General features: G+C 75.9%; 52 protein-coding genes (1 of these 52 only partly in view). 40 read left to right on the forward strand and 12 right to left on the reverse strand.

All coding sequences use genetic code 11. The annotated features are described in order from the left end of the window. Positions 1-209: 209 nt before the first annotated feature. The 7 genes from ACFU5J_RS15430 (at position 210) to ACFU5J_RS15460 (ending at position 9,062) form a co-directional block, all read left to right on the forward strand. Positions 210-1,400, forward strand: a complete 1,191-nt coding sequence (locus ACFU5J_RS15430; RefSeq protein ID WP_430575809.1) for an ADP-ribosylglycohydrolase family protein — start codon at positions 210-212, stop codon at positions 1,398-1,400. Next, positions 1,397-2,788 carry an ADP-ribosylglycohydrolase family protein gene (locus ACFU5J_RS15435; RefSeq protein WP_430575808.1) on the forward strand — a complete coding sequence of 464 codons (1,392 nt, stop codon included), beginning with the start codon at positions 1,397-1,399 and terminating at the stop codon, positions 2,786-2,788. The genes ACFU5J_RS15430 and ACFU5J_RS15435 overlap by 4 nt, the downstream gene beginning before the upstream one ends. Further along, positions 2,785-3,711, forward strand: coding sequence for a ribokinase (locus ACFU5J_RS15440; protein ID WP_430575807.1), 927 nt, complete (start codon positions 2,785-2,787; stop codon positions 3,709-3,711). Before ACFU5J_RS15435 ends, ACFU5J_RS15440 begins: the two co-directional genes overlap by 4 nt. Before the next feature lie 76 nt (positions 3,712-3,787). Beyond that, a complete protein-coding gene (locus ACFU5J_RS15445; protein ID WP_430579308.1) occupies positions 3,788-5,833 on the forward strand; it encodes a formylglycine-generating enzyme family protein in 2,046 nt (681 codons plus the stop codon). Beyond that, a complete protein-coding gene (locus ACFU5J_RS15450; protein ID WP_430575805.1) occupies positions 5,830-7,038 on the forward strand; it encodes a CaiB/BaiF CoA transferase family protein in 1,209 nt (402 codons plus the stop codon). The genes ACFU5J_RS15445 and ACFU5J_RS15450 overlap by 4 nt, the downstream gene beginning before the upstream one ends. Further along, positions 7,035-7,934: an HpcH/HpaI aldolase/citrate lyase family protein gene (locus ACFU5J_RS15455; RefSeq protein WP_430579309.1), complete on the forward strand. Its 900-nt coding sequence runs from the start codon at positions 7,035-7,037 to the stop codon at positions 7,932-7,934. Before ACFU5J_RS15450 ends, ACFU5J_RS15455 begins: the two co-directional genes overlap by 4 nt. Before the next feature lie 45 nt (positions 7,935-7,979). After that, positions 7,980-9,062: a DNA polymerase IV gene (locus tag ACFU5J_RS15460; protein ID WP_430579310.1), complete on the forward strand. Its 1,083-nt coding sequence runs from the start codon at positions 7,980-7,982 to the stop codon at positions 9,060-9,062. 18 nt (positions 9,063-9,080) lie between these two features. Here ACFU5J_RS15460 and ACFU5J_RS15465 read toward each other — a convergent pair whose 3' ends face one another. The 4 genes from ACFU5J_RS15465 to ACFU5J_RS15480 all read right to left on the reverse strand — a co-directional run bounded on the left by ACFU5J_RS15465 (position 9,081) and on the right by ACFU5J_RS15480 (position 16,243). Beyond that, positions 9,081-10,190: a rhamnogalacturonan acetylesterase gene (locus ACFU5J_RS15465; RefSeq protein WP_430579311.1), complete on the reverse strand. Its 1,110-nt coding sequence runs from the start codon at positions 10,188-10,190 to the stop codon at positions 9,081-9,083. Beyond that, positions 10,187-12,922, reverse strand: a complete 2,736-nt coding sequence (locus ACFU5J_RS15470; RefSeq protein ID WP_430579312.1) for a Tat pathway signal sequence domain protein — start codon at positions 12,920-12,922, stop codon at positions 10,187-10,189. The genes ACFU5J_RS15465 and ACFU5J_RS15470 overlap by 4 nt, the downstream gene beginning before the upstream one ends. Before the next feature lie 133 nt (positions 12,923-13,055). Further along, on the reverse strand, positions 13,056-14,054 hold the full coding sequence (locus tag ACFU5J_RS15475; protein ID WP_430579313.1) for a hydroxyacid dehydrogenase: 999 nt from the start codon (positions 14,052-14,054) through the stop codon (positions 13,056-13,058). Continuing rightward, on the reverse strand, positions 14,051-16,243 hold the full coding sequence (locus tag ACFU5J_RS15480; RefSeq protein ID WP_430579314.1) for a DUF2264 domain-containing protein: 2,193 nt from the start codon (positions 16,241-16,243) through the stop codon (positions 14,051-14,053). Before ACFU5J_RS15480 ends, ACFU5J_RS15475 begins: the two co-directional genes overlap by 4 nt. 133 nt (positions 16,244-16,376) lie before the next feature. Between ACFU5J_RS15480 and ACFU5J_RS15485 the strand changes: the two genes are divergently transcribed. The 4 genes from ACFU5J_RS15485 to ACFU5J_RS15500 all read left to right on the forward strand — a co-directional run bounded on the left by ACFU5J_RS15485 (position 16,377) and on the right by ACFU5J_RS15500 (position 19,839). Further along, a complete protein-coding gene (locus ACFU5J_RS15485) occupies positions 16,377-17,453 on the forward strand; it encodes a substrate-binding domain-containing protein (RefSeq protein WP_430579315.1) in 1,077 nt (358 codons plus the stop codon). 232 nt (positions 17,454-17,685) lie between these two features. After that, complete coding sequence (locus tag ACFU5J_RS15490; RefSeq protein WP_430575797.1) at positions 17,686-18,108, forward strand: DUF6325 family protein; 423 nt, start codon at positions 17,686-17,688, stop codon at positions 18,106-18,108. A gap of 1 nt (position 18,109) precedes the next feature. Continuing rightward, positions 18,110-18,463 carry an SHOCT domain-containing protein gene (locus ACFU5J_RS15495; protein ID WP_430579316.1) on the forward strand — a complete coding sequence of 118 codons (354 nt, stop codon included), beginning with the start codon at positions 18,110-18,112 and terminating at the stop codon, positions 18,461-18,463. A gap of 5 nt (positions 18,464-18,468) precedes the next feature. Then, positions 18,469-19,839, forward strand: a complete 1,371-nt coding sequence (locus ACFU5J_RS15500) for a chloride channel protein (protein WP_430579346.1) — start codon at positions 18,469-18,471, stop codon at positions 19,837-19,839. A 6-nt stretch (positions 19,840-19,845) separates the two neighbouring features. Here the strand turns inward: ACFU5J_RS15500 and ACFU5J_RS15505 are convergent, their stop codons facing one another. From ACFU5J_RS15505 to ACFU5J_RS15515, 3 genes are all read right to left on the reverse strand, one after another. Continuing rightward, positions 19,846-20,928: a DUF664 domain-containing protein gene (locus tag ACFU5J_RS15505; RefSeq protein ID WP_430579317.1), complete on the reverse strand. Its 1,083-nt coding sequence runs from the start codon at positions 20,926-20,928 to the stop codon at positions 19,846-19,848. A 51-nt stretch (positions 20,929-20,979) separates the two neighbouring features. Next, positions 20,980-21,771 (reverse strand): uracil-DNA glycosylase, encoded by a 792-nt coding sequence (locus tag ACFU5J_RS15510; RefSeq protein ID WP_430579318.1) that lies wholly within the window; start codon positions 21,769-21,771, stop codon positions 20,980-20,982. Positions 21,772-21,898: 127 nt separating this feature from the next. After that, positions 21,899-22,399, reverse strand: coding sequence for an aromatic ring-opening dioxygenase LigA (locus tag ACFU5J_RS15515; RefSeq protein ID WP_430575793.1), 501 nt, complete (start codon positions 22,397-22,399; stop codon positions 21,899-21,901). 264 nt (positions 22,400-22,663) lie between these two features. On the opposite strand from ACFU5J_RS15515, the gene ACFU5J_RS15520 reads away from it, so the two are divergent. The 24 genes from ACFU5J_RS15520 (at position 22,664) to ACFU5J_RS15635 (ending at position 47,585) form a co-directional block, all read left to right on the forward strand. Continuing rightward, positions 22,664-22,837: an Rv0909 family putative TA system antitoxin gene (locus ACFU5J_RS15520; protein ID WP_380326414.1), complete on the forward strand. Its 174-nt coding sequence runs from the start codon at positions 22,664-22,666 to the stop codon at positions 22,835-22,837. Positions 22,838-23,043: 206 nt separating this feature from the next. Next, positions 23,044-25,056, forward strand: a complete 2,013-nt coding sequence (gene thrS / locus ACFU5J_RS15525) for a threonine--tRNA ligase (RefSeq protein WP_430579319.1) — start codon at positions 23,044-23,046, stop codon at positions 25,054-25,056. A gap of 12 nt (positions 25,057-25,068) precedes the next feature. Next, a complete protein-coding gene (locus tag ACFU5J_RS15530; protein ID WP_430575791.1) occupies positions 25,069-25,683 on the forward strand; it encodes an HIT family protein in 615 nt (204 codons plus the stop codon). After that, complete coding sequence (pgsA, locus tag ACFU5J_RS15535) at positions 25,683-26,354, forward strand: phosphatidylinositol phosphate synthase (protein ID WP_430579320.1); 672 nt, start codon at positions 25,683-25,685, stop codon at positions 26,352-26,354. The genes ACFU5J_RS15530 and pgsA overlap by 1 nt, the downstream gene beginning before the upstream one ends. Beyond that, positions 26,354-27,316, forward strand: coding sequence for a phosphatidylinositol mannoside acyltransferase (locus ACFU5J_RS15540; RefSeq protein WP_430579321.1), 963 nt, complete (start codon positions 26,354-26,356; stop codon positions 27,314-27,316). The genes pgsA and ACFU5J_RS15540 overlap by 1 nt, the downstream gene beginning before the upstream one ends. A 41-nt stretch (positions 27,317-27,357) precedes the next feature. Next, positions 27,358-28,563: a glycosyltransferase family 4 protein gene (locus ACFU5J_RS15545; protein WP_430579347.1), complete on the forward strand. Its 1,206-nt coding sequence runs from the start codon at positions 27,358-27,360 to the stop codon at positions 28,561-28,563. Beyond that, entirely contained in the window at positions 28,560-29,147 is a 588-nt protein-coding gene (locus tag ACFU5J_RS15550; RefSeq protein ID WP_430575788.1) for a hypothetical protein, read from the forward strand. Before ACFU5J_RS15545 ends, ACFU5J_RS15550 begins: the two co-directional genes overlap by 4 nt. A gap of 69 nt (positions 29,148-29,216) precedes the next feature. Further along, positions 29,217-30,134: a pyridoxal 5'-phosphate synthase lyase subunit PdxS gene (pdxS, locus tag ACFU5J_RS15555; RefSeq protein WP_430575787.1), complete on the forward strand. Its 918-nt coding sequence runs from the start codon at positions 29,217-29,219 to the stop codon at positions 30,132-30,134. Between the two features lie 78 nt (positions 30,135-30,212). Continuing rightward, positions 30,213-32,756: an ATP-dependent helicase HrpB gene (gene hrpB / locus ACFU5J_RS15560; RefSeq protein ID WP_430579322.1), complete on the forward strand. Its 2,544-nt coding sequence runs from the start codon at positions 30,213-30,215 to the stop codon at positions 32,754-32,756. A 123-nt stretch (positions 32,757-32,879) separates the two neighbouring features. After that, on the forward strand, positions 32,880-33,446 hold the full coding sequence (locus ACFU5J_RS15565; RefSeq protein ID WP_430579323.1) for an NUDIX hydrolase: 567 nt from the start codon (positions 32,880-32,882) through the stop codon (positions 33,444-33,446). 135 nt (positions 33,447-33,581) lie between these two features. After that, entirely contained in the window at positions 33,582-34,118 is a 537-nt protein-coding gene (locus tag ACFU5J_RS15570) for an alternate-type signal peptide domain-containing protein (protein WP_430575784.1), read from the forward strand. Between the two features lie 4 nt (positions 34,119-34,122). After that, positions 34,123-34,785 carry a signal peptidase I gene (locus tag ACFU5J_RS15575; protein ID WP_430579324.1) on the forward strand — a complete coding sequence of 221 codons (663 nt, stop codon included), beginning with the start codon at positions 34,123-34,125 and terminating at the stop codon, positions 34,783-34,785. After that, positions 34,782-35,525, forward strand: coding sequence for a hypothetical protein (locus ACFU5J_RS15580; protein WP_430579325.1), 744 nt, complete (start codon positions 34,782-34,784; stop codon positions 35,523-35,525). Before ACFU5J_RS15575 ends, ACFU5J_RS15580 begins: the two co-directional genes overlap by 4 nt. Then, on the forward strand, positions 35,518-36,408 hold the full coding sequence (locus ACFU5J_RS15585; RefSeq protein WP_430579326.1) for a hypothetical protein: 891 nt from the start codon (positions 35,518-35,520) through the stop codon (positions 36,406-36,408). The genes ACFU5J_RS15580 and ACFU5J_RS15585 overlap by 8 nt, the downstream gene beginning before the upstream one ends. Positions 36,409-36,453: 45 nt before the next feature. Next, a complete protein-coding gene (gene pdxT, locus ACFU5J_RS15590) occupies positions 36,454-37,098 on the forward strand; it encodes a pyridoxal 5'-phosphate synthase glutaminase subunit PdxT (protein WP_430579327.1) in 645 nt (214 codons plus the stop codon). 7 nt (positions 37,099-37,105) lie between these two features. Beyond that, positions 37,106-37,864 carry a YebC/PmpR family DNA-binding transcriptional regulator gene (locus tag ACFU5J_RS15595; RefSeq protein ID WP_430579328.1) on the forward strand — a complete coding sequence of 253 codons (759 nt, stop codon included), beginning with the start codon at positions 37,106-37,108 and terminating at the stop codon, positions 37,862-37,864. Between the two features lie 283 nt (positions 37,865-38,147). Next, a complete protein-coding gene (ruvC, locus tag ACFU5J_RS15600) occupies positions 38,148-38,738 on the forward strand; it encodes a crossover junction endodeoxyribonuclease RuvC (RefSeq protein WP_430575778.1) in 591 nt (196 codons plus the stop codon). 111 nt (positions 38,739-38,849) lie between these two features. Further along, positions 38,850-39,476 carry a Holliday junction branch migration protein RuvA gene (ruvA, locus tag ACFU5J_RS15605; RefSeq protein ID WP_430579329.1) on the forward strand — a complete coding sequence of 209 codons (627 nt, stop codon included), beginning with the start codon at positions 38,850-38,852 and terminating at the stop codon, positions 39,474-39,476. Further along, on the forward strand, positions 39,469-40,563 hold the full coding sequence (ruvB, locus tag ACFU5J_RS15610; protein WP_430575776.1) for a Holliday junction branch migration DNA helicase RuvB: 1,095 nt from the start codon (positions 39,469-39,471) through the stop codon (positions 40,561-40,563). The genes ruvA and ruvB overlap by 8 nt, the downstream gene beginning before the upstream one ends. 179 nt (positions 40,564-40,742) lie before the next feature. Then, entirely contained in the window at positions 40,743-41,189 is a 447-nt protein-coding gene (yajC, locus tag ACFU5J_RS15615) for a preprotein translocase subunit YajC (protein WP_430575775.1), read from the forward strand. Positions 41,190-41,316: 127 nt separating this feature from the next. Further along, complete coding sequence (gene secD, locus ACFU5J_RS15620) at positions 41,317-43,446, forward strand: protein translocase subunit SecD (RefSeq protein ID WP_430579330.1); 2,130 nt, start codon at positions 41,317-41,319, stop codon at positions 43,444-43,446. Beyond that, positions 43,446-44,543: a protein translocase subunit SecF gene (secF, locus tag ACFU5J_RS15625; protein ID WP_430579331.1), complete on the forward strand. Its 1,098-nt coding sequence runs from the start codon at positions 43,446-43,448 to the stop codon at positions 44,541-44,543. Before secD ends, secF begins: the two co-directional genes overlap by 1 nt. A gap of 16 nt (positions 44,544-44,559) precedes the next feature. After that, complete coding sequence (locus ACFU5J_RS15630) at positions 44,560-45,171, forward strand: adenine phosphoribosyltransferase (protein ID WP_430579332.1); 612 nt, start codon at positions 44,560-44,562, stop codon at positions 45,169-45,171. Positions 45,172-45,224: 53 nt separating this feature from the next. After that, positions 45,225-47,585 carry a RelA/SpoT family protein gene (locus ACFU5J_RS15635; RefSeq protein WP_430575771.1) on the forward strand — a complete coding sequence of 787 codons (2,361 nt, stop codon included), beginning with the start codon at positions 45,225-45,227 and terminating at the stop codon, positions 47,583-47,585. Here the strand turns inward: ACFU5J_RS15635 and ACFU5J_RS15640 are convergent. Continuing rightward, the gene (locus ACFU5J_RS15640; RefSeq protein WP_430579333.1) at positions 47,530-48,297 is read right to left on the reverse strand and encodes a TetR/AcrR family transcriptional regulator; all 768 of its coding nucleotides are present in this window, start codon (positions 48,295-48,297) and stop codon (positions 47,530-47,532) included. The genes ACFU5J_RS15635 and ACFU5J_RS15640 overlap by 56 nt on opposite strands. 108 nt (positions 48,298-48,405) lie before the next feature. Between ACFU5J_RS15640 and ACFU5J_RS15645 the strand changes: the two genes are divergently transcribed. From ACFU5J_RS15645 to ACFU5J_RS15655, 3 genes are all read left to right on the forward strand, one after another. Next, on the forward strand, positions 48,406-48,816 hold the full coding sequence (locus ACFU5J_RS15645) for a nitroreductase/quinone reductase family protein (protein ID WP_430579334.1): 411 nt from the start codon (positions 48,406-48,408) through the stop codon (positions 48,814-48,816). Between the two features lie 10 nt (positions 48,817-48,826). Then, positions 48,827-49,984, forward strand: a complete 1,158-nt coding sequence (locus tag ACFU5J_RS15650) for an ATP-dependent DNA ligase (protein ID WP_430579335.1) — start codon at positions 48,827-48,829, stop codon at positions 49,982-49,984. Between the two features lie 72 nt (positions 49,985-50,056). Then, positions 50,057-50,587 (forward strand): dihydrofolate reductase family protein, encoded by a 531-nt coding sequence (locus tag ACFU5J_RS15655; RefSeq protein ID WP_430575767.1) that lies wholly within the window; start codon positions 50,057-50,059, stop codon positions 50,585-50,587. 15 nt (positions 50,588-50,602) lie between these two features. On the opposite strand, the gene ligD is transcribed toward ACFU5J_RS15655, so the two are convergent. From ligD to ACFU5J_RS15675, 4 genes are all read right to left on the reverse strand, one after another. After that, positions 50,603-51,691: a non-homologous end-joining DNA ligase gene (ligD, locus tag ACFU5J_RS15660; protein WP_430579336.1), complete on the reverse strand. Its 1,089-nt coding sequence runs from the start codon at positions 51,689-51,691 to the stop codon at positions 50,603-50,605. A gap of 10 nt (positions 51,692-51,701) precedes the next feature. Beyond that, positions 51,702-52,388 carry a hypothetical protein gene (locus tag ACFU5J_RS15665; RefSeq protein WP_430579337.1) on the reverse strand — a complete coding sequence of 229 codons (687 nt, stop codon included), beginning with the start codon at positions 52,386-52,388 and terminating at the stop codon, positions 51,702-51,704. A gap of 73 nt (positions 52,389-52,461) precedes the next feature. After that, positions 52,462-54,300, reverse strand: a complete 1,839-nt coding sequence (locus ACFU5J_RS15670; protein WP_430579338.1) for a DUF349 domain-containing protein — start codon at positions 54,298-54,300, stop codon at positions 52,462-52,464. Then, positions 54,297-55,082, reverse strand: a complete 786-nt coding sequence (locus ACFU5J_RS15675) for a peptidylprolyl isomerase (RefSeq protein WP_430579348.1) — start codon at positions 55,080-55,082, stop codon at positions 54,297-54,299. Before ACFU5J_RS15675 ends, ACFU5J_RS15670 begins: the two co-directional genes overlap by 4 nt. 139 nt (positions 55,083-55,221) lie before the next feature. Here ACFU5J_RS15675 and ACFU5J_RS15680 point away from each other — a divergent pair, with 139 nt between their 5' ends. Further along, positions 55,222-55,914, forward strand: coding sequence for an MBL fold metallo-hydrolase (locus tag ACFU5J_RS15680; protein WP_430579339.1), 693 nt, complete (start codon positions 55,222-55,224; stop codon positions 55,912-55,914). Positions 55,915-55,976: 62 nt separating this feature from the next. Next, positions 55,977-57,046, forward strand: partial view of a histidine--tRNA ligase gene (gene hisS, locus ACFU5J_RS15685; RefSeq protein ID WP_430579340.1) — the 5' portion only. The gene runs 337 nt beyond the window's last position; the window shows 1,070 of its 1,407 coding nt (coding positions 1-1,070); the start codon lies at positions 55,977-55,979; the stop codon falls past the right edge of the window.

The following is a 57,046-nucleotide window of genomic DNA, read 5'->3' on the forward strand; positions in this document are numbered from 1 at the left end:
CCCCGCGCGCGGTGGCGGGCCGGGGGCCGGCGGCGGGAGGCGCCCCCCCCCCCCCCCGCCGGGTGGGGGGCACCAGCCCTGTGGGGGGGGGGGGGGGGGGCGCCCCCCCCCCCGCACGACCACCCGCACCGCGGGGCCGGGCGTCGAGCCCGCCCCGCGGGCACCCGGGACGCGAGACACGCGCCCGGCAGGACGACGAGGGAGTGACCGTGACCTGGCTGGACGACCGATCGATGGCCGTGATCACCGGCGCCGCGGTGGGCGACGCGCTCGGCGGTGCCGTCGAGGGCTGGACCCCCGAGCAGATCGAGGAGCGCCACGGGGGCCGGGTGACCGGCATCGTCGGCCCCTGGTACCCGAACTGGCGCGACGCGCGCCCCATCGCGCCGTACCACAAGGGCGACGGGCACATCACCGACGACACCCTCATGACGCGGGCGGTCGTGGAGGTCTACGCCAAGCGCCGCGACCACCTGGACGCGTACTCCGTGGCGGAGGACCTCGTGCCCCTGATGATCGGGGAGCCGCGCTGGATCCCCGAGCTCGAGTCGACCGCCCTGCTGCTCCAGCGGGTGTTCCTCGCCGAGAAGTGGATGGTCGCGCGGCTGCACTACGGGCACGTCGACCCGCGCGAGGCGGGCGTCGGCAACGTCGTGAACTGCGGCGCCGCGATGTACGTCGCGCCGGTCGGCCTGGCGAACCCGGGCGACCCGCGCGGCGCGTACGCCGAGGCGATCGACCTCACGGGCGCCCACCAGTCGAGCTACGGCCGGGAGGCGGCGGGCGTGTTCGCGGCGATGGTCGCGGCGTCGGTGGCGCCGGGCGCCACGCTCGACGACGTCGTGCACGCGGCGCTCGACGTCGCCCACGACGGCACCGCGGACGCCCTGCACGCCGTGGTGGAGGCGTTCGACGGCTGGACCACGGCGCCCGGCACGGACGAGGAGGAGCGCGAGCTCGGCCGCCTGGTGCGCGAGACCGTGGCCCCGTTCGACTCCGTGGGCCCCGCGTACCGGCAGATGTCGATGGACGCGCGCCGCCCGTCGCGGACCAAGTCGATCGAGGAGCTGCCGGCGGCGCTCGGCATGCTGCTCGGGCACCGCGGCGACTACCGCGGGTCGGTCCTCGCCGCCGTGAACTACGGCCGTGACGCCGACTCCATCGCCGTCATGGCGGGCGCGGTGGCCGCGGGCCTCGGCGGCAGCGAGGTCGTGCCCACCGACTGGCTCGACGAGATCGAGGTGGCGAGCCGGATGGACGTCCGCGAGACGGGGCGGCTCATGGCCGCCGCGGCCGCCGACATCGTGCGCGCGGACGCCGAGCGGGCGCGGGCGCGCCTGGCGGGCATCGACGCGCTGGACCTCGACGCCGACACCGAGGCCGCCGGGGCGCGGGCATGAGGCTGACCTGGGCGCAGCCGGAGGACCTGCTCGCGCACGAGCTGGTGCAGTCCGCGGCCGAGGGCAAGGAGACGGCCGACGTCCGCGAGCGCTGGGTGGCGGCCGGGGGAGACCCGGCGCCCGCCGTGAGCGGCGCCGGCCCCGTGCCCGCGACGCCGGAGCTGCGCGCCCTGGCCCGCACCCTGCTCGACGAGCTGGACGCCCGGCCGGCCGCGCCCGCCCCGGCGGAGCCCGACGGGTGGGACGAGATCGTCGCCCTGCTGCCGGCGGCCCCCGCCCTGCCTGGCCCGGGCGCCGACCTCGGCGCCCGCGTGCACGGTGCCTGGACCGGCCGCGCCGCCGGCTGCCTGCTCGGCAAGCCGGTCGAGAAGATCCCGCGCGAGGGCATCGAGGAGATCCTGCGGTCCACCGGCCGGTGGCCCCTGGACCGCTGGTTCACCGCGGTCGGGCTGCCCGACGACGTGGCGGCCCGCTGGCCGTGGAACCGCCGCTCCGCCCCGACCTCCCTCGAGGAGAACATCGACGGGATGCCGGAGGACGACGACCTCAACTACCCGATCCTCGCCCTGGAGCTCCTCGAGGCCCGCGGGCGCGGCTTCACCACCGACGACGTGGCGCAGGTCTGGCTCGACCTCATGCCTGCCGGTCGGGCCTTCACCGCCGAGCGCGCGGCGTACCGCAACATCCTCGACGCGCGGCCCGTGCCCGAGACGGCCACGCACCACAACCCGTTCCGGGAGTGGATCGGCGCCCTCATCCGCACCGACCTGCTCGGGTGGGTGAGCCCCGGGGACGTGCGCGAGGCCGCGCGCCTGGCCTGGACCGACGCGCGCCTGAGCCACACCCGCAACGGCGTGTACGGCGCGATGTGGGCGGCGGCGCTGGGGTCGGCGGCGGTGGTCGCGGGCGGGGTCACCGCGGCGCTCGACGCCGCCGACGCCGTCGTCCCGCCCGGCAGCCGCCTCGCCGCGGCCGTCCGCCTGGGCCGGGAGCTGGGCGCGGCGTCCGACGGCGGCGAGGCCGCCGTCCGCGCCGACCTCGACCGGCTGCACGCCACCTACGGCGACCTGCACTGGGTGCACGTGCTGCACAACGCGGCCGTGGTCGCGTACGCGCTCGAGGCCGGGCGGGGCGAGTTCGGCCCGAGCGTCTCGATCGCGGTGACCGCGGGCTGGGACACCGACTCGGCGGCGGCTACGGTCGGTGGCGTCGTGGGGGCCCTGCGCGGAGCCGACGGGATCGGCGCGGCGTGGAGCGCTCCGCTCGACGGCCGCATCGCGACCTCGCTGCCCGGCGGCGAGCGTCGCATCGACGACCTGGCGGCGCGCACGACGGCGCTCGCGCTCCGCGCGTCCCAGGGCGCGGCGGGCGCGGGGAGCCCCTCGTGAGCGCCGGCGGCCGCGTCGTGGTGGTCGGCTCGGCCAACGTCGACCTGGTGGTGGACGTGCCCCGCCACCCGGGCGGCGGCGAGACCATCCTGGGCGGCGACCTGCGCCGCAGCCCGGGCGGCAAGGGCGCGAACCAGGCCGCCGGCGCCGCCCGTGCGGGCGGCGCGGACACGTCGTTCGTCGGCGCCGTGGGGCGCGACGACGCGGCCGACCTGCTCCTCGCCTCGCTCCGGCGGGCCGGGGTGCGCACCGACCTGGTCTGGCGCCTCGACGTCGCGACGGGCACCGCGCTCATCACCGTCTCCCCGGACGGCGAGAACGCGATCGTCGTCGCCCCGGGAGCCAACTCGCGCCTCGCGGTCGAGCGGCCGCAGGCCGAGCGCATCGCCGCGGCCGACGTCGTCCTCGCGCAGCTCGAGGTGCCGCTCGACGTCGTGCTCGCCGCGGCGCGGGAGCGCCGGGCGGGCGTGCCGCTGGTGCTCAACGCCGCGCCGTCCCGCGCCCTTCCCGACGCGCTCTGGGACGCCGTCGACGTCCTGGTGGTGAACGAGCACGAGGCGGCCGACCTCGCTGGAGACCTGGAGGCCGACGCGGTGGCGGACCCCGAGGCGCTCGGGGCCGCGCTGCTGCGGCGGGTGCCGGCGGTCGTGATCACCCTCGGCGGCGCGGGCAGCCTCGTGGCCCGCCGCGGCACGCCGCCGGTGCGCGTGCCCGCGCACCGGGTCGAGGCCGTCGACACCACGGGTGCGGGCGACGTGTTCTGCGGTGTCCTCGCCGCCGGGATCGCCCGGGGCGAGGACCTGGCCGCGGCCGCCCGGCTCGCGGCCGCCGCGGGCGCGCTGGCGGTGACGCGCCGTGGCGCGCAGGACGCCGTCCCGGCCGCCTCGGAGGTGGCCGCCCTCGCGGCCTCCGGGGCCGGCTGAGCCTGCCGGCCGCACCGCCGCACCGCACCGCCCCCATCGTCCCCGGTCCGTTCCCGGACCCTCGGAGGAAGCAGTCATGACGTACACGTTCGACCCCCTGGTCCCGCGGCCGATCGACCGGCCCACCGACGTGCCCGCCGGCGGGCCGCTGACCCCCGAGCAGAGCGTCGCGCTCGACGAGGCGAAGATCTTCGTGGGGCCCGCGGACCCGGCCGACCGCCCGGCCTGGCGCGAGCGGCTGGCCGCCTGGCGCTCGGACGCCCGGGAGCGGCACGGCTACACGGGGGTCGCCTACGACCGCCCGGAGGCGGCGTGGGCCGCGGAGTGCCGCACGGTCGCGCAGGTCTGGCTGTGGGACGAGCTGCTGTACTCGTTCGAGGAGCGGCGGTTCACGCCGGAGCGCTTCCTCGCGGACGCCGCCGAGCGCTTCGCCGGGCTGGACGCGGTCGTGCTGTGGCACGCCTACCCGGTGATCGGGATCGACGACCGCAACCAGTGGGACTTCTACCGCGACGTGCCCGGCATCACCGGTCTGGTGTCCGCGTTCCACGCCGCGGGGATGCGCGTGTTCGTCGACTACAACCCGTGGGACACGGGCACGCGGCGCGGCGAGGACGACCTCACCGAGCTGGCCGCGCTGGTCCGCGACCTGGGCGCGGACGGCGTCTTCCTCGACACGCTGAAGAAGGCGGAGCCGGAGCTCGTGGCCCGCCTGGAGGCGGCGCGCCCCGGCATCGTGCTGGAGGGCGAGTCGAAGCTGCCGGTGGAGCGCATCGAGGACCACTCGTCGTCGTGGGCGCAGTTCTTCGCCGACTCGCCGGTGCCGGGCGTGCTGCGGGCGCACTGGTACGAGCGGCGGCACATGCAGCACCACGTGCGGCGCTGGCACCGCGACCACTCCGAGGAGCTGCAGTCCGCGTGGCTCAACGGCGTGGGCGCCATGGTGTGGGAGGTCGTCTTCGGGGTGTGGGTCGGCTGGTCGGCCCGGGACGCCGCGACCGTGCGCCGCATGGTGCGGGTGCAGCGCGAAGCGGGCGAGCTGCTGCTGCGCGGCGCCTGGACACCGCTCGCGGAGCTGGCGCCGCGGGCCGAGGCCGCCGGCGTGTACGCGTCGCGGTGGGAGGCCGACGGCGTGACGCTCTGGACGCTGGTGAACCGCGGCGACGAGGACTACGCGGGCCCGGTGCTCGCCGACGGCGACGAGCGCGTCGTCGTCCCCGCGCGCGGCATCGCCGCGCTGGTGCGCACCGCCCCCGACGCCGGGCGGCCCGGGGCGACCGGGCCCGCGTGGGCCGCGCGGCTGCGCGCCGTCGTGGACGGGCTCGACTCCGCCGACGGCGACCCGCACCACCCGGACGCGCGCTTCCCGCACCGCGTCGCCCGGCGGCTGCGCCCCGCGGCGCCCGCGGGGATCGGGCCGGGCGCGGGCGCCGGTCCGGGCACCGACGCCGTCGTGCTGCCCGCCGGGCCGTACGTCCTCACCGTGCGCCACCGCGCCCGCGAGACCGGCATGTACCAGGGCGCGCCGTACGTCGACGAGTGGAAGCCGCTGCCCCCGCGCCTGCACGACGCCCGCACGCTGCAGCGCGACGGCGAGCTGGCCGCGCCCGTGGCCGTCGCGCCCCGCGAGGTGACGAACGCGCAGTTCGCGGCGTTCGTCGACGCGACCGGGTACGCCCCGGCCGAGCCGCACCGCTTCCTCGCGCACTGGTCCGACGGCCGTCCCGTCCCGGGCACCGAGGACGAGCCGGTGACGTTCGTCGACCTCGACGACGCGCGCGCGTACTGCGCGTGGCGCGACGGGCGGCTGCCCACCGAGGACGAGTGGCAGCTCGCGGGCGGCGAGCCGGGCTTCGGCCGCGGCGCCCCCGCGGTGTGGGAGTGGACCGAGAGCGAGCACAGCGACGGCCGCACCCGGTACGTCATGATCAAGGGGGGCAGCGACTACCGCGCCGACGGCTCGGACTGGTACGTCGAGGGCGGCCGGCACGCGCCCGACTACGCGGTGAAGCTGCTGCTGCCCGGCCTGGGCCTCGCGCGCGGCGCGACGGTCGGGTTCCGGTGCGCCTGGGACCTGCCCGACGCGCTCGGCCTGGTGGACACGACGGAGGTGACCCGATGACCGTCTCGCGCGACGCGGCCGCCGGCGCGCTGGCGGGGCTGCGGGTCGTCGACGCGTCCACGCTGTTCGCCGGCCCGATGGCGGCGATGCACCTGGGCGACATGGGCGCCGACGTCGTCAAGGTGGAGCACCCGGCGAAGCCCGACCCGTCGCGCACGCACGGCGCGGCGAAGGACGGCGTCAACCTGTGGTGGAAGACGCTCGGGCGCAACAAGCGCACGATCACCGCGAACCTCGGCAGCCCCGGCGGTCGCGAGGTGTTCCTCGCGCTCGCGGAGACCGCGGACGTCGTGATCGAGAACTTCCGCCCCGGCACCCTGGAGCGGTGGGGGCTCGGCTACGACGAGCTGTCGGCCCGCAACCCCGGGCTGGTCCTGGCGCGGGTGAGCGGCTTCGGCCAGGTGGGCCCCTACCGCACGCGGCCGGGCTTCGGCACCCTCGCGGAAGCGATGAGCGGGTTCGCGGCGATGACGGGGGAGCCCGACGGCCCGCCCACCCTGCCGCCGTTCGGCCTGGCCGACGGCGTCGCCTCCCTGGCGACGGCGTTCGCGGTCATGGTCGCGCTGTCCACGCGCGAGCGCACGGGCCGCGGGCAGGTGGTCGACACCGCGATCGTGGAGCCGATCCTCGCGATGCTCGGTCCGCAGATCACCCGCTGGGACCAGCTGCGCACCGTGCAGCCGCGCTCCGGCAACCGGTCGGCCAACAACGCGCCGCGCAACACCTACCGCACGAGCGACGGGCACTGGGTGGCCGTCTCCACGTCGGCCCAGTCGATCGCCGAGCGGGTCATGCGGCTGGTGGGCCGCCCCGAGCTGATCGACGAGCCGTGGTTCGCCCGCGGCGTCGACCGGGCGCAGCACGCCGACGAGCTCGACGACGCCGTCGGCGGCTGGATCGCCGGGCGCACGCGGGACGAGGTGGTCGCCGCCTTCGAGGAGGCGCAGGCCGCGGTGGCGCCGATCTACGACGCCCGCGACATCGTCGACGACCCGCAGTTCCGTGCCCTCGGCACCATCCACGAGATCGACGACCCGGAGCTGGGTCCGCTGCTCATGCAGGGGCCGCTGTTCCGGCTGTCGGGCAACGACGGCGTCATCCGGCACACGGGCCGCGCCCACGGCGCCGACACCGACGCCGTGCTCGGCGAGCTCGGGTTCGACGCGGAGCGCGTCGCCGCCCTGCGGGCCGAGGGGGCCGTATGACGACGTCCGCGGCGGCGTCGACGATGCCGCCGCTCACCCTCCTGTACGTGCCGGCCGACCGGCCCGACCGGGTCGGCAAGGCGCTCGCGTCGGGTGCCGACGCGGTGCTCGTGGACCTCGAGGACGCCGTGGCGCCCGCCGCCAAGGACGCCGCGCGCGGCCACCTCGCCACGGTGCTCGCCGATGCGCCCGCGCCCGCGCACGCGGCCGCGGGCGCCGGCGTCGCCGGGCCCGCGGTGCAGGTGCGCGTCAACCACGCGGGCACCCCGTGGCACGCCGCCGACCTCGCCGCGGTCGCGGAGCTGCCGGCCGCCGTGGGCGTGCGCGTGCCGAAGGTGGAGTCGGCCGACCAGGTGCGGGACCTCGCGGCGGCGCTGCCCGGCCGCGCCCTGCACCTGCTGCTCGAGACGGCGCTCGGCGTGGAGCGGGCGTTCGACCTGGCGACCGCGTCGCCGCAGGTCGCCTCGCTCGGGCTGGGGGAGGCCGACCTCCGGTCCGACCTGCGCGTGGACGACGAGACCGGGCTGGCCTGGGCGCGCGGCCGCGTGGTCGTCGCCGCGCGGGCCGCGGGCCTCCCGGCCCCCGCCATGTCCGCCTGGACGCACGTGCGCGACCTCGACGGCCTCGCGGCGTCGTGCCGCGCCGGCCGCGCCCTCGGGTTCTGGGGCCGGACGGCGATCCACCCGGCCCAGCTCGCGACGATCCGCGCCGCGTTCGCCCCGGCGGAGGCGGAGGTCGAGCGCGCCCGGGAGGTCGTGCGCGCCGTCGCCGACGCCGCCGCCGCCGGGACGGGCACCGTGGTCCTGGCCGACGGCACGTTCCTGGACGTCGCGATGGTGGAGCGCGCCCGCTGGACGCTGGCGCTCGCGGGGCGGGCGGCCGGCCCCGAGGCCTGACGCGCCGACGGGCGCCGCCCGCGCCGGGTGGCGCAGACTCGGGGCATGGGCCCACGCCGCTTCCGCTGGGTGCTGCACGTCGACCTCGACCAGTTCCTGGCCGCGGTCGAGGTGCTGCGGCGCCCGGAGCTCGCCGGGCGGCCGGTGATCGTCGGCGGCCGGGGCGACCCGACCGAGCGCGCCGTGGTGTCCACCGCGTCGTACGAGGCCCGGGCGTACGGCGTCGGGTCGGGGATGCCGCTGCGGGTCGCGGCCCGCAAGGTCCCGGACGCGGTGATCCTCCCCGTGGACCGCCCGGTGTACGAGGCGGCGTCGGGGCACGTGATGGACACGCTGCGCGGGCTCGGCACCGTGGTGGAGGTCCTCGGCTGGGACGAGGCGTTCCTCGGGACCGACGTCGAGGACCCGGAGGCGTTCGCCCGCCGCGCGCAGCGGGCCGTGCTCGACGCCACCGCGCTGCACTGCTCGGTCGGCATCGGCGACACCAGGGTCCGCGCGAAGATCGCCACCGGGTTCGGCAAGCCGGCGGGCGTGTACCGGCTCACGGCCGAGAGCTGGACCTCGGTGATGGGCGAGCGGCCCGTCGTCGACATGTGGGGCGTGGGCTCGCGGGTGGCCCGGCGCCTCGCGGCGCACGGCATCGGGACGGTGTCGCAGCTCGCCGCCGCGGACGAGGCCGTCCTGGTCGGCGAGTTCGGGCCGCGGATGGGCGCCTGGTACGGGGAGCTGGGGCGTGGGGAGGGGTCCGCCGTCGTCGACGACACCCCGTGGGTGGCCCGCGGGCACAGCCGCGAGACCACCTACCAGCGCAACCTCACGACGCCCGAGCAGGTCACGGCCGCGCTGGGGGAGCTGGCCGCGCAGGCGCACGCGGACACCGAGGCCGAGGGGCGGCCGGTGTTCCGGGTGGGGCTGAAGGTGCGCTACGCGCCGTTCTTCACCCGCACCCTCTCGCGCAAGCTGCCCGCGCCGACGCGCTCGCTCGACGAGGTGACCGCGGCGGTGCTCGACCTCGCGGCCGGGCTGGAGCCCGGCCGCGAGGTGCGGCTGCTCGGCGTCCGCGCCGAGATGGTCATGCCCTCCGGCGGCGCGGGCGCCGGGAGCACGCCGGTGCGCGGGCGGGTCTGAGCCGGGGCCCCGACCGGGTCAGCGGGCCCAGGACCGCTCCGGCACGAGCCCGAGCCGGTGCAGCTCGTCGGCCACGATGCCGGCGTACACCGACGCGCCGTGCTCGGAGGTGTGGGTGCGGTCGCCGTTCTCCCGGACGAGGTAGAGCGGCTGGGCGTCCGTGGGGCCGAGGCTCTCGACGAGCTCCTTGCTCCGCGCCGTGAGGTCGACGAGGTCCACGCCCAGGTCGGCCGCCACCCCGCGCATCTCGGCGGGCAGGTCGGTCTCGCCCGTGACGAGGAGGCCCGTCGGGTCGAGCCGGTCGCCGTCGAACCGCAGGCGCACGATCGGCGTGACCAGGACGGGCGTCGCGCCCGTGGCGCGCGCCCGGCCGACGATCTCGGCGAGGTTCGCCCGGTACTGCGCGGCGGTCGTCGTCTTGTCGTTGTGCGCGAGCTGCACCAGGAGGACGTCGCCCGGGCGCAGCTGCGGCACGAGGGCGTCGAGCATCTCCGGCTCCGCCAGCGCCGAGACGGTGCTCTCGCCGGAGCCCGAGTGGTTGACCACGCTCACCCCGAGGCGGAAGCGGGCCGGCAGGCGCTGTCCCCACCCGGTGTACGGGGCGGCGCCCTGGTCGGTGACCGTGGAGTCGCCGAGCAGCGCGAGGCGCGGGGTGCGCTCGTCCGCCGCCCGGATCCCGATCCCGGCGACGCGCGGGGCGTCCCCGCCGAACGTGAGCGTGAGCCCGGGGGTGCCGTCGCCGGGGGGCAGGTTCTGCTGGCTCTCCGGGTCGCGGACGTTCACCGTGAAGGTGCGCCGCACCACCTCGCCCTCGTCCGTGTCGACGGCGTCGACCATGAGGCGCCGGGCCTCCGCCAGCACCTCGGTGCGGGCGGCGGCGTGGCGGTCCCCGAGCAGCACCGTGACGTCGTAGTGGCCGGGCGGCAGGTCGGGGTAGGTGCACACGACCGGCCCGGCCCCCGTGCACGCCTCCAGCAGCGCGGGGTCCGGGCGGGGGGCCGCGAGCCCGGGCCGCCCGGTGGCGGCCGGCGCGGACGCCGTCGCCGGGGCGGCGGCCCCGACCGCGAGGGTGGTCGCGGCGCAGAGGGCCGCCGTCGTCGCCCGCCACGGGCGCCGGGCGGCGCTCACGCGAGCCGCTCCCCGACGAGGGCGAGGCACTGGATCGCCGCCAGCCCGTACTGGGCCGACGCGTTCGAGGAGAAGTCGGCCTCGTCGACGGCGCGCAGCACCGCCGGCGGCTCGACGCGCCGGGTGCCCCAGTCCATCCCGTCGGGGTAGCCCGCGTGCCCCGTGGCCAGCTCCGTCCAGGCGCGCGCGGCGAGCGCGTCGTCGTCCAGCCGGACGGCGGCGTACGCCGTCGCGCGGGAGTACGCCTGCTTGAGGTTGAGGCTGCCCCAGTCCGCGCCGGTGGCCTCCTTCTGCTCCGCCTTGGTGCCGTTGTACAGGCGGCAGAACTCCACCCAGCGCGCCTCGACCTCGGGCTCGTCGACGAGGTCGAGCAGCTCCGTCATCACCTCGACGAGGCCGAACACGGAGCTGAGGCTGCCCACGGACACCGTCTTGTCGGGCCCCGAGCTGAAGGTCGCGGACTCCAGGTCGTAGGTGGCGTCCGCCTGCACCCACGCGTTCGGCAGGGCGGAGACGGAGCGGGCCCCGGCCAGCAGGCGCTCGCGGGCCCGCGGGTCGCCGCCGCGCTCCCACTCGGTCAGCCACGCGCCGGCGATCGCGCCCCAGTCCGTGGTCTTGCTCAGCGGCAGGGCTGCGGGGTCCGGGTCGTACCCGCCCGTGGAGCCGTCGACCTTGCGGCCGGCGTTGAGCACCAGGTAGGTGCGGTCGGAGTCGACCAGCTCGCGCAGCAGGTCGCCGGAACGCTCGTCACCGGTGAGGAAGTAGACGAAGCGCCGGTAGCTCGCGTTGCTGATGCGCACCTGCTTGGCGCTGTCGCCCCAGTGCTGGACGCCGTGCCGCGTGCCCAGGCCCTTCCACTCGCCGAGGTGGTACACGTCCACCTCGCCGGTGTGCCGGCTCATCGCCTCCGCGAAGCGGAACGCGGCGGCGTCGCCGGTGCGCAGGTAGTGGTACCAGAGCCACAGGTCGGTGGAGAGCTCGGAGTTGTCCCAGGCGTAGCCGCCCACGTCGTAGCGCCACTGGTGCCGGTCGCCGTCGTAGGAGTGCATGACGTCGCCGTAGTCCCAGAACCCGTACCAGGAGCGCTGGTCCACCTGCTCGAGGTGGTAGCGGTGGATGGCGTCGAGCCGGTCCTCGATCGTGGCCCGGGCGGGGGTGGACCGGTCGACGGGCGACCAGGAGCCGAACACGCCCGCGGCGTGGTTGTGCTGGGGGCTGCTCGCGGGCAGCGGCGGGGTGGCGGTGGCCTCCGCGAGCTCGGCGAACCGCGCGGCGGTCGGCGTGGCCGGCAGCGCCCAGAACATCAGCTCGGTGGTGCGCGCGACGCCGTAGGGGGTGCCGAACCCGGGCTCGTAGTCCTCGTAGGTGATCTCGAGGGCGTCGAGCTGCTCGGGGTAGGTGTCCTGGCCCATGCCGTCGTGGTAGAAGCGCAGGTCCATCGCCTCGGCGCGCGGCGACCACATCCAGACCGTGGCGTCGGCCTCGTCGGTCGCGGCGCCCGTGACCTCCAGCTCCGTGGGGTGCAGCTGCCAGAAGTTCCGCATCCCGAAGGCCAGGCCACCCGCCGGGGTGCCCACGTAGCCCAGGCCGGGCGCGCGGCCGCCGGCGTCGACCCGGATCCACGCGTGCCCGGCGCCGGTGCGCTTGCGGATCTCGAAGCCGTGGGCGTTGAGCTGGGCCAGGCTGTGGTCGCCCCACGCGGGGATCCAGTGCAGCCGCGAGGTGACCCGCTGGTCCCAGCCGGCCGGGTCGGGCAGCGCCCGGCCGGCCACCTGCGCCTCGCGCACGGCCTCGCCCGGGTCGCGGCGCAGGCCGGTGACGCCGCGCACGGCCTCGGCGAGCACGCCGCCGTCGGGCCCCGCGAACCGCACGTGCCGGTCGTAGAGCTCGCCGCGCATCGGGACGGTGAAGCGGACCCCGAGCCCCGTGACGAAGTCGGTGTCCTCGTCGCCGTCGACGAAGAACGTGTGCACCAGCCGGATCCCGTCCGAGCCCGCGAACAGCGCGAAGCGCAGCACGAACGGCAGCCACTCGCGGCGGCCCTTGCGGTGCACGCCCTCGACCTTGACGACGGCGCGCACCGGGCCGGACTGCTCCACGGTGACCTCGCGGACCGTCCCGGAGAAGGCCTCGAAGGACAGCGCGCCGCCGCGGTCGGTGTCGGGGGAGTCCTGCCGCTGCACGACGAGGCGGCCGTCCTTCGCGACCACCTCGCCGCCGCGCCGGATCTCGCGCACGACCTTGTCGCCCTGCCGGCCGAACTCCACCTGCACGACGCCCGTGTCGACCACGACCTTGCCCGGGTTCTCCCGCACGGTGACCGCGTGCTCTCCCCGGGCGGGTGCCCCGGGCGCGAGGCGGTAGGAGGCGTCGCGGGGCGCGGCGTCGGCCACCGCGTGCGCGGTCCACTTGACGGAGCCGTCGGGCCACCAAGCCGTGGTCCAGGTCTGCACCGGCACGGCCTCGCCGGCGGCGGTGGTGAGGGCGAACTGCTGGTCGCCGGGCAGGGCCCCGCGCGGCCAGGGCACGCCCCAGGTGGCGCCGCCGGCGAGGGCGGCGGGGGTACCGCCCTCGAGCCAGCGGACGTCGACGGGGGCGTGCCCGGCGAGCGCCGCGGCGGCGGGCGCGGCCGCGGCGCTCGCGGCGCGAGGCCCGGCGGCGGCGACCGCGCCCGCGGTGAGCGCGGACGTGAGGGCGGAGGTGAGGACGGTACGGCGGCTGACGTCGACCACGATGGCCACTCCTTCGTGACGGTGGGGTGCGTGTCCGTCGGCGGACGCCCTCATCGTGCGGGGGGACCGCGCACCCGGTCGCGAAACGAGCAAAACCGGACCGCGCGGACCGGCGTCCACGCGGCCGCGACCGTCAGGCCGTGGTGCCCAGCTGCTCGGCGCGCACCTCGTGCTCCAGCTCCGCGCCGGCCGCGAGGCGCTCCACCTCGCGCACGGCGAGGTCGCCGAGCCGCCGCAGCTCGTTGCCCAGCGACCCCGCGACGTGCGGGGTCAGCAGCGCCCCCGGCGCGTCGTAGAGCGGATGGTCGGGGGGCAGCGGTTCGGGGTCGGTGACGTCGAGGACGGCCCGGAGCCGGCCCGACACGACCTCGCGGGTGAGGGCGGGCGTGTCCACCAGGCGCCCGCGCGCGGTGTTCACCAGCGTCGCGGCGTCGGGCATGAGGGCGAGCTGGTGCGGCCCGATCATCCGGTACGTGGCGGGCAGGTCGGGGGCGTGCACGGTGACGACGTCGCTGCCCCGCGCGAGGTCGTCCAGGGCGACGGACGTGGCGCCGAGGGCCCGCGCGCCGGCGGCGTCGACCCACGGGTCGTGCAGCAGGAGCTCGACGTCGAACGGGGCGAGGAGGCGCAGCACCTGCCGGCCGATCCGGGACGCGCCCACGACGCCCACGGTCAGGCCGTGGTTGCCGAGGGGGTCGGGCACGGACCAGCCGCCGAACGCCCGGTGCGCCCCGAACGCGTCGGCGGACTCGAGCACCCGCTTGCCCGCCAGCAGGACCATGGCGAGCGTGTACTCGGCCACGGGCCGGGCGTTGGCGGCCGCGGCGCTGGTCACGCGCACGCCGTGCTCCCACGTCGCGGGCGTGACGATCGGCTTGACGGAGCCGGCGGCGTGCACGACGGCGCGCAGCCGTGGGGCACCCCGCAGCAGGTCGGCGTCGAGCCGGGGCGCGCCCCAGCCGGTGAGGAGCACCTCCACGTCGCGCAGCGCGCCGCCCGCCACGTCCGCCGCGGTGAGCACGCCGGGGGCGACGTCGGCGACGCCCCGCAGCCGGGCCAGCGCGGCGTCGTCGAACAGGTCGGGCAGCAGCGCGGCGTCCCGCATGGCGAACGCCGCCCGGAGCCGCGTCACGCGTGGGCCGCCGTCGGCGGTGCGGTGTCGCCGGCCGTGCCCGCGGCGGCGTCCGGGGCCGTGGGCACGGCGTCGACGCGCCCGTCGGGCCACCGCACCTCGACCCGCGCCGGCCGCCCGTCGCCGTCGGTGCGCACGTGCACGCTCGGGTCGGGCCCGAGGCGTGGCTCGCGCTCGGCGCCCAGCACAACGAGCGCCGCGACGACCTGGCCCGGCCCGACGGCGGTCCTCGTGCGCAGCCAGGGGACGGCGGACGCCGCGCCGAAGGGGTCCGCGCCCTCCCGGCGTGCGCATCCCGCGGCGTCGAGCGCGGGGGAGGGCTGGCCGTCCGCCCGCACCGCGAGCGCGCGCAGCGCGGAGACCGTGCCGTCCTCGCGGACCACGCGGACCCGGTCGTCGCCGCGCTCGAGGCGCAGTGCGTCGTCCGTCGCCGCCGCGATCGGCCAGCCGCCCACGTGGACCGTCCACGGCCCGGGGTCGGCGGGCCACGCGGCGTCCCGGTCGAGGTCGGCGGGGGCCGTCGCGGCGGGCGCGCGGCCCGGCGCCGCGGTGGGTGCGGGCGTCCACCAGGCGAGGCGCACCTCCTCGGGGCCGCGCACCACGGACGCGGTGGTGAGGACGGGGCCGAGGCGGTGGCCGGCCCAGCCCGCGTCGTCGCCCGTCGCCGCGCCGGTCGCCCCGGGCAGGTCGAGCCAGTGCACGCGGGAGCGGGAGACGCCGACGGCGTCGTCCAGGTGCACGCGGTCGACGGCGTCGCGGTGGGACGGCGCGCCGTGGGCGTCCAGCAGTGCGGTGTGCGAGTCCAGGGGCGCGGCGACGTCGGCCGCGGAGAGCTGGGGCGACGTGGCGCCGGAGTAGCCGAGGCGCCGGTAGAACGGGTCGTCGGCGTGGGGTGCCAGCGCGTGCTCGATCGCGCGGTCCGAGCCGTGGTTGAGGAGGCGCACGACGCCGTCGGCGGGCGTGGTGCTCACCAGCCAGCCGGGGGCGGCGAGGGCGACCGTGCGCGGCTCGCGCCACGGGCCCGGCAGCTCCGGCTCGTCCGTCCAGACCGGGTGGTCCGGGGGCAGCAGCAGGCCGAGGAAGCCCTTGCTCGCCCAGTACGGCGACGACCCGCCGGTGTAGAGCTGGCGCACGCGGTGGAACCGGCGGTGCCAGCCCACGGGCAGCAGGCCGCGCTCGTCGACGGCGCCCGCGGCGTCGAACCGGTCGGCGACCGCGCCCGTGAGGGCCCGGGTCGCGCCCGGCGCCAGCGGCGTCGCGCCGGCGACGGCGCCCGCCCAGAACGGGGCCAGGACGGCGTGCCGGTAGGTGACGGAGCGGCCCTGCAGCATCGGCGCGCCGCGCGAGCCCACGAGGTGCTGCGCCTGGCCGAGGTAGGCGCGCAGCCGCGCGGCGTGCACCTCCTCGAGCGGGCGCCCCAGGATGCGGGCGTGCAGCAACGGGTACACGTGCCACGCCCAGCCCGCGTAGTGGTCGAAGCTCTGCCGGCGCCCGTCGCGCCCCCGGCCGTCGGAGTACCAGCCGTCGCCCACGTACAGGGACTCGGCGGTCTCGGCGTTCCGGTCCAGGTCCGCCTGCTCCCACGGCCCGCCCACGGTGGCGAGGAACGCCTCGATCACGGTCTGGAACCAGAGCCAGTTGTTCGTGTAGCCGCGGGTGCCGACCACGCCCGCCAGCCAGTCGACGGTGCGCTGCCGGGTGCCGTCGTCGAGGCGGTCCCACAGCCACGGGCGCGTCTCCGCGAGGGCGATCGCCACCGACGCGGCCTCGACCACCGCCTGGCGCCGCTCGTCGACGCGGGGCCAGCGCTCGCCGCCCGCGGGGTCGACGCCGTGGCGCAGCCCGTCGGCGTACCGGTCGAGGAGCCCGGCGGGGTCACGACCCTCCTCGCCGCGCAGCCGGAACGCCGCGAGCAGGAACGTGCGGGCGTACCCCTCGAGGCCGTCGCTCCAGGCGCCCGAGCCGCTGACGGGGCCGGGCAGCGTGATCAGCGAGCCGCCGGGGGAGGCGTACGGGCGGACGGCGTCGAGCAGCCCGTCGGCGGTCGCGAGCCACCGCTCCCGCGGCCAGCGCCGGGCGGGCTCGAGGCGCGGGTCGGACGGCGGCCCCGCGGCGGGCCCGCGGGAGCTCCCCGCGGCGGCGTCGGTGGTGCGGGCGGTGCTCGTGGGCGTCGTGGCTGCGGGTGTCACCCGGGCATCCTGGCCCGCGGGGCGGAGCATCCCGGCGGGACCGGACATTTCCGATCAGGCGCGGATATCGTCCGCTACGGTGCTGCCCGATCGGAGCACCCTCGACGGCGACGGGCAGAGATGGCGGAGAACCATGCACCTGCGCACGGCACGGCACGAGTACCTGCTGCGGGAGGTCGAGCTGCGCGGCAGCGTGCGCTCCGCGGAGGCGGCGGCGACCCTCGACGTGGCGGAGGTGACCGTCCGGCGCGACATCCAGGAGCTCGACCGCGCCGGCCGTCTCGCGCGGGTGCACGGCGGCGCCGTGGCCCTGCGCTCCGCCCGGGCGCCGCAGGCCGCGCGGGTGCTCGTGGGGGTGGTGGTGCCGAGCTCGACGGTGCACTTCCCGCCGCTCGTGCGCGGCATGGAGGGGCTGGCGCCGAGCCTGCACGTGCGGCTCGTGCTCGGCGTCTCGCACTACCGGCCCGACGTCGAGGCGGCCCAGGTGGACCGCCTCGTCGGGCTCGGCGCCCAGGGGATCGTCGTGGCGCCCACCACCCGCGACCGCGCCCCGGAGGAGCTGGCCGCGTGGCTGCGCTCCGTGCCGGTCCCGGTCGTCGTCGCCGAGCGGCGCGTCGACGGCCTCACCGCGCTGAGCGAGCTCGACCAGGTGCGTACCGACCACGCGCACGGCGCGGTGCTCGCGGTGGAGCACCTGGCGCGGCTCGGGCACCGCCGGGTCGGGCTGGCGGTCTACGACCGCACGCCCACCGCGCCGCACGTGCGCGAGGGGTTCGCGACGGCGGTCGCCCGCCTCGGCGTCGAGCCGGGCCCCGACCTGTCGCTGCCCAAGGGCGAGGGCGACCCGGCCGCGCTGGGGCGCGAGCTCGGCGCGCTCCTGGACCGGTGCCGCGCGACCGGCACCCGCGCCGTCCTCGTGCACACCGACGACCACGCCGCCCGCCTCGTGGAGGCCGCGCTCGACCGCGGCCTGCGGGTCCCGGAGGACCTCGCCGTCGTCGCCTACGACGACGAGAACGCCGAGCTGGCCGTCGTGCCGCTGACCACGGTGACGCCGCCGCGCCGCGAGCTCGGACGCGAGGCGCTGCGCCTGCTCGTCGCGCGGATCGTGGGGGACGAGGGCGGCGAGGTGCCCGGCGCGCACGCGTCGCCGCGGCACGTGGCGCTGCTGCCCCGCCTCACCGTCCGGGGGTCGTGGGGCGCGGCGTGACGGCTCCGGCCCCGACCGCGCCGCGACCGCGCCGCGACCGGGCCGCGACCGGGCCCGGTCGCGGCGCCGGTGACCTGCTGGTTCACCCCGGCGGCCCCCGCCCCTCGGCATGCGGGCGTGCCCGCCCGATGGGAGAGTTTCGCCAGGACGAGCGCTGCCGCACGGGTCTCCGTCGAGGGGGCCCTCGCGACGGGTCGCGGTCCGTTCCGAGGGATCGACCGAGAGGCAGGACATGCAACCCACCGGACCCGTGGAGCTCGTGCTCATCGAGTTCCCGCAGACCGACTTCAGGGGCGAGGTCATCGCCGAGCTCGCCCGGCTCGTCGACGCCGGCACGATCGACGTGCTCGACGCGCTCCTGATCCGCAAGGCGCAGGACGGCACGATCGAGTGGCTGGAGGCCACCGAGGGCGGCGACGACGAGCTCGCCCGCATCGTCGGCGAGCCGGCCGGGCTGCTCGGGTCGGAGGACGTCGACGACATCGCGGAGGACCTCGAGCCCGGTGCGGCCGTGGGCATGCTCGTCTTCGAGCACACCTGGGCGCGCGGCCTCACCGGGGCCCTGCGCGGTGCCGGTGGTCGGCTCCTGGACTGGACCCAGGTGCCCCCGGCGGCGCTCGAGGCCATCTCCGCCGAGATCGAGAAGGAGAACTGAGATGCCCCCCATGCGACGGATGGGCCGCCCCGGCCTCATCGGCACCATGGCCCGCACGGCCGTCATCACCGGCACGGCGCAGGCGACGAGCCGGGCGATGAACCGGCGCGCCTCCGCCCGCGACGAGCAGCGCTACGCCGCGGACCAGTACAACGCCCAGCAGCAGCAGGCGGCCCAGCAGCAGGCGTACGAGCAGCAGCAGGCGCAGCTGCAGGCCCAGCAGGCCGCGCAGGTGGCGCCGGCCGCGCCCCGGGAGGACCTCATCGCGCAGCTGCAGAAGCTGGGCGACCTCAAGGCCGCCGGCGTGCTCTCGGACGCGGAGTTCGCCGCGGCCAAGGCCAAGCTCCTCGGGTGAGCGGGATGTCCGGGGCCGACGCGACGGCGGGCCGTGCGGCGTCGGCCTCGGGCTCTCTGCCCACGCCGCGCGGCTTCGGCCGCCTGCTGCTGTTCGCGGCGGGCGTGGGCGTCCCGGTCTCGCTGGCGGCGTTCGCGTTCCTCGCCGTCCTGCACGAGCTCACCCACCAGGTGTGGGAGGTCCTGCCGGAGGGGCTGGGGTACGACTCGCCGCCCTGGTGGTGGCCGCTGCCGTGGATGGCGCTCGCCGGCCTGCTCGTCGGGTTCGCCGTCCGCTCCCTGCCGGGGCACGGCGGTCACGTCCCGGTCGACGGCCTGAGCCTGGGCATCGTCCCCGCGTCCTACGTCCCCGGCGTGCTGCTCGCGGCGCTCGCCGGGCTGCCCCTGGGCGCCGTCCTCGGACCCGAGGGGCCGCTCCTGGCCATCGGCTCGGCGCTGGCCCTCATCCTCGTGCGGCCGTGGGACGCGCGGCTCGACGACCCGACCCGCCAGGTCCTGGCCGTCGCCGGGTCCGCCGCGGCGCTGTCGGCCATCTTCGGCAGCCCGATCGTGGGCGCCGTCTTCGTGGTCGAGGCGTCGGCCATCGCCGGCCTGTCGGGCGCGCGGCTCGTGGGCGTGGTCCTGCCCAGCATCCTGACGTCCGGGGTCGGGGCCCTCGTGTTCACGGGCATGGGCGTCTGGACGGGCCTGGAGATCGCCCCGCTCACCCTGCCCGGCATCGACGGCCCGGCCCGGCCGGACCTCGCCGACGTGCTGTGGACCATCCCGGTGGCCGTGCTCGTCGCGATCGTCGTGCGGCTGGTGCACCGCCTCGGCGGCGCCGTGGCGCGGGCCGCCGCCGCGCACCCCTTCGCGGCCGCCGTGGTGGGCGCGCTGGTGGTCGGCGCCTGCGCCTCGGGGTACGCCCTGGTCACCGGGCGGTCGCCGATGGACGTCGCCCTGTCGGGCCAGGACCTGCTCGCGCCGCTGGCGTCCGACCCCGCCGCGTGGGGCGCCGGCGCGCTGGTCGCGCTGCTGGCGTTCAAGGGCGTCGCCTACGCCGTGTCGCTCGGCACGCTGCGCGGCGGCCCGATCTTCCCCGCCGTCCTCCTCGGCGCGGCCACGGGCGTGCTGGTCGCGGAGCTCCCCGGGTACGGCGCGGTGCCCGGCCTCGCCGCCGGGATGGCGGCGGCCACGGCGGCGACGCTGCCGTTCCCCGTCTCCTCGTCCGTGCTGATCGTCATGCTGCTGGGCCCGGCGGCACCCGCGATGGCGCCGATCGTGCTCCTCGCGGTCGTGGTGGGGTACGTGACGGAGCACTTCCTGCTCAAGCCCCGGCGCGAGCGTCGTGCCGCGGCGTCGGGCGAGGCGTCGGGCGCCGACGCGGCGACCGCCTGACGGCGGCTACTCGCCCGTCGTGCCGTCGACGGCCTCGCGCAGCAGGTCGGCGTGCCCGTTGTGCCGCGCGTACTCCTCGATCATGTGCACCACGATCCAGCGGAGGCTGAACGCGCCCTCGCCGTGGCGGCGCGACGTGACGACCGACGTCGCGTCGAGGCTGCCGGTCGCCAGCGCGGCGTCGAGCACGCCGTCGGCGGACGCGACGGCGCCGTCGAACAGCGCGCGCAGCTCCTGCGGGGTGTCGTCGGCGGCGCTGTGCCACTCCCAGTCGGGGTCGGCGTCCCAGTCCACGGCGTCGAACGGGGGCCGCCGGGAGACGCCCTCGAACACCTCGCGGAACCAGTACAGCTCGACGTACGCGAGGTGCTTGAGCAGCCCGCCCAGGGTCATCGTGCTCGGCGGCAGCGGCGTGCTCAGCTGCGCGTCATCGAGCCCGGCGGTCTTCAGGCGCAGCGTGTCGCGGTGGTAGTCGAGGTAGCCCCGCAGGGTGGCGGCCTCGTCGGCCCGCAGCGGCGGGTCCGCCCGGGTGTCCTCGACCTGCGCGGCGGCGGGCACCGGCAGCCGGAACGCGCCGTCGGCGAGCGCCGCCCGCAGGGCCGCGGCGGTGTCCGCGGGCTCCTCGGCGCCGGTGTCGCGGGCGTGCGGCTCGAGCCCGGCCAGGTCCCCGAACGCGGCGTGCATGCTGCGCACGGCGTCCGGGTCGCGCAGCTCGGCGTCGGCGCGGCCGCCCGCGCGGGCGAGCGCCACGTCCAGCGCAGGGCGCAGGACGACGTACGCGAGGTCCCAGCCCTCGCGCGCGGCCGCCTCGCGGAACGGCGGCAGGAACCAGGGGCCGACGACGCCGTCCACCACCACTTCGTACCCGCCCCGCACGTACGCGCTCACGGCGCCGACGATCGCCGCCGCCACGGTCTCGTTCTGCCGCTGCGAGCCCGCGAGGTACGGCGGCACGAAGCCGGTCGCGATCGACCGGTAGAACGTGTCGGTCGTGAGGTTGACGGTGGGGCGCTCGAGCTCCGCCGTGAGCAGCGCGGCGACGGTCGTCTTCCCGGCGCCGGGCGGCCCGGTGAGGATGGTCACGGTCATCCGGCGACCCTATCCGCGGCGTGTCGGCGGCGGCGACGGCTTACCGGCCGCTCAGGCGACCGCGAGCGCGCGGGCGCGCCGCAGCACGACGTCCAGCATCGCGGGGGTGAGCCGGCCGGTGAAGGTGTTCTGCTGCGAGACGTGGAAGCACCCCAGCACGGTGAGCGCGCGGGAGCCCGGTGCGGCGCCGCCCCGGACGAGGGTGACCTCGGCACCGTGCGCGAACGCCGGCCGGGGCCGCGGCACCTGCCACCCCTGCTCGGCCAGCGTCGTGAGGAGCGCCTGCCACCCGATGGCGCCGAGCGCCACGGCCACCCGGACGCCGTCGCCCACCAGCTCGAGCTCGCGGGCCAGGTAGGGCGCGCACCGGCGGCGCTCCTCGGGGGTGGGCCTGTTCGCCGGCGGCGCGCACCGCACGGGCGCCGTCACGCGGATGCCGGTCAGCTCCAGGCCGTCGTCGGCGGACACGGACGTGGCCTGGTTCGCGAACCCGGTGCGGTGCATGGCCGCGAAGAGGAAGTCGCCGCTGCGGTCGCCGGTGAACATCCGGCCCGTGCGGTTGGCGCCGTGCGCCGCGGGGGCGAGGCCCACCACGACGACCGCGGCCGCCGGGTCGCCGAAGCCGGGCACGGGGCGCCCCCAGTAGGTCTCGTCGCGGAAGGCGGCGCGGCGCTCGCGGGCCACCTCCTCGCGCCACGCGACGAGGCGCGGGCAGGCCCGGCACTCGACGAGGTGGGCGTCGAGGGCGTCCAGCGTGGGCGCGGTCCGCGCGGCGGCGGGGTAGTCGGGGGAGTCCGCGCCGCGCGACGGCGGCCCGGCGGGCGTGGGAGGGACGGTGGGCACGCCCCCAGCGTGCCGGTCGGTGCCGGCGACCGCAACGGCGCAGCGCCCCATTGCCGAGCAGGCGGTTGCGCACCTTCTGAGAGCTCAGAAGGTGCGCAACCGCCTGTTCGGCGAGGTGCTGGGGCGGTCAGACCGCCGGGTTGAGGCGGCCGCGGGCCGGGGTGGCCGGGACGGCGGCGGGGACGGTCGCCTTCGCGACGGCCGGCTCGGCGGCGAGGCGGCGCAGCGACCAGCCCATGAGGCCGAAGAGGACGCCGAGGCCCATCACCAGGGCGCTCACGCCGTAGGCGACGACCGAGGTGAAGAGCGAGGCCCGCAGGAACGACGCGTTCATCGCGGTGGCGCGCAGCGGGTCGTCCTGGCCGAGCTGCGCGTACGTCTGGCCGCCGGTGGCCTCGAGCGCGTGCTTGTCGATGACCTGCGCCTGCGCGTACGCGGTGAGGGGCCCGTCCACCGTGGCGCCGCCGAGGAACGCGGCGTCCTCCGAGACGGTGATGTCCTGGGCGGCGAGCTGGCTGCTCACGGTGGCCCACGTGGCGGCGCCGGCACCGATCATCAGGATGCCGGCGATCAGCGCGACGAGGCCGACGATGCGAACCGGTCGCTGGGTGGTGCGGGTGGTGGTCATGGTCCCCTCCGGGTGCCGGGTCGCGCGGTTCGCGGCCGGTCTGGACTGCGCCGGGTCCGGCGCTGTCTCTATGGTATGACCACAGCGCCTGACCTGCATCAACGGATCTTGTGAAATGCTTCACAAGATTGCTCGGGCGGACCGGCGGCGCTCGGCGCGCGAGCGTGGAGGGTTCCGCTCGCGCGCGCGGGCGCGCCGTGGTGCCCTTGTCGGGGCCGGGCCGACGACGGGTCGGTGACCGGCCGCCGACCGAGGGGGATGCACATGGGTGAGAGCTCGGGCCTGGGTGGCCTGTTCGACAAGGCGAAGGACGCCGTCAAGGACCTCGCGACCGACGAGAACATCGACAAGGCCGCCGACGAGGTCAAGAAGCGGACGCCGGACACCGTGGACGGCTACGTGGACAAGGCCGCCGAGGAGGCCAAGAAGCGCAACTGAGCGCCGCCGGACCCTGGCCCGCGGGCGACGAGACACCACCCACGGGCGGAGCGCCTCGTCGTCGCGACCGGCCCGGATGAGTACGATCGAGGGGCGCCGCCCAGGGTGGCGCCCCTCGGCCGTGCCAGCGCGTCCCCGCGCCGGCCGGCCGCCGTCCGACCGCCGCAAGCCACCGCGCGACGGTCACCGAACCGCAAGGAGCCCCCGTGTCCGACGTCGCCTCGCCGATGCCACCGAACCCTGCCGGCACGAACGACGACGCGCAGCAGACGGTGACGGTGCAGACGCCGACGACGGGCACGGAGCTCTTCTCGGACCGCCGCGACGTCGTCGTGATGCGCGTCGACGGCGAGCTGCTCGACCTGTCGCGCGAGCTCGCGCCCGGCACCGTCGTCGAGCCGGTCACCATCGGCTCGCCCGACGGCCTCGCCGTGCTGCGCCACAGCGCCGCGCACGTCCTGGCCCAGGCGGTCCAGCAGGTCAACCCCGACGCCAAGCTCGGCATCGGCCCGCCCGTGACCGACGGCTTCTACTACGACTTCGACGTCGAGACGCCGTTCACGCCCGAGGACCTCAAGGCCCTCGACAAGGCGATGGCGCGCATCATCCGGGAGGGCCAGACCTTCCGTCGCCGCGTGGTCACGGAGGACGAGGCGCGCGCCGAGCTGGCCGGCGAGCCGTACAAGCTGGAGCTCATCGGGCTCAAGGGCGGCTCGTCCGACGAGGACGGGTCCTCGGTGGAGGTCGGCGGCGGCGAGCTGACGATCTACGACAACGTCCGCGGCGCCGGGCGCGAGAGCGAGACCGTGGTCTGGAAGGACCTGTGCCGCGGGCCGCACCTGCCCAGCACCAGGCTGATCGGCAACGGGGTGCAGCTCATGCGCAACGCCGCGGCCTACTGGCGCGGCAGCGAGAAGAACCCGATGCTGCAGCGCGTCTACGGCACGGCCTGGCCCAGCAAGGACGAGCTCAAGGCGTACCTCGAGCGCCTGGCCGAGGCCGAGCGCCGCGACCACCGCAAGCTCGGCGCGGAGCTGGACCTGTTCTCCTTCCACGACGAGGTCGGCTCCGGCCTGCCGCTGTTCCACCCCAAGGGTGGCGTCATCAAGCGGGAGATGGAGGACTACGTCCGCCGTCGCCACATCGAGGAGGGCTTCGAGTACGTCGGGACGCCGCACGTCACCAAGGACGGCCTGTTCCACACCTCGGGGCACCTGCCGTACTACGCGGACACGATGTTCCCCGAGATGGACCTCGAGGGCTCGAAGTACCGCCTCAAGGCCATGAACTGCCCGATGCACAACCTGATCTTCTCCTCGCGCGGCCGGTCGTACCGCGAGCTGCCGCTGCGGCTCTTCGAGTTCGGCACGGTGTACCGGTACGAGAAGTCGGGCGTGGTGCAGGGCCTGACCCGCGTGCGCGGCCTGACGCAGGACGACTCGCACTCGTACGTCACCCCGGAGCAGGCGCCCGGCGAGGTCAAGCACCTGCTGAACTTCATGATGAGCGTGCTCACCGACTTCGGGCTCACGGACTTCTACCTGGAGCTGTCCACCCGCGACGACTCCAAGCCGGACAAGTTCGTCGGGTCGGACGAGGACTGGGCGACCGCCACCAAGGTCCTCGAGGAGGTGGGTCGCGAGACCGGCCTCGAGCTGGTCCCGGACCCGGGCGGCGCCGCGTTCTACGGCCCCAAGATCTCGGTGCAGACCAAGGACGCCATCGGCCGCACCTGGCAGATGGGCACCGTGCAGTACGACTTCAACCAGCCCGCGCGGTTCGGCCTGGAGTACACGGGCCCCGACGGAACCAAGCAGCAGCCGGTGATGATCCACTCCGCCAAGTTCGGGTCGATCGAGCGGTTCATGGGCGTGCTCATCGAGCACTACGCCGGGGCGTTCCCGGCATGGCTCGCGCCCGTCCAGGTGCTCGCGGTGCCGGTCGCGGAGGCGTTCGACGACTACCTCAAGGACGTCGTCGCGCAGCTCAAGGCCCGCGGCATCCGCGCCCAGGTCGACCTGTCCGACGACCGCTTCGGCAAGAAGATCCGCAACGCGTCCAAGGAGAAGGTGCCGTTCGTGCTCATCGCGGGCGGCGAGGACGTCGAGGCCGGCGCCGTGTCGTTCCGCTTCCGTGACGGCACGCAGGAGAACGGGGTGCCGGTGGCCGACGCGATCGAGCGCATCGTGGCCGCGGTCCGCGACCGCGCCCAGGTCTGAGCGGGCCCCGGCATGGGAGGCGCAGCGGACCAGGGCGCGGACGGCACGACGGTGGAGCCGGCGAGCGGCTTCGGGCCGCCCGAGGACGGCATGCAGCGGCTGTGGACGCCGCACCGCATGGTCTACATCGGCGGCCAGGACAAGCCGGCCGACGGCTCGGTGGCGCAGTGCCCGTTCTGCCGCATCCCGACGGGCGACGACGAGGCCGGCCTCGTCGTCGCCCGCGGGGCGGAGTGCTACGCGGTGCTCAACCTGTACCCGTACAACTCGGGCCATCTCATGGTCCTGCCGTACCGGCACGTATCGGACTACGTGGACCTCACCGACCCCGAGACGGTCGAGCTCGCGGCGATGACGAAGGCGGCGGTGCGCACGCTCGGCGCGGTGTACGCGCCGGCGGGCTTCAACATCGGCATGAACCAGGGCGAGGTGGCGGGCGCCGGCATCGCGGCGCACCTGCACCAGCACGTCGTGCCGCGCTGGCTCGGCGACGCCAACTTCCTGCCCGTCGTCGGGCAGACCAAGGCGCTGCCCGAGCTGCTGGCGGACACCCGGGCCCGGCTCGCGGCCGCGTGGCCCGCCGAGCCGGCCGCCGGGCACGGCGCCGAGCCCGACGGGGCGCGCTGATGCTCGGAGGCCTGCGGGCGACGATACAGCGCCTGTTCACCCCGCCCGCGCGCCTGCTGCTGCGCCTGGGCGTCTCCCCGGACGCGGTGACGATCACGGGGACCGTGGTCGTGTGCGTGCTGGCGCTCACGCTGCTGCCGACCGGGAACGTGCTGCTCGGCGGCGTCCTCATCGGCCTGTTCGCCCTCGCGGACTCGATGGACGGCGTGATGGCGCGGCTGTCGGGGCGGTCGGGCCCGTGGGGCGCGTTCCTCGACTCCACGCTCGACCGTGTGTCCGACGGCGCGGTCTTCGCCGGCATCACGCTGTGGTTCGTGCTGCACCCCGACCTGCCGTACGCGACCTGGGGCCTGGCGGCCGCGCTCGCGTGCCTGGTGCTCGGCTCCGTGGTGCCCTACGCCCGGGCCCGCGCGGAGAGCGTCGGCGCCACGGCCGCCGTCGGGATCGCGGAGCGCACCGACCGGCTGGTGGTGGCCCTCGTCGCCGTCGGCTTCACCCAGGTCGGGCTGCCCGTGGTCGTCGCCGAGGTCGCCCTCACCCTGCTCGCCGTCGCGAGCCTCGTCACGGTCGTGCAGCGCATGGCCACCGTGCGGAGGCAGCTGGCGGGTGCGGCCCGCGACGCCGGGCCGCCGTCCGCGGACCACCGAACCGACCCGAACCCGGAGGCCTGATGCGGATCGACGTCGCCCGCCTGTACACGTTCGCCTGGCGCCACGCGCCGAAGGTGCCCGAGCCGGTGCTGCGGGCGGCGTTCACCGCCGTCGCGGACCTCACCTGGCTGCGCCGCACCGAGGGGGTGCGACGCCTCGAGGCGAACTACGCGCGGGTGCGGCCGGACCTCGACGGGCCGGAGCTGCGCCGCCTCACCCGCGCGGGCATGCGCTCGTACATGCGCTACTTCCGCGAGGCGTTCACGCTGCAGGGCGCCACGTCCGAGCAGGTCGCCGCCCGCGTGCGCGTCGAGGGCCTCGAGCACGTCGCGGGCCCGGTCGGGGACGGCCAGGCCGTCTCGCTCGCGCTGGCGCACCTGGGCAACTGGGACCTCGCCGGCGCGTGGGCGACGCCGCACATCGCCCCGGTGCTCACGGTCGCGGAGCGGCTCAAGCCCGAGGAGCTGTTCGTCGAGTTCGTCGAGTTCCGCCGCTCCATCGGCATCGACGTGCTGCCGCTCGGCGACCACGACGTGTTCCGCAACCTCGTGCGCGGCGCCACGAAGGGCGGCTGCATCGTGCCGCTGCTGGCCGACCGCGACCTCACCGCCACCGGCGTCGAGGTGGACCTGTGCGGCCACCGGGCGCGCGTGGCGGCCGGCCCGGCGGCGCTGGCGATCGCCGCGAAGGTGCCGCTCGTGCCCGTCGGGATCACGTACGAGCGCCTCACGGGGGAGCGGCGGCGCGCCGCCGGCACCGCCTGGGGCATCGTCATCCGCTTCTACCCGCCCGTCGCGGTGCCCGACGGCTCGGGCCTGCGACGCCAGGAGCGGGTCGCGGTGATGACGCAGGGCTGGGTGGACGCGGTCTCGCGCACCCTGCAGGAGTCCACCGAGGACTGGCACATGCTGCAGCGCGTCTTCGTCGACGACCTCGACGCGGACCGGTACGCGCGCACCAAGGCCGAGGCGGGCGAGGGATGAGCGCCCCCGCAGCCTTCGACGCCGCGGCGCCGCCGCGCCCGCTGCGCGTCGGGATCGTGTGCCCCTACTCGTTCGACGCCCCCGGCGGCGTGCAGTTCCACGTGCGCGACCTCGCGCAGGCGCTGCAGCGCGACGGGCACGAGGTGTCCGTGCTCGCCCCGGCGGACGACGAGACCCCGGTGCCGGACGTCGTGACCCCCGCGGGCCGCGCGATCCCGGTGCGCTACAACGGCTCCGTCGCCCGGCTCACGTTCGGGCCGCGGACCGCCGCCCGCGTGCGCCGCTGGCTCGAGGCGGGCCGCTTCGACGTCGTGCACCTGCACGAGCCGATGGTGCCCAGCCTGTCCATGCTGGCGCTGTGGGTGGCCGAGGGGCCGGTCGTGGCCACGTTCCACACCTCCCAGGAGCGGTCCCGCGCCCTGCAGGTCGCGTACCCGCTGCTGCGGCAGTCGCTGGAGAAGATCGCCGCCCGCATCGCGGTGTCGGAGGACGCCCGCCGCACGCTGGTCGACCACGTCGGCGGGGACGCCGTCGTCATCCCGAACGGGGTGTACGTCGACACGTTCGCGGCGGCGTCGACCGACGAGCGCTGGCGCGGCACGCCCGCGGCGCCCACGATCGCCTTCCTGGGGCGCCTCGACGAGCCGCGCAAGGGGCTCGAGGTGCTCGCGGGGGCCGCGCCGAAGGTGCTGGAGCGGACCCCCGGCGCGCGGTTCCTCGTCGCCGGCAAGGGCGACGTGGGCCGGGACGCCGCGATCGACGCGCTCGGGCCGCTCGCGGGCTCGTTCGAGTTCCTCGGGGGCGTCAGCGACGAGGACAAGGCGTCCCTGCTCGCGTCGGCCGACCTCTACATCGCCCCCCAGACCGGCGGCGAGAGCTTCGGCATCGTGCTCGTCGAGGCGATGAGCGCCGGCACCGCCGTCGTGGCGAGCGACCTCGGCGCCTTCCGCCGGGTGCTCGACGAGGGCGCCGCGGGGCGCCTCTTCCGCACGGGCGAGCCGGACGACCTGGCGCGCGCGATCCTCGAGGCGCTCGACGACCCGCAGGACACCGCCGTCCGGCGCGACCGGGCGACGGCGTTCGTGCGCCGGTTCGACTGGTCTGCGGTGACCGCGCAGGTCCTGGCCGTCTACGAGATGGCGGTCGCCGCGGGCGAGGCCCTCGGCTCGCCGGTCGCGCCGTCGCGCTCCGAGAGCGCCGTCGGCTGGCTCCGCACGCGCCGCGCCGCGGGCGGTGAAGGCGCATGAGCTGGTCCGAGCTCGCGCTCGTCGTCGTCGTGGTCGCCGCGGTGGTCGTGTGGCTGGCGTGGATCTCCGCGTCGCGCCTCGACCGGCTGCACCGCAAGGTCGTCGCGTCCCGGATCGCCCTGCAGGCGCAGCTCGCCCGCCGGGCGGGCGCCGCCGTCGACCTGGCGTCCTCGGGCCTGCTCGACCCCGCGGGGGCCGTGCTCGTGGCGGACGCCGCGTTCGCCGCCGTGGAGGACCCGGCCCCGCCGGTCCCGGCCGGTGCGGAGCTCGCGCTGGACGGCCTGGCCCCGGGGCGCGAGCGCGCCGAGAGCGAGCTGTCGTCCACGCTCCGCTCGGCGCTGGGCGACGACGAGTCGCTCGGGGAGCTGCGCAGCACCGCCGCCGGCGACGAGCTCGTGGGTCAGCTCGCGGCCGCCTGGTACCGGGCCCAGCTGGCGCGGCGGTTCCACAACGAGGCCGTCGCCCAGGCGCGCCGGGCACGCCGCACCTGGTACGTGCGGCTGCTGCGCCTCAGCGGGCACGCGGCGCTGCCGCGCACCGTCGAGCTGGACGACCAGATGCCGGAGGGGCTCACCGGGGGCTGATCCGCGCCATAGGATGGGAGGGGCGTGACAGCGGTCACGCCGCTCCCTGCGACACGAGCGAGGCGCGAGTTGAGCGAGACCACCGGCAACGGCCAGATCCCCGCGGGCGAGGTGGGCACCGCCCGCGTCAAGCGCGGCATGGCCGAGATGCTCAAGGGCGGCGTCATCATGGACGTCGTCACCCCCGAGCAGGCGAAGATCGCCGAGGACGCCGGCGCGGTCGCCGTCATGGCCCTCGAGCGGGTGCCCGCCGACATCCGTGCCCAGGGCGGCGTCGCGCGCATGAGCGACCCCGACATGATCGACGGCATCATCGACGCCGTCTCCATCCCGGTGATGGCGAAGGCCCGCATCGGGCACTTCGTCGAGGCCCAGGTGCTGCAGGCGCTGGGCGTCGACTACATCGACGAGTCGGAGGTGCTCACCCCCGCCGACTACGCCAACCACATCGACAAGTGGCGCTTCACCGTGCCGTTCGTGTGCGGCGCGACCAACCTCGGCGAGGCCCTGCGCCGCATCACCGAGGGCGCGGCGATGATCCGCTCCAAGGGCGAGGCCGGCACCGGCGACGTCTCCAACGCGACCACGCACATGCGCCAGATCCGCGGCGAGATCCGCCGCCTCACCTCCCTGCCCGAGGACGAGCTGTTCGTCGCGGCCAAGGAGCTGCAGGCGCCGTACGAGCTCGTCGCCGAGGTGGCGCGGGCCGGCAGGCTGCCGGTCGTGCTCTTCACCGCGGGCGGCATCGCCACCCCGGCGGACGCCGCGATGATGATGCAGCTCGGCGCCGAGGGCGTGTTCGTCGGCTCCGGCATCTTCAAGTCCGGCGACCCGGTCGCGCGCGCCAAGGCGATCGTCCAGGCCACCACGTTCCACGACGACCCCGACGTCCTGGCCAAGGTCTCCCGCGGGCTGGGCGAGGCGATGGTGGGCATCAACGTCGAGGCCGAGCCGGCACCCGTGCGCCTGGCCGAGCGCGGCTGGTAGCACCCGGTCCACGGACGGAGGGGCCCCGCGGACGTCGCGTCCGCGGGGCCCTTCGTCACGGTCGACTAGGGTCGGGGCGTGCTGCTCCCTGAACCTTCGGTGCCGGGTGCGGACCTGCCCGTCCGGGCAGTCCTGCCTGCCACGGTCGACGCGGTGCGGTCGCGCGGTACGGCGGTGCTGGTCGCGCCGCCGGGGTCGGGGAAGACCTCGTTGCTGCCGCTCGCGCTGGGAGACGCGCTCGGGGGCACGGTCCTCGTCGCCGAACCGCGCCGGCTGGCCACCCGCGCGGCGGCGGCCCGGCTGGCGATGCTGGTCGGCGAGCCGCTCGGGCGGCGCATCGGCTACGCGATGCGTGGTGAGCGGAGCGGGGGCACGGGCCTGAGCGTCGAGGTGGTGACGACGGGGCTCCTCGTGCGGCGGCTGCAGCAGGACCCGGAGCTGCCGGGTGTCACGGCGATCGTGATCGACGAGTGCCACGAGCGGCACCTGGACGCCGACCTGTTGCTCGCGCTCCTCGTCGACGTCCGGGCGAACCTGCGGGAGGACCTGGCCGTGGTCGCGACCTCGGCCACGGCGGACACGCGCCGGCTGAGCCGCGCGCTCGGAGCGGACGACCCCGCACCCGTGATCACGGCGTCCGCCGCGCTGTTCGACGTGGCGACCGAGTGGGCTCCGCCACCGTTGCCCACGCCGCTGCTCCCCGGCGGTCGCGTCGACCCGCGGCTGCTCGACCACGTCGCGGCCGTCGTCCGGCGCGCACTGACGGAGAACGACGGCGACATCCTCGTGTTCGTGCCGGGGGAGGCCGAGATCGGCGGTGTGACTCGCCGGTTGGCCGGTCTGAACGTCCTGCCGTTGTTCGGTCGCCAGTCGAAGGCCGAGCAGGAGCGCGCGCTGGCGCCGTCCGCCGTGCGTCGGGTCGTGGTGACGACCTCGGTCGCGGAGAGCTCGCTGACGGTGCCCGGGGTGAGGGTCGTGGTCGACGCGGGCCTTGCCCGGGAGCCGCGGACCGACCAGTCCCGTGGTCTCGGGACGTTGGTCACCTGCCGGGTCTCGAGGTCGTCGGCCGACCAGCGCGCGGGTCGTGCCGGGCGGGAGGCGCCGGGCCGCGTCTATCGGTGCTGGTCCGCCACCGACCACGCGCGTCTGGACGAGCACGCGGCGCCGGAGATCGCGGTCGCCGACCTGGCGGCCTTCGCCCTCGACCTCGCGGCCTGGGGCGCGCCCGCGGGCGCGGGGCTGACCCTGCTCGAGGCGCCGCCGGCCCCGGCGATGACGGCGGCCACCGAGCTGCTGCGCCGCATCGACGCCCTGGACGACGACGGCCGGATCACCGAGCGGGGCCGGCGGATGAGGGCGATCGGGGCGCACCCCCGCCTGGCCCGCGCGTTGCTGGACGGGTCCCCGCGGGTCGGCGCCGACCGGGCACGCGAGATCGTCGCGATGCTCTCGGACGACTCGGTCCGCACCGTCGGCGACGACCTGCCGGCCCGCTGGCGGGCCCTTCGTCGGGGGGACGACCGCGGCGCGACGTCCCGCTGGCGAGAGGAGACGAGGCGCCTCGGCCGCGGCACGACGCACGGCGACCCGTCGGGCGGGCGGGCCGGCCGGGCCGGCCGGGCCGGCCCCGGGGAGCACGGGGTACCGGACGATCTTGCGGTGGGGATCGTGGCGGGTCTGGCGTACCCGGACCGGATCGCGCGGGCCCGGGGGACGGGTTCGGCGACGTACCAGATGTCGGGTGGCACGGGTGCCGCGCTGGATCCGCGGTCGCCGCTGCGGAACGCGCCCTGGCTGGCGATCGCGGTCGCCGACCGGGCACCCGGTCGCGCCGACGCCAGGATCCGTGCCGCGGCGCCGATCGACGAGACGACCGCGCGGGACGTCGCGGGCGACCTCGTGTCGACCACCGACCAGATCCGCTGGGACGACGGCCGGATCGTGACACGGCGCGTCGAGGCGCTCGGCGCGATCGTGCTGGGCGACGTCCCGCTGGCGAACCCCGACCGGCTCCTCGTCCAGGCGGCCGTCCGCGACGGCATCCGGCGCAGCGGTCTGTCCGTGCTGCGCTGGTCGGAGGCCGCACGCGCCCTGCGCGAGCGGCTCGCGTTCTGCCACGCGCACCTCGGAGCCCCGTGGCCCGCGGTCGACGACGAGGCGCTGCTGGCCGATCTTGACGCCTGGTTGGGCACGGAGCTCGCCGCGGTGCGCGGCTCGCGCGATCTGGCCGGCATCGACGTCGCCTCGGCGCTCCGACGACTCCTGCCGTGGCCGGCCGCGGCCCGGTTCGACGAGCTGGCACCGGAACGGCTCCAGGTCCCGTCGGGCTCCGCGATCCGGCTCGCGTACGACGGTGTCGAGCCGCCGGTCCTCGCCGTGAAGCTGCAGGAGGTCTTCGGCTGGACCGCGGCCCCGGCCGTCGCGGACGGCCGTGTCCCGGTCGTCCTGCACCTGCTGTCGCCCGCGGGACGACCGGTCGCGATCACGAGCGATCTCGCGTCCTTCTGGCGCCAGGGCTATCCCGGGGTCCGAGCCGACCTGCGAGGCCGCTATCCCCGCCATCCGTGGCCGGAGGACCCGCTCGCCGCCCTCCCGACGAAGCGGGTCAAGCCCCGCCGGTGACCGGGGCCGCCCTGGTCCCGTGGCTACCATGGGCACCATGGATGCGCGCTCCCCGTCAGCCGTGAACGACGGCATCACCGTCGACGCCGAGCGGGCGTCGGTGCGCCCGGCGGAGCGGGGCTGGTGACGCCCGCCCTCGGGGACGACTGGGCGGTCGGACCGGACGGCCTGCGGCAGCGCCGCGCCGCGCGCGTCATCGTGCTCGACCACGTGGACCGGGTCCTCCTGGTGCGTGGGCACGACGCCGACCAGCCGGAACGCTCCTGGTGGTTCACCGTCGGCGGCGGCATCGACGAGGGCGAGAGCGAGGTCGACGCCGCCCTGCGCGAGCTGCGTGAGGAGGCGGGCCTCGCCCTCGCGCCGGGCGACCTCGTGGGCCCCGTGCTGACCCGCGACGCGTACTTCCACTTCTTCGCGGAGACGTGCCGCCAGCAGGAGGTCTTCTTCCTCGCGCGCGTCGCCGGCGGCCACGAGCCCACCGCCGACGGGTGGACCCCCGAGGAGCGTGACGTGCTCGACGAGATGCGCTGGCTGACCACCGCGGAGCTGCGCGCCGAGACGCGCGAGGTCTTCCCGACCGCGCTGCCGGACGTCGTCGACGCGCTGGCCGCCGGCTGGGACGGCACCGTGCGCCACCTCGGCACGCAGCACGACGACGAGCCGTCGGACCCGGACGAGCTCGCGCCCTGACGTCGCCCGCCGCCACCGCCGGCCTCCCGCGACGGGACACGACGCGCGCCCCGAGCATCCGTTCGTTACGGTCGAGGTGAGCCAGGTCACGCACAGCGAGGTGCGGGCGGCAACGGACCGACGGGGGGCGTCGACGTGAACCGACTGACGAAGGCAGCGATCGCCGTGGGGGGTGCCGCCGTCCTGCTGGTCGGCGGGGCCCAGACGATCGCGTACTGGACCGCCGAGGGGACGGCCACGGGCACCGACGTGTCCGCGGGCACCCTCACCATGACCGACGGGGCCTGCGGGGAGTGGACCCTCGACGGGGGCGGGGCCGTGACCGACGGCATCGTCCCCGGCGACACCGTCACGACGACCTGCTCGCTGACCGTCGGGGGCACCGGGGACCACCTGGCCCTGGGGGAGATCACGGTCTCCTCGCCGACCTGGGGCGCGGACAACGCGCTCACCGAGGCGCTGGACCTGAGCCTCACCTCGGCCACCCTCGGCGGCGACACCCTGACGCTGCCGCTCACCGACCCGGTGCCGGTGAGCGCCTCGTCCCCGCTCGTCGTCTCGCTCGAGGCGGCGTTCGACACCGCCGCGGGCAACGACACGCAGGCGCTGACGGCCGCGCTCGAGGACGTCACGGTCCAGGTCACGCAGGCACACGTCGTCCCCGCGCCCTGAGCGCGTGGACGCGGCACCCGCGCGACCGGGCACCGGTGTGCGGCGCGTCCTCGGCCGGGCGCTCGCCGGGGTCGTCCTGCTGGCTGCCGGGGGCGCCCTGCTGCTCGTCGTCGTGATCCCCAGGCTGGCCGGCGCCACCCCGTACGGCGTCGCCACGGGGTCGATGCGCCCGGGGCTCGACGTCGGCACGCTCGTCGTGGTGCGGCCCGTGGACGCCGACGAGATCACCACGGGACAGGTGGTGACCTACCAGCTGCGCTCCGGCGACCCGACGGTCGTGACGCACCGCGTCGTGGGGCTCGGCACCACCGCCTCCGGCGAGCGCACGCTCGTCACCCGCGGCGACGCGAACGAGGTGGCCGACCCGCGGCCGGTCCAGGCCGTGCAGGTGCGGGGCGTGCTCTGGTACGCCGTCCCGCAGCTCGGGCGCCTCATGGGCCTGGGGACGCCGCAGCAGCGCGAGCAGCTCACCACGGTCGCGGCGCTGGCGCTCCTGGTCTACGCGGGCTGGCTCGTCGCGGGGGAGGTGCGCACGCGTCGCGCCGCCGCGCGGCGGGCCCGCGACGACGGGGCCGGTGGTCCGACGCCGGCCGTGCCCGCGGAGCGGCCGCCGCTGCACGACGCGCTCTTCGGCCCGGGCGGCGCAGGGCCCGGTGACCGTCGATGATCGCGCCGCGGCCCGCCGGCGCCGGTTCCCCGCGCCGCCCGGGAGCGATGGCCGGCGCGTGCGCGGTCGGCCTGGCGCTCGCCGCCGCCGCCCTGCCCGCCGAGGGTGCCAGGGCCGCCGGCGACGACCCGCCGGGCGGGGTCGCGCTGAGCCTCGACGGCGACCGGTGGAGCCGAGACCTCGACGCGCCGCTGTTCGACACCGCGCGGTGGGTGCCGGGGGAGACTCGGCGCTCGGTGGTGCTGGTCCGCAACGACGGACCCGGTGCCGCGCAGGGGGACGTCGTCGTCGCCCTGGGTCCCGGGGACGGCGCGGCGGGCCGGGCCCTGGCGGACGCGCTGCGGGTGCGCGTGCGTGCGGAGGGCTCCCGGTGGGCCACCGACGGGGCGCCGGTCGACCTCGCCGAGTCCGAGGTGCTGCCCGTCGCGCTGGAGGTGACGCTCGACCCCGCCGCCGGGGACGAGACCCAGGGCGGGACGGTGCCGCTCGACGTCGTCGTCACCCTCGGGGGGACCGGGACCGGGGACGGCGGCGGTGGCGCGGACGGGGCGGACGACGGGGACGGGCCCGGCGGGGCCGACGGCGCGCCGGGGGGCGAGCGGGACGAGGTCCGGGGGGACGGGGCGCTGCCGCGCACCGGAAGGGCGCCGGCCGCGGCGCTGCTCGCCGCGGCGGGCGCCGTGCTCCTGGGTGCCCTGCTGCGGACGCTCGCGGCGCGCCGGGGAGGCCGCCGTGGCTGACCGCGAGGGGCGGCGCAGGGGCGTGCGCGGGGTCGCGGCGCTCGTCGTGGTGGCCCTCGGCTGCGTTTTCGCGAGCGCCGGGATCGCCTGGGCGTGGTGGCAGGCGTCGGGCACGGCGACGGCCCCGACGACGCGCGTCACGGCGGGCACGCTCGACGTCCAGGCGCCGGGCGTGGGGACCGGGCTGGTGGGGCGCGGGGGCACGGTGACGCTGTCGGCGCTGACGCTCACCGCCGCGGTCCCGGGCTCGGGGGCCTCGGAGGTGGTCACGGTCCGCAACGCCGGGTCGCGCCCGATCAGCGTGACCGCGACGCCCGGGCGGACCGGCTCGCTGACGACGGCGTTCGGCGTGAGCGCGTCGTTCGGCGCGACGGACACGGGGACCGGCTGCAGCGCCGGCACCGGCGGGACGACGACCATCCCGGTGCGCGGGACCGCGACGCTGTGCCTGGCCGTGGCCGTGGCGGCCACCGCGCCGAGCACCACCCAGGGCCTGTCGGGCACGATGTCGGTGGCGCTCGCGGCGAGCATGCCCGGCACCTCGTGGACGGACACGGGCACCATCGTGAGCGGCGCGGTGGGCGCGGCGACCGTCCCGGCGCCGACGCTGAGCTGCGGCGCCCTCGGCCTCGTCTCCGTGACCTTCAACTGGACCGCGGTCACGAGCGCGACCCGGTACCAGTTCACCTTCGGGCCGGCGGCCACCCCCACCACCGTGCAGGTGCCGGCCGGCACGACGACCTACCAGGTGACCGGCGTGGCCACCAACGCCACGGCGCGGGTGCGCGCCGAGCGGGTCTTCCCGAGCGTCACGTGGACGTCGGTGGCGTCGAGCGCACGCACGTACTCCATCGCCCTCGGCCTGATCGGCACCTGCGCCTGACGGCCGGGGCGGGGACGTCGCCGCCGGCGCCTCTACACTGCCCCGGTGACCACGACGATCGGCGTCCTCGCCCTGCAGGGCGACGTGCGCGAGCACGCCGCCGCCCTCGAGCAGGCGGGTGCCCGCGCGGTGAGCGTCCGCCGCCCGGCCGAGCTGGACGCCGTCGACGGGCTGGTGCTGCCCGGCGGCGAGTCGACCACCATCGACAAGCTGCTGCGCCTCTTCGAGCTCGCCGACCCCCTGCGCGGCCTCATCGGGCAGGGGCTGCCCGTGTTCGGCTCCTGCGCCGGCATGATCCTGCTCGCGGACCGGATCGAGGGCGGCACGGCCGACCAGCGCACGCTCGGCGGCATGGACGTGGTCGTGCGGCGCAACGCCTTCGGCCGCCAGGTCGACTCGTTCGAGGCGGACCTGCAGGTGGCGGGCGTCTCGGACGCCCCGGGCGGGCGCCCCGTGCGCACCGCGTTCATCCGCGCGCCGTGGGTCGAGGAGGCCGGCCCGCAGGTCGAGGTCCTGGCCCGGATCCCGGACCGCTGGGCGGACGGCTCCACGGTGGGGCCCGCCGCCGGTAAGATCGTCGCAGCACGTCAGGGACGGCTGCTCGCCACCGCGTTCCACCCGGAGATCACGGGGGACGCGCGCGTGCACGGGCTGTTCGTCCGGATCGTCCAAGCATCGCGAAGGAGTTAGGGAGCGCATGTCAGGTCACTCCAAGTGGGCCACGACCAAGCACAAGAAGGCGGCGATCGACGCCAAGCGTGGCAAGCTCTTCGCAAAGCTGATCAAGAACATCGAGGTCGCCGCGCGCACCGGTGGCGGTGACCCCGCCGGCAACCCGACCCTGTTCGACGCCATCCAGAAGGCGAAGAAGTCGTCGGTCCCCAACGACAACATCGAGCGCGCCCTCAAGCGCGGCTCCGGCGAGGGCGCCGACGCCGTCGACTACCAGACGATCATGTACGAGGGCTACGGCGCCAACGGCATCGCCGTCCTCGTCGAGTGCCTCACGGACAACAAGAACCGCGCCGCCTCCGAGGTCCGCCTCGCGTTCAGCCGCAACGGCGGCAACCTGGCGGACCCGGGCTCCGTGTCCTACCTGTTCTCCCGCAAGGGCCTCGTCGTCGTGCCCAAGGCCGACGGCGTCACCGAGGACGACGTCATGCTCGCCGCCCTCGACGCCGGTGCCGAGGAGGTCAGCGACGAGGGCGAGGTCATCGAGGTCCTCTCCGAGGCCACCGACCTCGTCGCCGTGCGCACCGCCATCCAGGAGGCGGGCATCGAGTACGACTCCGCCGACTCCATCTGGCACCCGTCCATGGAGGTCGAGGTCGACGTCGAGGGCGCGCGCAAGATCATGCGCCTCATCGACGCGCTGGAGGACAGCGACGACGTCCAGAACGTGTACGCCAACTTCGACGCCTCGGACGAGGTCATGGCGGCGCTGGACGAGGACTGATCCTCTTCTCCCGCTGCTGACCGCGGGCTCTCGGCTGGGGCGCGGGGGCCGGGCGGGGAATGCCGCGAGGCGCGCCATCCGGCCGCTCGTTCCTCGCGGCCTCCCGCCAGGCCCGGCCAGCCTCGCGGCATTCCCCGCCCGGTCCCCGCGCGTTCGTGCCTGGCCGCCGCTCCGGCGCCACGGTTCGTTCCTCGTGGTGGGGGAGAGGCAGGGTGATGTGTGGAGTGCGGGACCGTGGTCGCGCCTGCGTGGGGGTGTCCGCGGTGCGTGAGATGGTGACCGCGTGCGAGTGCTGGGGGTGGATCCGGGGCTGACCCGGTGCGGGGTCGGCGTCGTCGACTCGTTGCCGGGACGCAGGGCCCGGATGGTCGACGTCGGGGTCGTGCGCAGCGAGCCCGAGCTGAGCGTGGACCTGCGCCTGTTGCGCATCGCCGAGGGGCTCGACGAGTGGCTCGAGCGCACCGTGCCCGACGTCGTGGCCGTGGAGCGCGTGTTCGCGCAGAACAACCTCAGCACCGTGATGGGTACGGCGCAGGTCGCCGGCCTGGCGATGGTCGCCGCCGCGAAGCGCGGGGTGCCCGTCGCGATGCACACCCCCAGCGAGGTGAAGGCCGCCGTCACCGGGTCCGGCCGGGCGGGCAAGGAGCAGGTCCAGCGGATGGTCGCGCGCATCCTCGGGCTCGACGAGCTGCCCCGGCCCGCGGACGCCGCGGACGCCCTCGCCCTCGCGGTCACCCACCTGTGGCGGCCCTCCGGCGCGCTGCAGGGCGGGGAGCGCAACGAGCTCACGCCGGCGCAGCGCGCCTGGGCCGCGGCGGAGCGCTCGGCGCGCACCGGGTCGCACCGTGGCGCCCCGTCCCGGACGGCCCGCTGACGACGGGGGTGCCGGCCTCCCCGTGTCGCGTCCGGGAGCGTCGGCACCGGTTGTTACAGTGACGCCTCGTACGGGTGTTCGACGGATGGCCAGTTCGACGGAAGGACCACGGTGATCGCCTCCCTGACCGGCACGGTCACGCACGTGACGCTCGAGCGGGCCGTGCTCGACGTCGGCGGGGTCGGGTACCTCGTCCACGCCACCCCCGGCACCCTGGCGGGGCTCCGGGTGGGGGAGCGCGCCCAGCTGCACACCACGCTCGTCGTCCGCGAGGACTCGATGACCGTGTTCGGCTTCGCCGAGGCGGACGAGCGCGAGGTCTTCGAGACGGCGCAGTCGGTCTCCGGCGTCGGCCCGCGGATCGCGCTCGCGATGCTCGCCGTGCTCACCCCCGACGCCCTGCGCCGCGCCGTCGCGAGCGAGGATCTCGCGGCGCTGCGCCGCATCCCCGGCGTCGGGCCCAAGAGCGCCCAGCGCCTCGTGCTCGAGCTGTCCGGCAAGCTCGGCGCGCCGGCCTCCGCCGCCGCCGGCGGCGTCGTGCCCGACGCGACGCCCGTCGCCCCGGGCGACCCCGCGCGCGACCAGGTGGTCGAGGCGCTCGTGGGTCTGGGCTGGGCCGCCAAGGTCGCCCAGGACACGGTCGACCGCGTCGTCGCGGACGCCGGCGACGACGGCCCCGTGGACGTCGCCGCCACGTTGCGGGCGGCGCTGCGCTCGCTGGGCGGCCGACGTGGCTGAGCCGCTGGAGCCGGAGTACGGCGGCGAGCGGCTCGTCACCTCCTCGGCCGACGACGTGGAGCGCGCGGCCGAGGCGGCGCTGCGGCCCAAGAACCTCGGCGAGTTCGTCGGCCAGCGCGTCGTGCGCGACCAGCTCTCCCTCGTCCTCCAGGCCGCGCTGGCCCGTGACGCCTCGCCCGACCACGTGCTGCTGTCCGGCCCGCCCGGCCTCGGCAAGACGACGCTCGCGATGATCATCGCGGCCGAGCTGGGCACGTCGCTGCGCGTCACCAGCGGTCCGGCGATCCAGCACGCGGGCGACCTGGCCGCCGTCCTCTCCTCGCTCGAGGAGGGCGAGGTGCTCTTCATCGACGAGATCCATCGCCTCGCGCGCCCGGCGGAGGAGCTCCTGTACGTCGCGATGGAGGACTTCCGCGTCGACGTCGTCGTCGGCAAGGGCGCGGGCGCCAGCGCGATCCCGCTGGCGCTGCCGCCGTTCACCGTGGTGGGCGCGACCACCCGCTCCGGGCTGCTCCCGGCCCCGCTGCGGGACCGGTTCGGCTTCACCGGGCACCTCGACTTCTACGACGCCGCGGAGCTGGAGCGCGTCATCCTGCGCTCGGCCGGCCTGCTGGGCGTGGACCTGCAGCACGCGGCCGCGCACGAGATCGCCGGCCGGTCGAGGGGCACGCCCCGCATCGCCAACCGGCTGCTGCGCCGCGTGCGCGACTGGGCGCAGGTGCGCGGGGACGGCCGGCTGGACCTGCGCGCCGCCCGCGCCGCCCTCGAGGTCTACGAGGTGGACCCGATCGGCCTCGACCGGCTCGACAGGTCCGTCCTCGACGCCGTCTGCCGCCGGTTCGGCGGCGGGCCCGTCGGCCTGAGCACCCTCGCGATGACCGTCGGCGAGGAGCCCGACACGGTCGAGACCGTCGCGGAGCCGTACCTGGTGCGCGAGGGGCTGCTCGGCCGCACCCCGCGCGGGCGCGTCGCGACGGCGGCCGCCTGGGAGCACCTCGGCCTCGAGCCCCCGCCCGGGGCGTGGGGCGCACCGCTCGGCGGCACCCTCTTCGACGAGGCCGCCGAGAGCGGCGAGCAAAGCACCTAGACTGGTGGTGCCCGGCCGCTGGCGGCCCGGGCCGGAACTCGACGGGTGCCGTGCTCGTTGGGGCCCGTACGCACAGGTTCGCGAGCAGACGCGGAGCTGTGCCCGGCGTGCCGACCGGCGCGCCGCGACGCCCGCCCGTCGAGCACCGACCGCCGGGCAGCGACAGACAAGGACGCTCCGTGGACTTCTCCATCATCATTCTCTTCGTGGTCCTCGCCGGCCTCATGTTCTTCATGAGCTCGCGGTCGCGAAAGCAGCAGCGCGCGCAGCAGGAGTTCCGGTCGCAGCTCGCCCCGGGCCAGGAGGTCATGACCGGCTCCGGCCTCTTCGGCACCGTGGTGGAGATCGACGAGGAGAACGACACCGTCACCATCGAGTCGAGCCCCGGCACGCAGACCCGCTGGCTCCGTGCGGCGATCGCCAAGCGCGTCGACACGCCGGTCGAGGACGCCACCGAGGCGGCCGACGAGACTGACGTCACAGCCGACCCCACCGCGACCGGTACGATCACCTCCGGCGACGGTCGCATCGACGTCCCCGACGACCTGTCGAGCCTGGACACCGCGCAGCGGGAGTACCGGGACCAGCAGCGTCGCGACGAGGGCGAGACCGGCACCACGAAGTGACAGCACCAGCGACATGGGACGGCGGGCGCTCGCGCCCGCCGGCCTGACAACGCGCCGGTCGGGGTGATCCCGGCCGGCGCCATCACGCGTCGACCCTCGGCGGCGCGCAGACGGGAAGAGACAGAAGTTGGCGAACTCACGCACGAAGCGGTCGCGTTCGGCGCGCACCCTCGTGGTCTTCACGATCCTGACGATCGTCCTGCCGTTCCTCGCCCTCGGCGCCGGCGTCTTCTGGGACGCCAAGTCCGACTCCAACCCGGACGGCGCGAGCTGGGCCCCGGGCCTGGCGCTCGACCTGCAGGGCGGCACGCAGCTGATCCTCACGGCCGACACCACCGACGGGTCGCAGGTGACGTCGGAGACGATCGACGAGTCGATCAACGTCATCCGGCAGCGCATCGACTCCTCGGGCGTCTCCGAGGCCGAGATCACCGCCCAGGGCTCGAAGAACATCGTCGTCGGGATCCCCGGCGAGGTGTCGCAGGAGACCATCGACCTCATCTCCCAGCCCGCCCAGATGCGCTTCCGCCCGGTGCTGACCTATGCCGCGGGCACGCCGACGCCCGAGCCGTCCGCCTCGCCGAGCGGCGACGCCGAGGGCGCGTCCTCCGACGACGCCGCGGCCGACGACGCGAAGGCAGACGAGAGCGCGGACACCACGCCGAGCGGCAAGAGCGCCGGCGCGGCCGTGACCCTGCCCTCGGACCTCGCCAACGCCACCGACCCGACGGCGACGCCCACCGCGACCGCCACGTCCGGCGACGGCGCGTCCTCCGACCCCTCGCCGACGTCGACGCCGGCCGAGGGCGACCAGGCCGCGACGTCCGACCCGAGCGACCTCGCGCAGGTCACGCCGGAGATCCAGTCCCAGTTCGAGAAGCTCGACTGCACCGACCCGGAGAACCTCAAGGGCGGCGGCGGGGACGACCCCGACAAGCCGCTGGTGACCTGTGACGAGACCGGTGCGGTCAAGTACATCCTCGGCCCGGTGGAGATCGAGGGCACCCACATCGCCAACGCGAGCTCGGGCCTGGTGCCGGGGCCGAACGGCACCACCACCAACGAGTGGGGCGTCTTCCTCGACTTCGACTCGGAGGGCGCGAAGGCGTTCCGCGAGACCACGGGCCGCCTCGCCACGCTCGAGGCGCCGCGCAACCAGTTCGCCATCGTCCTCGACACCCTGGTGGTCTCGGCCCCGTCCGTGTCGCAGGCGATCACGGACGGCAGCGCCGTGATCTCCGGGTCCTTCACGCGGGACTCGGCGGCCACGCTCGCCAACCAGCTCAGCTTCGGCGCGCTGCCGGTGCAGTACACGGTGGAGAGCCAGGAGGTCATCTCCGCGACCCTCGGCTCCGAGCAGCTGCGCAACGGCCTCATCGCGGGTCTCATCGGCCTCGCGCTCGTCGTCGTGTACTCGCTGCTGCAGTACCGCACGCTGGGCCTGCTCACCGTCGCGTCGCTGGTCGTCGCCGGTGTCATCACCTACCTGTCCATCGCCCTGCTCTCCTGGGGGATGGGCTACCGGCTCTCGCTCGCGGGCGTCGCCGGTCTGATCGTCGCGATCGGCTTCACCGCGGACTCGTTCATCGTGTACTTCGAACGCATCCGTGACGAGCTGCGTGACGGGAGAACTCTGGCCTACGCCGTCGAGCGCGGCTGGGCCCGCGCGCGGCGCACGGTGCTCGCGGCGAAGGCCGTCAACCTGATCTCGGCCGTCATCCTGTACTTCCTCGCCGTCGGCGGCGTGCAGGGCTTCGCGTTCACCCTGGGCCTGACGACGATCATCGACGTCGCCGTGGTGTTCTGGTTCACGCACCCGATGATGGAGGTCATCACCAAGATCCCGTTCTTCCGGGACGGTCACCTCTGGTCCGGCCTGTCGCCGGAGCGGCTGCGCGCGGGCTCCGGCCCGCGGTACGTCGGCGCCGGGCGGGTCCGGATGCCGGAGCCGGCCGTGGCCGGCGCCGCCCCGGCCGGCGACACGACCGAGGTCGAGCCCGAGGCCGCCCGTGTGCCCTCCGGCGCGCCGACGTCGGCGGAGCCCACGGCCCCTGAGCCTGTGCACAGCGGCGCGCGGCAGGCCGCGGGTCCCGCGACCGACGCGTCCGGCCGTCGCCTGACGATCGCCGAGCGCCGCGCCGCCGAGCGTCGCGCGGCCGCGGCCCAGGAGGCCGAGCCCGACCCAGGACCCGACGACGGTGCGTCGCCCTCGGCGACCGGTGAGAACCCCTCCGGCACGAACGAGGAGAGCCGCTGATGGCCCGCATCAACTTCGCCCAGTGGGGCAACGACCTGTACACGGGCCGCCGGTCCTACCCGATCGTGCAGCGCCGCCGGCGCTGGTTCGTGATCGCCGCGGTGCTCGCGATCGCCTCGATCCTCATCATCGCGATCAAGGGCCTCACGCTCGGCATCGACTTCCGCGGCGGCACGGAGTTCACCGTGACGAACGCGTCCTCGACCGAGCAGCAGCTCGCGATCGACGTCGTGCACCAGACCCTCCCCGGTGAGGAGCCCCGCGTCGCGATCGTGGGCGGCTCGTCGGTCCGCGTGCAGACCGAGGAGGTGACGCCCGAGCAGGAGTCGGAGATCGTCGCCGACCTCGCCACGGCGTACGACGTGGACGAGTCGACGATCACCACGTCGTTCGTGGGCCCGACCTGGGGCGCCGGCGTCTCGACCCGGGCCCTGTGGGGCACGGTCGTGTTCGTGCTCGCCGCGGCGCTGTTCATGGCCGTGTACTTCCGCGCCTGGCGGATGTCGGTGGCGGCGATCATCGCCATGCTCGGCGACCTGCTCATCTCCGCCGGCGTGTACGCCGCCATCGGCTGGGAGGTCACGCCGTCGACGATCATCGGCTTCCTGACGATCCTCGGCTTCTCGCTGTACGACAAGATGGTCGTCTTCGACAAGGTCCGCGAGAACACCGCGGACGTGCTCACCCAGACGCGCAGCACCTACGCGGAGCGGGCGAACCTCGCCGTCAACCAGACGCTGGTCCGGTCGATCAACACCTCGGTCGTGGCGCTGCTGCCGGTCGCGAGCATCCTGTTCGTGGGGGCGTTCCTGCTGGGTGCGGGCACGCTGCGCGACCTGTCGCTGTCGCTGTTCGTCGGTATCGCCGTCGGCGCCGCCTCGTCCCTCTTCCTCGCGACCCCGCTGGACGTCTCCCTGCGGGAGCGTGAGCCCCGCATCGCGGCGCACACGAAGTCGGTGCTCGAGGCCCGCGCCGGCCTGGTCGCCGAGGGCGGCCACGAGGCCGAGGTCGAGGCGTACACCACCGGGTCGGCGCAGCTCGTGCCGGGTCAGCACCAGGGCGCCAGCGCCCAGCCGCGCCGCAAGCGCGCGCGCTGAGGCGCGGGTGACAGGGATGACGGACGCCTTCGACGGCACGGCCGGTGACGGCCGGCCGGACGACATCGTGCTCGACGGGCTGCGGGGCCTGGGCTCCGGGCGCGCCGCGGAGATCCGCGCGCTGATCCGGGACGTGCCGGACTACCCGCACCCGCCGGTCGTGTTCCGGGACATCACCCCGCTGCTCGCGGACGGCCCGGCGCTCTCGGACGTCGTCGAGGCGTTCGCCGGGCTCGTGGACGCGGACGGCGGCGTGGACGTCGTCGCCGGCATGGAGGCCCGTGGCTTCCTGCTCGGGGCGCCGCTCGCGACCCGCCTCGGCGTCGGCTTCCTGCCGCTGCGCAAGGCCGGGAAGCTGCCGCCGCCGGTGGAGCGCGTGGAGTACGACCTCGAGTACGGCTCGGCCGCGATCGAGCTGCGCACGGGAACACTGAGCACGGGTGCGCGTGTTCTCCTCGTCGACGACGTGCTCGCCACCGGCGGCACGGCGCGCGCGGCGGCCGAGCTCGTGGAGCGCTCGGGCGGCCAGGTGGTGGCCCTCGCGTTCCTGCTCGAGCTCGCTGGCCTGGGCGGACGCGACCGGCTGCCGGGCCGGACGGTCGAGGCTCTGCTGCGCGTGGAGTCGTAGACTTGCCGTCCCGGCCGTCGGTGACCCCGCGGTGGATGCGGAAGGAGGCGCAGATGAGCGACGAGACGAAGGTCGCGCGCGCCGCCGCCGCGCCCCAGGGATCCGCGCCGGCCGGCCGCGGCGCCGGCTCCGGGCGCAGCGTGCGCAACCGGCTGGTGCGGCTCGGGGTGCGCGGCGCCCCGCCCACCACGCCCGCGCTGGAGCCCGTGCTCCAGGCCGTGCGCACCAACCACCCGAAGTCGGACCTGTCGGTGCTCGAGCGCGCCTACGCGACGGCGGAGCGGTGTCACCGCGGCCAGGAGCGCAAGTCCGGCGACCCGTACATCACGCACCCGGTCGCCGTGGCGACGATCCTGGCCGAGCTCGGCTTCGACGGCGCGACCCTCGCGGCCGCGCTGCTGCACGACACGGTCGAGGACACGGACTACGGCCTCGACGAGCTGACGCGGGAGTACGGCGAGGAGATCGCCATGCTCGTCGACGGCGTCACCAAGCTCGACAAGGTGAAGTACGGCGACGCGGCCCAGGCCGAGACCGTCCGCAAGATGGTCGTCGCGATGGCGAAGGACATCCGCGTGCTGGTCATCAAGCTCGCGGACCGGCTGCACAACGCCCGCACCTGGAAGTACGTCTCCGGGTCGTCGGCGCAGCGCAAGGCGCGCGAGACGCTCGAGATCTACGCCCCGCTGGCGCACCGGCTGGGCATGAACACCATCAAGTGGGAGCTGGAGGACCTGTCCTTCCAGACGCTCTACCCCAAGGTGTACGACGAGATCGTGCACCTGGTGGCCGAGCGCGCGCCCGCCCGCGAGGAGTACCTCTCGGTGGTGCGGGAGCAGATCTCCGCCGACCTGCGCAGCGCGAAGATCAAGGCCACCGTGACCGGTCGGCCCAAGCACTACTACTCGATCTACCAGAAGATGATCGTGCGCGGGCACGACTTCGCGGAGATCTACGACCTCGTCGGCACGCGCGTCCTCGTGGACACGGTGCGGGACTGCTACGCGGTGCTCGGCGCGCTCCACGCGCGCTGGAACCCGGTCCCGGGCCGGTTCAAGGACTACATCGCGATGCCGAAGTTCAACATGTACCAGTCGCTGCACACGACGGTCGTGGGCCCGGGCGGCAAGCCGGTCGAGATCCAGATCCGCACGCACGACATGCACCGGCGCGCGGAGTACGGCGTCGCCGCGCACTGGAAGTACAAGCAGATGGCGCCCGCCGGCAAGGCGGCCACGGACGACCCGCGCGCCAACGACATGGCCTGGCTGCGCCAGCTCGTCGACTGGCAGCGCGAGACCGCGGACCCGAGCGAGTTCCTCGACTCCCTGCGCTACGAGATCGGCGGCGCGGAGGTGTACGTCTTCACGCCGAAGGGCGAGGTGATGGCGCTGCCCGCCGGCGCCACGCCGGTCGACTTCGCCTACTCGGTGCACACCGAGGTGGGCCACCGCACGATGGGCGCTCGCGTCAACGGCCGCCTCGTCCCGCTCGACTCGACGCTGCAGAACGGCGACACGGTCGACATCCTCACCTCGAAGGCGGAGTCCGCGGGCCCGTCGCGCGACTGGCTCGCGTTCGTGAAGTCCGCGCGCGCCCGCAACAAGATCCGCCAGTGGTTCACCAAGGAGCGGCGCGAGGAGGCGATCGAGCAGGGCAAGGACGCCATCACGAAGGCGATGCGCAAGCAGAACCTGCCGATCCAGCGCCTGCTCAGCCACGAGGCGCTCGTCGGCCTGGCGAACGACATGCGCTACGCCGACGTGTCCGCGCTGTACGCGGCCGTCGGCGAGGGGCACGCCTCGGCGCCGCACGTGGTCGACCTGCTCGTGAAGTCGCTCGGCGGCGAGGAGGGCACCGAGGAGGACGCGGCCGAGGCCGCGCGTCCCGGCACGCCCACGCGGCGCGGGCGCACCGGCGACCCCGGCATCGTGGTCAAGGGCGTGGACGACATCTGGGTCAAGCTCGCCAAGTGCTGCACGCCGGTGCCGGGCGACTCCATCGTCGGGTTCGTGACCCGGGGAGCGGGCGTGAGCGTGCACCGCGCGGACTGCGCCAACGCCGAGCAGCTGGCGAAGGCCCAGCCGGAGCGCATGGTCGACGTGAGCTGGACGACCGGTGCCAACACGATGTTCCTCGTGCAGATCCAGGTCGAGGCGCTCGACCGGTCCCGGCTGCTCTCCGACGTGACGAAGGTGCTGTCGGACTATCACGTCAACATCCTGTCGGCGACGGTCTCCACGTCGACCGACCGGATCGCGATCTCCAAGTTCGTCTTCGAGATGGCCGAGCCCGGGCACCTGCAGCAGGTCCTCACGGCGGTGCGCAAGGTCGACGGCGTGTTCGACGTCTACCGGATCACCGGGACCAAGGCGGCCGAGATGCCGCAGGCCTCGGAGGGCGCGGCGCACTGACCTCGCGCGCCGGCGTCCCGGAGATGAGGGCGCCGAGGGTCGGTCCCGCGCTCGGGGGCAGCGGGGTGGCGCCGGGAGCGGCGCGGAACCCGCCGAGCAGCACGGCGACGAGCCGCCGCGACGCGCTCCCGGTCGGGTCGGCCGCCGCGGCCACGACGCCGTCGTTCGCCATCACCACGAGGGCGAGGTCGTCGAGGGTGACGTCGGGGCGCAGCGCGCCCGAGGCCTGGGCGCGGGCGACGAGCCCGGCCAGCGACGCGAACACCCGGTCACGCTCACGACCGATCGCCGTGGCGTCGCCGGCCCGCGGCACGGACGCGAGGAAGGCGGCGCTGAACCCGCGGTCCACCGCCTGGGTCTGGCAGACCCGCGTGACCGCGGTGACGAAGCCGCGCCACGGGTCGGGGTCCTGCGTCGCGGCGTCCACGTCGGCAGCGCACCGGGCGAACTGCTCCGCGAAGACCTGCTGGACGAGGTCGTCGCGGGTCGGGAACCGGCGGTAGAGCGTGGCGACGCCCACCCCGGCGTGCCGGGCCACCGTGGCCATCGGGACGTCGAGACCGCGTTCGGCGAAGAGCCGCCGCGCGACCGCGACGATCCGGTCGCGGTTGCGGCGGGCGTCGGACCGCATCGTCGCGGCGCCGGCGGCGGTGTCGGCGGGGGACCGGTCGGCGTCGTCGCGCGGGGGCACGTGAGAGGAAGTGGCGGTCATCCTTCTCAGACTACGCAGAAGTGGAGGGGGTGCTCCGCTTGCGCCCCTAGGGTGGCACGTGGCCCCCGGGTCGTTCTCGACCCGCCGCACCGTCCCGCTGGAGATCCCGTGCCGTCCTTGCAGTCCCCGTTCGTCCGTCGGTTCGTCCGAGCGTTCAACACCGGCGTGCTCGCCTGGCGGTCCTCGCCGCGCTGGGGCGGGGCGGCACGCCGGCACCTGACGATCCTCACGTACACCGGCCGGCGGTCGGGGCGGGTGTTCAGCATCCCTGTGGGCTACCGCAGGCGGGGGGAGGTCGTCACGATCGGCGCCATGCTCCCGGACGCGAAGCTCTGGTGGCGCAACTTCCTGGGCGCCGGCGCCGCGGCCACCGTCGAGGTCGACGGCGTCGCGCGCCCGGGGCACGCCGTCGCCGTCCGGGACGACGCGGGCCGCGTGACGGTCACCGTCCGGCTGGACCCGCTCGCGGGCCCGGGGGCGCCCGCACCTGCAGAGGTGCCGGTCGCACGCGCGGAGTAGGTTCGCCAGCATGACGCTGCCGCTCGAGCCGCCGCTGCTGCCCATGCTCGCCAAGTCGGTGCCGGACGTGCCCGGCCAGCCGGACGGCGCCCCCACCTGGGTGTACGAGCCGAAGTGGGACGGCTTCCGCGCTCTCGTCTTCCGGGACGGCGACGACGTGCGGATCGACTCCCGCAACGGGCGGCCGATGCAGCGCTACTTCCCGGACGTCGTCGACGCCGTCCTCGACGCGCTGCCGACGCGGTGCGTGGTCGACGGCGAGATCGTCGTCGCGCGGCCCGGCGACGAGGCCTCGGGCCGGTCCGCACACCTCGACTTCGACGCGCTGGGTCAGCGCATCCACCCCGCGGAGTCGCGCGTGCGGATGCTCGCCTCCGAGACGCCGGCGAGCCTCGTCGTCTTCGACCTCCTCGCCCTGGGTGACGACGACCTGTCCGGGCGCCCGCTGGGGGAGCGGCTGGCCGCGCTCGACGGGCTGGGGCTCGCCGGGCCGCAGGTGCACGCGACGCCGCGCACGCAGGACGCCGCCGTCGCCCGGGACTGGTTCGCGACGTTCGAGGGCGCCGGCCTCGACGGGGTGGTCGCCAAGCGGCTCGACGACGCGTACCAGCCGAACAAGCGCGCGCTGCTGAAGATCAAGCACGCCCGGACCGCCGACGTCGTCCTGGCCGGCTACCGGCTGCACAAGACGTCGACGCCCGAGGCGCCCCTCATCGGGTCGCTCCTGCTCGGGCTGTACGCCGACGGCGACGACCCCGCCAGCCTCCAGTTCGTGGGCGTCTCGGCCTCGTTCCCCGCCGCCCGCAGGGCCGCGCTGCACGCCGAGCTCGCGCCGCTCGTCGTCGAGCCCGGCAGCGACGCCGCCGCCGCGCACCCCTGGGCGAACTGGCAGGACCCGGCCGTCGCCGACGGCAGCACGGGGGAGCGGCGACCCGGCGCCCAGTCGCGCTGGAGCGCGGGCAAGGACCTCTCGTTCACCCCGCTGCGGGTGGAGCGGGTGCTCGAGGTCGGGTACGACCACATGGAGGGCAGCCGGTTCCGCCACACCGCGCAGCTCAAGCGGTGGCGGCCCGACCGCGACCCGGCCTCGTGCACGTACGCGCAGCTCGAGGAGCCGGTCGGCTACGACCTGGCCGGCCTGCTGCCCGGGGCGCCGGGCACCGCCTGACCGCCGGCCCCGCCGATGAGTCGCGACCGACGCCGGGGTCTAGGGAGCATGGGAACCCTCAGGTACGGACTGATGAGCTGTTCGCTCGACGGCTACGTGGCCGACGCCGGCGGCGGCTTCGACTGGAGCGCGCCGGACGACGCCGTCCACGCGTTCATCAACGACCGGGTCCGGGACGTGGGGACGTTCGTCGTGGGCCGGAACATGTTCGAGACCATGCGCGTGTGGGACACGTGGCCCCCGGGGCAGAGCGACGCCTCGGACGAGTTCGCGGAGATCTGGCGCGGGATCGACAAGATCGTCTGCTCCGACAGCCTCGGCGCCGTCGACGCGCCGCGCACCACCCTCGAGCCGCGGCTCACGACGGCCCGCCTCGCCGAGATCGCGGCGGCCGCGGACGGCGCCGTCGAGGTGTCGGGGCCCACGACGGCCGCCGGCGCGCTGCGGGCCGGGCTGGTCGACGAGATGACGATCCGCATCGTGCCGCACGTCGCCGGGGGCGGGCTGCGGCTGCTGCCCGACGGGATGCGGGCCGACCTCGTGCGCGCGGAGTGCGTGCCGCTCGGCGACGGGTCCGTCTTCCTGCGCTACACCCGTCCCTGATCGTCGCGGGCTGGATCAGGACCGCTTGCGGTCCGTGTCGCGGCTGGGCTGCACCCGCTTCGGCTCGCCCGGCATCTTCGGGTACTCGGGGGGATAGGGCAGGTCGCCCAGCCCGTGCTCCTCCTCGTCGCGGCGGGCGAGCTCGAGGGCGGCGTCGAGCGAGCAGTCGAGCGCGGGGTCGCGGTCGGCGCGCAGCGGCGCGAACAGGTCGCCGCGCTCGGCGAACCGGGCGGGCACGGTGGTGACGTCGAAGTCGTCCGGGTGGACCTCGCCGACCTCGTCCCACTCGAGCGGGGTGGAGACCGTGGCGCGCTTGTTGGCGCGCACGGAGTACGCCGACGCGATGGTGCGGTCGCGCGCCATCTGGTTGTAGTCGACGAAGATCTTGACGCCCCGCTCCTCCTTCCACCACTTGGTGGTGACCTGGTCGGGGAGGCGCCGCTCCAGCTCCCGGCCGACGGCGATCGTGGCGCGTCGGGCCTGCTGGAACGACCAGCGGGGCGCGAGCGGCACGAAGACGTGCAGGCCCCGCCCACCCGACGTCTTCGGGTAGCCCGTGAGGCCGAGCTCGGCGAGCAGGTCGCGCAGGTGGGGAGCGACGGTGGCGGCGTCGTCGAACGTGGTGCCGGGCTGGGGGTCGAGGTCGATGCGGAGCTGGTCCACGGCCTCGACGTCGTCGCGCCGCACGGGCCACGGGTGGAACGTGAGGGTGCCGAGGTTCGCCGCCCACGCGACGACCGCCAGCTCGGTGGGCGCCACCTCGTCGGCCGTGCGTCCGCTGGGGAAGGCGATGGTGGCGGTCTCCACCCAGTCCGGTGCCCCCTGGGGGAGGCGCTTCTGGTAGAACGCGTCGCCGCGGTTGTCCGCGCGCGTGGCCATCACGGCCTCGGGCCACCAGCCCTTCGGCCACCGCTCGAGGGTGGTCGGCCGGTGCAGCAGGGCGCCGAGGATGCCCTCGCCCACGGACAGGAAGTACTCGACGATCTCGCGCTTCGTGAGTTCCGGGCGGTCGGGCAGCTCGGGGAAGACGACGCGGTCGGGGCTGGAGACGCGGACGGCGCGTCCGGCGGCGTCGAGCTCGACGGCGGGTGCGGCGGGGGCCATGCGCCTCAACCTAGGGCAGGGCGACGGGCGCCGCACGGAGGGGCTCCGTCGCCCCGGAGCGTGCGAGCTCGAGCACGCGGCGCGCCCGCGGCCGCCCGACCGCGCGGGTCCGGCGCTCCAGCAGCCGCGCCGCGTCGGAGAGGTCCAGCCCGCACGCGCCCGCAAGGACGCGGGCGAGCCCGGCGGCCCCCTCGTCGCCGGGGACGTGGAGGGCGACGTCCACGACGGTCCGCAGCGGGGCCGTCACGCGCACCCGGCCGACCTCCTGGGTGTCGCCGCGGAGCAACGGAGCCTGCCACACGAGCCCGGCGCTCCAGACCTCCGGCCGGTGACCACCGGCGGCGTAGGTGACGTCGAGGCACGACGCCGCCTGGACCGCCGCGGGCCGCCCGGCGTGCACCCAGGCGGCGCTGCGGCCCGCGAGGACACCGCCGGTGGGCAGCTCCGCCGCGAGCAGCGTCGCCCGCAGGGCGGGGGTCACCGGAGTCCCGGCGGCGACGGCTGCGTCCCCGCGGAGGACCTCGAGGGCGCCGTCCCGCACCAGCACGTCCCAGGCCGCCCGCCCGCCGACGTCGTGCGGGCGCACCAGCGGGCCCGATCCCCGCGGCGGCGGGGCGAGGAGCGCCCCGAGCCGGGCGGTGCCGGCGTCGGCGCGCGGGTGCGGGGGGAGCGAGGCCGAGACGGCGAAGGGGGCCACGACCGGAACGTATCCGGTCGTGGACCCCTTCAGGGGCGGCCTGTGGACGGCCGCGGCCGCGAGGCGCGCAGCGTCAGCCGCGGGTCTCCTCGGCCGCGCGCACCACCTGCTCCAGCCACGCGCGGCGGGCGGCGAGGGCGGTCTCGGCCTCCTCGACCCGGCGGGCGTCGCCGGACTCGCGCGCCGTTGCGAGGTCGCGCTCGAGGCCCTCGATGGCCGCCTCGAGCTGCGCCGCCGCGCCCTCGGCCCGCGCACGGGTCTCGGGGTTGGTGCGGTCCCAGCGGGCCTGCTCCGCGTTGCGGACCGCCGTCTCGACCGCGCGCATGCGGCCCTCGACGCGCTGCACGTCGCCGCGGGGCACCTTGCCGGCGTCCTCCCACCGCTCCTGCAGGTCGCGCAGCGCGGCCTTCGCGGCGGCGAGGTCCGTGACCGGCAGCAGCGCCTCCGCCTCGACGAGCAGCGCCTCCTTGACCACGAGGTTCTGCCCGTACTCGGCGTCGATCGCCGCGTTCTCCGCGTCCCGCGCCCCGAAGAAGGCGTCCTGCGCGGCCCGGAACTTGGCCCACAGCGCGTCGTCGTCCTTGCGGCTGGCCCGGCCGGCGGCCTTCCAGCGCGCCATGAGGTCGCGGTAGGCCGCCGCGGTGGCGCCCCAGTCGGTGTGGTCCCTCAGGGCCTCCGCCTCGGCGACCAGCTTCTCCTTCTCCGCCTTGGCGGCGCTGTTGCGCTGCTCGAGGTCGGCGAAGAAGTGCCGACGCTCACGGTCGAACGCGGTACGGGCGTGGCTGAACCGCTTCCAGAGGGCCTCCTCCGTCGGACGGTCGATGCGCGGCCCGTTGCGCTGCGCGTCCTTCCACTGGTCGAGCAGGCCGCGCAGCTCCTCGCCCGCCGGGCGCCACTGCATCTTGGCGGGGTCGGTGCCGGCGATCTTCTCGGCCGCGTCGACGATCTCCGTGCGAGCCGCGACGGCCTCCGCCTTGGCCGCGGCACGCTCCTGCTCGAGCGCCGCACGCCGCTCCGCCGCACGGGCCCTGAGGCCCTCGACGCGGGAGCGCAGGGCGTCCAGGTCGCCGACGGCGGCCGGCTCGCCGGTCTCCTCGGCGAGCTTCGTGAGGGTCTGATCGATCTCCCGCACGGACAGGTCGGCGCTGTCGAGACGCGTCTCGAACAGGGCGACCTTGGCGTCGAGGTCGAGGTACCGGCGCACGTAGAGGCTCATCGCCTCCGAGGTGTCGACGCCAGGGAACTGGCCGACCTGGCGCTCGCCGGCAGCCTCCCGCACGTACACGGTGCCGTCCTCGTCCACCCGGCCGAACGCCTCGGCGGCGGCCGCCTGGGCGGCGTCGTGGGCAGGCGGCGCGACCGGCGTCACCGGGGTGGCGGCCTCGGCCGGCGGGACGTCCGCGGGCGTGGGCGCCGCCGGGCGGCGCACGGCCGACGGCTTGGGCGCGCCCGGGCGGGGCTTCGGCACGGCCGACGGCTTGGGCGCCGCCGGCGCCGCCGGCTTCGCCGGGGCCGGGGTCGGCTCGACCGGAGCGGCCTCGACCGGAGCGGCCTCGACCGGAGCGGCCTCGACCGGAGCGGCCTCGACCGGAGCGGCCTCGACCGGAGCGGCCTCAGCAGCCGCGGGCTCGGCAGGCGCCTCGGCGGGCTCGGGCGCGGGGGTGCCGGAGGCCTCGGAGTCGGCGGTCGTCCCGGGCTCCGGGGCGGCGTCCGCCGTCTCGGGCGCGGGGTCCGCCTCCGTGGCCTGGGGCTCCGCCGTCACGGCGGCCTCGGCAGCGGCGGGCTGCTCGTCGGTAGCCGGGGTCGGTGGGGCCGCCTGGTCCGGGGTCGTCTGCGATGGAGTCTCGGCCGTCTCCTCGGTGCCGGCCGGGGTCTCCTCGGGGCCGGTCGAGCCGGGGGTGCTCTCGCTCACTGGGTCTCCACTCCTTCGATGATGACGGGGCTGTTGGGCGGACCGTCGCCGGTTCCGCTCGACTTGCCCTCGTCAGCGACTGCCTGGACGGCGTCCAGGCCGGACGTGACGGTGCCGAGCACCGTGTACCCGCCCGCGGTGTCGGACGGGATGGTCGAATCCTGGTACACGATGAAGAACTGCGAGCCCATCGACTCGCCGTCGTTGCCCTGGCGGGCCATCGCGATGGTCCCCGCGGGGTACACGTCGTCCTTCGGGGCGTTCTCGATCGGGCCGTACGAGTAGCCCGGGCCGCCGGTGCCCGTCCCCGTCGGGTCGCCGCACTGGAGCACGAAGATGCCCTGCGTGGTGAGCCGGTGGCAGGGGGTGTCGTCGTAGTACCCCTTCTTCGCGAGGGACACGAAGCTCGCGACCGCCTGCGGGGCGGCGGCGCCGTCCAGCTCGACCACGACCTGCGAGTCGGTCCCGCCCGCGCACAGGTCCAGCGTGGCGGTCCAGGTGCGGTCCTCGGCGGCCGACGGGTCGGGCAGGTCCCCGCCCGAGCGGGCCTCGGTCGAGGCGGCGGGGCAGTCCCCGGCGGCCTGCGGCGTCGGGGTGGCGGTCGGGTTCGCGGCGCTGCCGAGGTTCGCGATCACGAAGCCGCCGCCCACGAGTGCGAGGACGGCCACGATCGCCACGATCGCGAACGCCCGCTGCCGCCGGGCGCGCGCCTGCGCCTGCCGCTGCTCCCACTTCTCCTGCCGCTTGCGGGCGTACTCACGCTCGCGCTTGGTGGCCGCCACCGTCGGGGGCACCTCCTCGGTCGTCCCGTCTCGCACGGGAACTTCCGCGCGCGGAGGACAGTCTAGAGGCCGGGACGCAGGTCACACCCGCAGGGACGGCCGGCCCGCCGCCGACGGCGCGGACGCTAGCGTGGAGGCCGTGCAGATCCTCCTCGTCGTCGCCCCCGTCTTCGCCACCAACTGCTGCGTCGTGGTCGCGGGTCCGGACGGGCGCGACGCGGACTGCGTGGTCGTCGACGCCGGCGCCGGGACCGCGCCGGGGGTCGAGCGGCTGGTCGCCGAGCGGGGCCTGGTTCCTCGCGCCGTCCTCGCCACGCACGGGCACGTGGACCACACCTGGGACGCCGCCGCCCTCTGCGACCGGTACGACGTGCCCCTGCGCCTGCACGCCGCCGACGCCTACCGGCTCGGCGACCCGTTCGGCACCCTCGGCACCGAGGCCGCGGACCCCGGTGTCAGCGGCGCACTCGCGCAGGCGCTCGCGGCCACCGGCCGGCGCCCGGAGGACTACCGCGCCCCGGCGGTCGTCGAGCCGTTCGACGGCGCCGACGGCGGGCTCGTCGCGGGGGAGGTACGGCTGCGGGCGCTCCACGCACCCGGGCACACGGAGGGCTCCACCCTCTACGTCGTCGGGGACGTCGTGCTCGCGGGCGACGTCCTGTTCGCGGGCGGGGTGGGCCGCACCGACCTGCCGGGCGGGGACCCGGCGACGATGGCGCGCACGCTCCGCGACGTCGTGGGCGGCCTCGAACCCGCGCTCGACGTCGTGCCCGGGCACGGCCCGACGACGACCGTGGGCCGCGAGCTCGCCACCAACCCGTACCTGCGCTGACGCGGCGGCCGCGACGCGGACGGGCGCGCCGGACGGCCCCGCGGTCTGGGAAGATGTGCACCATGGCACGCCCCACCCCGCTCTCCGGCTTCCCCGAATGGCTCCCCGACGGTCGCGTCGTGGAGCAGCACGTGCTCGACACGCTGCGCCGCACCTTCGAGCTCCACGGGTTCGCCGGCATCGAGACGCGGGCCGTGGAGCCGCTCGACCAGCTGCTGCGCAAGGGCGAGACCTCCAAGGAGGTCTACGTGCTGCGCAGGCTCCAGGAGGAGGGCCAGGCCGACGCGTCCCCGGACCGCGGCGAGAAGCAGCTGGGCCTGCACTTCGACCTCACCGTCCCGTTCGCGCGCTACGTGCTCGAGAACGCCGGCCGCCTCGCGTTCCCCTTCAAGCGCTACCAGATCCAGAAGGTGTGGCGCGGCGAGCGTCCCCAGGACGGCCGCTTCCGGGAGTTCGTCCAGGCCGACATCGACGTCGTCGGCGCGGGCGAGCTCCCGTACCACTACGAGGTCGAACTTCCGCTGGTCATGGCCGAGGCGCTCGGCGCGCTGGGCGACGTCGGCGTGCCCGAGGTCCGCATCCTCGTGAACAACCGCAAGGTCGCCGAGGGCTTCTACCGGGGCCTCGGCCTCGAGGACGTCGAGGGCGTCCTGCGCCAGGTCGACAAGCTCGACAAGATCGGGCCCGACGCGGTCGCGGAGCTCCTGCAGGCCGAGCAGGGTGCCACGCCTGAGCAGGCCAAGGCGTGCCTCGAGCTGGCCGCGATCTCGGGCGAGGACGTCGGCGTCGTCGAGCGCGTGCGGGCCCTCGCGGCGTCCTACGCCGCCGGTACGGAGCTGCTGGAGACCGGGCTCGGCGAGCTCGCCGCGCTGATCGAGGCGGCCGCGCGCCGCGCACCCGGCGTCGTCGTCGCGGACCTCAAGATCGCCCGAGGGCTCGACTACTACACCGGCTCCGTCTACGAGACGGTCCTCGTGGGTCACGAGCAGCTCGGCTCGATCTGCTCCGGCGGCCGCTACGACACCCTCGCCTCCGACGGCAAGAACACGTACCCCGGCGTGGGGCTCTCGATCGGGGTCTCGCGCCTCGTGTCGCGGCTGCTGTCCGCGGGGCTGGTCGCCGCGACGCGCGG

This window comes from Isoptericola sp. NPDC057559, assembly GCF_042801555.1.
Classification (GTDB): domain Bacteria; phylum Actinomycetota; class Actinomycetes; order Actinomycetales; family Cellulomonadaceae; genus Isoptericola.

What these genes read in the sequence shown, in the direction of transcription:
- ACFU5J_RS15435 (WP_430575808.1), top strand. Translation starts at nt 1,397, where the DNA reads ATGAGGCTGACCTGGGCGCAGCCGGAGGACCTGCTCGCGCACGAGCTG.
- ACFU5J_RS15500 (WP_430579346.1), top strand. Translation starts at nt 18,469, where the DNA reads ATGTCCGGGGCCGACGCGACGGCGGGCCGTGCGGCGTCGGCCTCGGGC.
- ACFU5J_RS15485 (WP_430579315.1), top strand. Translation starts at nt 16,377, where the DNA reads ATGCACCTGCGCACGGCACGGCACGAGTACCTGCTGCGGGAGGTCGAG.
- ACFU5J_RS15530 (WP_430575791.1), top strand. Translation starts at nt 25,069, where the DNA reads ATGGGAGGCGCAGCGGACCAGGGCGCGGACGGCACGACGGTGGAGCCG.
- secF (WP_430579331.1), top strand. Translation starts at nt 43,446, where the DNA reads ATGGCCCGCATCAACTTCGCCCAGTGGGGCAACGACCTGTACACGGGC.
- ligD (WP_430579336.1), bottom strand. Translation starts at nt 51,691, where the DNA reads ATGGCCCCCGCCGCACCCGCCGTCGAGCTCGACGCCGCCGGACGCGCC.
- ACFU5J_RS15550 (WP_430575788.1), top strand. Translation starts at nt 28,560, where the DNA reads ATGAGCTGGTCCGAGCTCGCGCTCGTCGTCGTCGTGGTCGCCGCGGTG.
- ACFU5J_RS15495 (WP_430579316.1), top strand. Translation starts at nt 18,110, where the DNA reads ATGCCCCCCATGCGACGGATGGGCCGCCCCGGCCTCATCGGCACCATG.
- ACFU5J_RS15450 (WP_430575805.1), top strand. Translation starts at nt 5,830, where the DNA reads ATGACCGTCTCGCGCGACGCGGCCGCCGGCGCGCTGGCGGGGCTGCGG.
- ACFU5J_RS15505 (WP_430579317.1), bottom strand. Translation starts at nt 20,928, where the DNA reads ATGACCGTGACCATCCTCACCGGGCCGCCCGGCGCCGGGAAGACGACC.
- ACFU5J_RS15630 (WP_430579332.1), top strand. Translation starts at nt 44,560, where the DNA reads ATGACGGACGCCTTCGACGGCACGGCCGGTGACGGCCGGCCGGACGAC.
- pgsA (WP_430579320.1), top strand. Translation starts at nt 25,683, where the DNA reads ATGCTCGGAGGCCTGCGGGCGACGATACAGCGCCTGTTCACCCCGCCC.
- ACFU5J_RS15455 (WP_430579309.1), top strand. Translation starts at nt 7,035, where the DNA reads ATGACGACGTCCGCGGCGGCGTCGACGATGCCGCCGCTCACCCTCCTG.
- ACFU5J_RS15520 (WP_380326414.1), top strand. Translation starts at nt 22,664, where the DNA reads ATGGGTGAGAGCTCGGGCCTGGGTGGCCTGTTCGACAAGGCGAAGGAC.
- ACFU5J_RS15635 (WP_430575771.1), top strand. Translation starts at nt 45,225, where the DNA reads ATGAGCGACGAGACGAAGGTCGCGCGCGCCGCCGCCGCGCCCCAGGGA.
- ACFU5J_RS15460 (WP_430579310.1), top strand. Translation starts at nt 7,980, where the DNA reads ATGGGCCCACGCCGCTTCCGCTGGGTGCTGCACGTCGACCTCGACCAG.
- ACFU5J_RS15490 (WP_430575797.1), top strand. Translation starts at nt 17,686, where the DNA reads ATGCAACCCACCGGACCCGTGGAGCTCGTGCTCATCGAGTTCCCGCAG.
- ACFU5J_RS15515 (WP_430575793.1), bottom strand. Translation starts at nt 22,399, where the DNA reads ATGACCACCACCCGCACCACCCAGCGACCGGTTCGCATCGTCGGCCTC.
- ACFU5J_RS15580 (WP_430579325.1), top strand. Translation starts at nt 34,782, where the DNA reads ATGATCGCGCCGCGGCCCGCCGGCGCCGGTTCCCCGCGCCGCCCGGGA.
- ACFU5J_RS15655 (WP_430575767.1), top strand. Translation starts at nt 50,057, where the DNA reads ATGAGCTGTTCGCTCGACGGCTACGTGGCCGACGCCGGCGGCGGCTTC.
- ACFU5J_RS15540 (WP_430579321.1), top strand. Translation starts at nt 26,354, where the DNA reads ATGCGGATCGACGTCGCCCGCCTGTACACGTTCGCCTGGCGCCACGCG.
- ACFU5J_RS15595 (WP_430579328.1), top strand. Translation starts at nt 37,106, where the DNA reads ATGTCAGGTCACTCCAAGTGGGCCACGACCAAGCACAAGAAGGCGGCG.
- ACFU5J_RS15650 (WP_430579335.1), top strand. Translation starts at nt 48,827, where the DNA reads ATGACGCTGCCGCTCGAGCCGCCGCTGCTGCCCATGCTCGCCAAGTCG.
- ACFU5J_RS15640 (WP_430579333.1), bottom strand. Translation starts at nt 48,297, where the DNA reads ATGACCGCCACTTCCTCTCACGTGCCCCCGCGCGACGACGCCGACCGG.
- ACFU5J_RS15445 (WP_430579308.1), top strand. Translation starts at nt 3,788, where the DNA reads ATGACGTACACGTTCGACCCCCTGGTCCCGCGGCCGATCGACCGGCCC.